Source organism: Enterobacter cloacae (assembly GCF_011078175.1).
In the GTDB taxonomy this organism is placed as follows: Bacteria; Pseudomonadota; Gammaproteobacteria; order Enterobacterales; family Enterobacteriaceae; genus Enterobacter; species Enterobacter cloacae_Q.
In genome coordinates this window covers 1-57671 of record NZ_JAALCJ010000005.1, presented here as the reverse complement: position 1 = coordinate 57671, position 57671 = coordinate 1, and the positions used below count along the sequence as shown (strand labels likewise).

The following is a 57671-nucleotide window of genomic DNA, read 5'->3' as shown; positions in this document are numbered from 1 at the left end:
GCGTACCCTGGGACATTGACGTACGGCTCAGGTACTCAGAGGTTTTACCGCGCAGGTTCAGACGGCTCCAGAAACCGACGTCGGGCGTCGCCTGCCAGTCCAGGGTGGTGTTGAACATGTGTTTCGGCATTTTGTTCAGTGGCTTGCCGGAGAACTGGCCGCTCTTCTGCTCGGACTCTGTATAGGTGTAGTTTGCAGTCCAGTTCACATCACGCGTGATCTTCCACCCGAAGGAGGACTCCACACCGCGCATGTTAGCTTTGTCCACGTTGACGCGATCGCTGACGAAATCATAGCTATGACCGCCAATCGTACAGGCGGGATCGGCGCTGCTGTTACAGCGGCGAACTTCCGTAATTTTGTCCTTGAAGTCGGTATTAAACAGCGTCACACCGGCATTGAGGTTATCGTTGTTATCCCAGAGCAGGGCGAGCTCTTCGCTCAGGCTCTTCTCTGGTTTCAGATCCGGGTTGCCGACGATGATACCGTCAAGACGGCCGCCACCTGTCACCTGGCCCCAGCTGGCAGACGACTGACGCAGATCCGGCGCACGATAGCCAGCAGAAACCCCGCCTTTCAACGTCCACCGATCGGCCAGGTGCCATACGCCGTAACCGCGCGGCGTCCAGTTAGTGCCGTAGTTTTGGTCTTTGTCCATACGCAGGCCGCCGGTGAACGTAAAGCTTTCCGTCATTGCCCATTCATCTTCGGCAAACAGGGCCCAGCTCCAGCGCGTCAGTTTGTTCAGACCGTCAGCAGCTTCCAGCTGATTACCCTTGTCGCGCAGTTTCTCATACCGATACTGCCCGCCGAGGGTCAACGTATGATCGCCGAGGAAAATCTGGTTCTGGTTGTTGAAGGTGGTGTTATAGGAGCGCATTTTGCGACCAGGATTATTGGTCTCTTCCTGCTGGATATAGCTGGTGGTATTGAAGTCTTCGTAATAACCACTGTGGGTTAACGAGTAGGTCGTGTGCTCATAGCGCGAGTCGCTTTTGGTATTTGGCGTACAGGTTGTTCCCCGGCAGGTTTCAGCCGCTTTCGACATCCCCGGGGTGCTGTTTCTGTCCTGAAGCTCGCGAGCAAAATCAAGATCGAAATCGTTCTTCTCGTCCGGCGTGAAGTTCAGCGTAATGCCACCGTTACGCATTTTCTGCTCGTTATAGCCGTTCACGATTTTATCTTCTGCACGCCGTGACAACAGCCCCGTCACTTTTGCGCCCAGCAGTCCGTCAATCAGGGGACCAGAAGCGTAGGCGTTGGTCTGGAAGATATCGCCGGAATCATGGTTTTCCTGGAAGGTTGCATCGCCATGCAACGAACCGGTCCAGGCTTTGGTGTTCGAGACTTTTTTGGTAATGACGTTGATGACGCCACCCATAGCATCGGAGCCGTAAAGCGAGGACATCGGGCCGCGGATGACCTCGATACGCTCAATGGACTCCAGCGGCGGCAGCCAGCCTTGTTCAATTCCCGAGTTGTCGCTGTTGGGGCGGGTGCTTCGCGTACTGACGCGTTTGCCGTTCACCAGGAACAGGGTGTACTGAGAGGCCATGCCGCGAATACTGATGTCACTGCTACTCCCGCCGCCAGTGACGACAACGCCCGGGACGTCTCTCAGGGCATCGGTAACATCACGGTAGGCTTTATCTTCAATCTGCTGTTTGGAAATTACAGAGATGGAGGCGGGGGCATTCTGGATTTTTTGTTCAAAACCCGTCGCAGTGACGACAACGGTGTCCCGATCGTCTGCGTGAACGAAGGGGGAACATGTGGCAGCGCCAATGGCGACGGCCAGGAGCTTAATGCGGGGTATTGTCATTTGTACATTCCGTATAAAAATGAATAAAACTCCATCGGGATAACCCTGAGAACTGTATGTTTTTGTCTTGTAAGAACTCTTTGAGATGGAGAAGAGCCTGGAATTGTACAAAAGAATGTAGAATTGTAAACACAAATGATAATTGAAATCATTTGTGTTTGAGCGAGAAGGCAGAAAACAGGCTGGATTCAAGCGGATAGAAGTATGTAAAGAGGGGAAGGGGAAAGACCCGGCAGACATGAGGCGCTACCGGGCAAAAGGCGGAACTTACCTGAACAGATGCTCCGCATGGAAGCGGAGATGATCCTCAATAAAGGACGCCATGAAGTAATAGCTGTGGTCGTATCCCGGCTGAATGCGCAGCGTTAGCGGCCAGTCCTTCTGGCGCGCGGCTTCCGCCAGCACCGCAGGCTGTAGCTGTCCGGCGAGGAACTGATCCGTATCGCCCTGATCGATAAGCATCGGGATCGCATTCGCCGAATCGCTCGCCAGCATCAGCGCGCAGCTGTCCCATTCCTGCCATTTCTCTGCATCTTCACCCAGATAGTGCGTAAAGGCTTTTTGCCCCCACGGCACCTGCGTTGGGTTCACAATCGGCGCAAATGCGGACACGCTGGTGTATTTCCCCGGATTTTTCAGCGCCATTATCAGCGCGCCGTGGCCGCCCATCGAATGGCCGCTTATCGCGCAGCGCTCGCTGACTGTAAACTGAGATTGCACCAGGGCAGGCAGTTCATCGCGAATGTAGTCATACATGCGGTAATGGCTGGCCCAGGGCTGTTCGGTGGCGTTGAGATAGAATCCGGCACCTTTACCCAAATCGTATCCGGCATCGTCGGCCACGTCCTCGCCACGCGGGCTGGTGTCTGGCATTACCAGCGCTATGCCCAGTTCAGCGGCAATACGCTGGGCGCCCGCTTTGGTGGTGAAGTTTTCGTCGTTGCAGGTCAGGCCTGAAAGCCAGTACAGCACCGGTGGATTATCCGCAGGGGGCAGGAAAATGCTGAACGTCATAGCACATTTCAGCGTGGTGGAGTCGTGCCGCCAGCGCTGCTGTCGACCTTCAAAACAATGATGCTCTTCGAGCAGTTCCATGCAGGGCTCCTTAAAGGTAAGACGATTCATAAAACGCATAATACAGCGTTTTCATTGACCTGTGAGCAACTTTCACTTTCGCAGAACGTCGAGATGTTGCATCATGAATTTACTTTTCTTTAACAATTGGAGCGGTCATGGCGCTGCGTATCGCGCTCAGCGGATTTGTGGTTCTGGTCGTCGCAATGGGGATAGGGCGCTTCGCCTTCACGCCTCAGGTGCCGCTGATGATTGCTGCCGGGCAACTCACGCTTACCAGCGCGGGGCTGGTGGCGGCAATGAACTATCTGGGCTATCTGGTTGGGGCATGGGATGCCATGCGCGCCCATCGCTTCGTTGAAACGCGTCTCTGGCTTGGCATCACCGGTGCGGTGGCGCTGACGCTGCTCTCCGCGGCGGCAGATAATGCCGTCGTTCACGGTCTGCTGCGCTTTGCGATCGGCTGCATGAGCGGCTGGTCGATGGTGCTGATTGCCGCCTGGACCAACGAGCGGCTGGGGCAGCTGGGCAAACCGGGACTCAGTGCAGCCGTCTTTGCCGGACCCGGGGCCGGAATCGCCCTGAGCGGCCTGCTGGCGGTCTATATTCAGGCGAAATCCTTGTCCGCCGGGGCGGCATGGCAAATCTACGGCGTGCTGGCGCTGGTGCTGATTGTGCTGATCGCGCGCTACCTGCCGCGGTCCGGGCAGCTCCATCGGCCCGGTACCGCGCCTGAACCGCTGCTGCTGACCGCAGATCTCAAGCGTCTGGTCTGGAGCTACAGCCTGGCAGGGTTCGGCTATATCCTCCCGGCGACCTTTTTATCGCAAATGGCGGCGGTGCGTTTTCCCGGCAGCCTGTTTGCCCAGTTTGTCTGGCCGATATTTGGCGCCGCCTCGGTGGTGGGGATTGCGCTCAGCATTGCCCTACGGCATACATCAAGCGCTAACCGCAGGCTGGCGATTGTTCTGTGGTTACAGGGGATTGGCGTGCTGGCGGCCTGGCTGCTGCCGGGCATTGGCGGCTTGCTAACGGGCGGATTGCTGGTGGGCGGCGGGTTCCTCTGCGCCGTGCAGCTCTCTCTTCTGTACGGTCGCGAGCTGGCGCCAGACCATACGCGTTATATGGCGGGTCTGCTCACCACCGGGTATGCCATTGGCCAGCTGATTGGTCCGGTTACTTCGGCACTGTCGACCTGGCTCACGCACCGGCTGGAGCCTGCGCTGGGGCTGGCGGGGATCGCGCTGTTCGCTGGCGGGGCGTTAGTCTGGAACCGTCAGGCTGAAAGGCACCAGCAATTGCAATAATTATCGTCGTGAATACTGGATTATGTGCGTCGCCTCACGCACAATGAGCGCACACTTTTGCCACAACGAGGGCAAAAGACGCCACACCTGCAGGAGAAAAGAATGTCATCACTCAGTAAAGAAGCAGCCCTTGTCCATGAAGCGCTGGTTGCGCGCGGTCTTGAAACGCCACTGCGCCCGCCCGTGCAGGAGCTGGACAATGTTACCCGCAAGAGTCTGATCGCCGGCCATATGACGGAGATCATGCAACTGCTGAATCTCGATCTGAGCGACGACAGCCTGATGGAGACGCCGCACCGCATCGCGAAAATGTACGTCGACGAAATTTTCTCCGGCCTGGATTACGCGAACTTCCCGAAAATTACCGTCATTGAAAACAAGATGAAGGTCGATGAGATGGTGACGGTACGCGATATTACGCTGACCAGCACCTGCGAGCATCACTTTGTGACGATCGACGGTAAAGCGACGGTGGCCTATATTCCAAAAGATACGGTCATTGGCCTGTCCAAGATCAACCGCATCGTGCAGTTCTTTGCCCAGCGTCCGCAGGTGCAGGAACGTCTGACGCAGCAGATCCTGACCGCACTGCAAACCCTGTTGGGGACGAACAACGTGGCGGTCTCTATCGACGCGGTGCACTACTGTGTGAAAGCGCGCGGCGTGCGTGATGCAACCAGCGCTACCACCACCACCTCGCTGGGCGGTCTGTTCAAATCGAGCCAGAACACCCGCCAGGAGTTCCTGCGCGCCGTGCGTCACCACAACTAATCAGGCAGGGCAGGGACCATGGAGCGAAACGTCACGCTCGATTTTGTTCGCGGCGTCGCCATTCTCGGTATCCTGCTGCTGAATATCAGCGCCTTCGGTCTGCCGAAGGCCGCCTATCTGAATCCTGCGTGGTATGGCGACATCACGCGCAGTGACGCCTGGACGTGGGCAATTCTCGATCTCTTCGCACAGGTGAAATTCCTCACCCTCTTTGCGCTTCTGTTTGGCGCGGGACTTCAGCTTCTCCTCAAACGCGGTACGCGATGGATACAGTCGCGTTTAACGTTACTGGTTATCCTGGGTTTTATTCACGGGCTGCTTTTCTGGGACGGAGATATTCTGCTCGCGTATGGTCTGGTGGGTCTGATTTGCTGGCGGCTGATCCGCGACGCGCCCGGTGTAAAGAGCCTGTTTAACACCGGCGTGATGCTTTATGTCATGGGACTGTGCGTATTATTGCTGCTCGGCATGATTGCCGATGACGCCACCAGCCGTTCGTGGATCCCGGATGCAGCTAACCTGCAATATGAGCAATTCTGGAAGCTGAAAGGCGGCATAGAAGCGATCGGCAACCGGGCCGATATGCTCGGCGATAACCTGCTGGCGCTGGGCGCGCAATACGGCTGGCAGCTGGCGGGGATGATGCTGATGGGCGCAGCCCTGATGCGCACCGGCTGGCTGAAAGGGGAATTTAGCCTGCGACACTATCGTCGCACGGGAGCAGGGCTGGTGCTGCTCGGCGCGATCGTCAACCTCCCGGCGGTGATGATGCAGTGGCATCTTCAGTGGGATTACCGCTGGTGTGCGTTCCTGTTGCAGGTGCCGCGCGAACTGAGCGCGCCGTTCCAGACTATTGGCTATGCGGCGCTGATCTATGGCTTCTGGCCCCAGCTTTCCCGCCTGTGGATCGTCAGTGCGGTGGCCTGCGTTGGTCGGATGGCGTTAAGCAATTACATCCTGCAAACGCTGATATGCACCACGCTTTTCTACCGATTCGGCCTGTTTATGAAATTCGACCGCCTGACGCTGCTGGCGTTTGTTATTCCGGTCTGGATTGTTAACGTGGTGTTTTCGGTTGTCTGGCTGCGTTTTTTCCGCCAGGGCCCGCTGGAATGGGCATGGCGACAGTTAACCGCTCGTGCTTCGGGTGTGTCATTACGTAATACATCCAGATAACGATCTGGATCACAATCATTAACAAAACGGATGTAAGCGTTTTCATCTGTGTGAGCTTCTTCACGTAGTCTCCTCTCTCTCGCTGCCAGAATAGCCACCTTGCTAAACACAGGGGGTGTCTGTGAGTTGCTGCAATCCTTTAAAGGATGGTGAATATGATCACCATTCGTGACGTCGCCCGCCAGGCGGGGGTTTCTGTTGCTACCGTTTCCCGCGTGCTGAACAACAGCGCGCTGGTCAGCCCTGAAACGCGTGAAACCGTAATGAAAGCCGTGAGCCAGCTGGGGTACCGGCCAAACGCCAATGCCCAGGCGCTGGCGACGCAGGTCAGCGATACCATTGGCGTAGTGGTGATGGACGTGTCGGACGCCTTCTTCGGTGCGCTGGTCAAAGCGGTGGACGTCGTTGCCCAGCAGCACCAGAAATATGTGCTGATTGGCAACAGCTATCACGAGGCTGAAAAAGAGCGTTATGCCATTGAAGTTCTGATCCGCCAGCGCTGTAACGCCCTGATTGTGCACTCTAAAGCCCTGAGCGATGAAGAGCTGGCCGGGTTTATGGAGCAGATCCCCGGCATGGTGCTAATCAACCGTATCGTTCCCGGCTACGCGCACCGCTGCGTCGGTCTGGATAACATCAGCGGCGCGATGATGGCGACGCGGATGCTCATCAGCAACGGTCATCAGCGCATTGGCTATCTGGCCTCAAGCCACGGTATAGAAGACGACATGATGCGCCGCGAGGGCTGGCAAAATGCCCTGAAAGAGCAGGGCATCGCGCCGCTGGAGAGCTGGGTAGGTACCGGTTCGCCGGACATGCAGGGCGGGGAAGCGGCAATGGTTGAACTGCTGGGGCGTAATCTTCAGCTGACGGCCGTGTTTGCCTATAACGACAGCATGGCGGCAGGTGCGCTTACCGCACTGAAAGACAATGGCATTGCGGTACCGCAGCATTTATCGCTGATCGGTTTTGACGATATTCCCATTGCCCGTTACACCGATCCGCAGCTGACAACGGTGCGTTACCCCATTGCGTCGATGGCGAAACTGGCGACAGAGCTGGCGTTACAGGGGGCGGCAGGGCTGTTAGATCCCAACGCAACGCATTGTTTTATGCCGACTTTAGTACGGCGCCATTCGGTCGCTATTCGGCAAACTGTGGCTCCGATCACTAACTGATAACATCACGTGATGTAACCGTTTTCAATCTGTGAGTAAATTCACAGTATCTTAACAAGCCGCTGTCTATGATGTCAGCGTTTTAGGGGCTGAAACACAATGTAACGGTGATTATTCACTTTTACCGTTACCAGAATGCCTCAAACAACGAATAAAACGCATTTCTGGAGCGTTACCGAACACGGAAGCTGGACATTTTATAAGTGAACTTCGGCGGTCAGTAACGATTTATTAACATCTGCCCGCCAGCCGTTTTTCACAAGAACTACCCTGCATAAAAAAAACCGGAGATACCATGAATAAGAAGGTGTTGACTCTGTCTGCCGTCATGGCAAGCATGCTTTTTGGCGCAGCAGCCCACGCTGCGGATACCCGTATTGGCGTGACTATCTATAAATACGACGACAACTTTATGTCTGTTGTGCGTAAAGCAATTGAAAAAGATGCTAAATCAGCGCCAGACGTGCAGCTGCTGATGAATGACTCCCAGAACGACCAGTCCAAACAGAACGATCAGATTGACGTTCTGCTGGCAAAAGGCGTGAAAGCGCTGGCTATTAACCTGGTCGACCCGGCAGCGGCAGGCACGGTTATCGAGAAAGCGCGCGGCCAGAATGTGCCAATCGTCTTCTTCAACAAAGAACCTTCCCGTAAAGCGCTGGATAGCTATGACAAAGCGTATTACGTCGGTACCGACTCCAAAGAGTCCGGTATTATCCAGGGCGATCTGATTGCCAAACACTGGGCCGCGAACCCGAACTGGGACCTGAACAAAGACGGTCAGATCCAGTTCGTTCTGCTGAAGGGCGAACCGGGCCACCCGGATGCTGAAGCACGTACCACCTACGTGATTAAAGAGCTGAACGACAAAGGCCTGAAAACCCAGCAGCTGGCGTTAGACACCGCAATGTGGGATACCGCTCAGGCGAAAGATAAGATGGATGCATGGCTCTCTGGTCCGAACGCCAACAAAATTGAAGTGGTCATCGCCAACAACGATGCAATGGCAATGGGTGCCGTTGAAGCGCTGAAAGCACACAACAAGTCCGCTATTCCTGTATTCGGTGTGGATGCCCTGCCAGAAGCGCTGGCGCTGGTGAAATCTGGTGCAATGGCCGGTACCGTGCTGAACGATGCCAACAACCAGGCGAAAGCCACCTTCGATCTGGCGAAAAACCTGGCCGACGGTAAAGGCGCCGCTGACGGGACTAACTGGAAAATTGACAACAAAATCGTTCGCGTTCCTTACGTGGGCGTTGACCAGTCCAACCTGGCTGAGTTTATCGGTAAATAAGTTATCTGAACTGTCTTCACTGGGCGCAATTCGTTGCGCCCTTTTATAACGCGATATGCGAGGCCAACAAGGTATAATTATGGTCAGCACAACTACTCAGTCGTCCGGTGAATATTTGTTGGAAATGACCGGTGTCAACAAGTCATTCCCCGGTGTTAAGGCGCTCGATAATGTTAATTTAAAAGTTCGTCCACACTCTATTCATGCGTTAATGGGTGAAAACGGTGCGGGTAAATCAACATTATTAAAATGCCTCTTTGGGATCTATCAAAAAGATTCTGGCAGCATTCTTTTTCAGGGAAAAGAGATCGACTTCCATTCAGCGAAAGAAGCGCTGGAGAATGGTATCTCGATGGTACACCAGGAATTAAACCTGGTTCTGCAACGTTCAGTTATGGATAATATGTGGTTGGGTCGTTATCCAACCAAAGGTGTCTTTGTCGATCAGGATAAAATGTATCGCGACACCAAAGCCATTTTTGATGAGCTGGATATCGATATTGACCCGCGCGCACGCGTCGGGACATTATCCGTTTCCCAGATGCAGATGATCGAAATTGCCAAAGCGTTCTCCTATGATGCGAAAATCGTGATCATGGATGAACCGACTTCGTCATTAACGGAAAAAGAGGTTAACCACCTTTTTACCATTATTCGTAAACTGAAAGATCGTGGCTGCGGCATTGTCTACATCTCGCATAAAATGGAAGAGATCTTCCAGCTGTGTGATGAAATCACCATCCTGCGCGACGGGCAGTGGATTGCCACCCAGCCGCTGGAAGGGCTGGACATGGACAAGATCATCGCCATGATGGTTGGTCGCTCCCTGAACCAGCGGTTCCCGGATAAAGAAAACAAGCCAGGCGAAGTGATTCTGGAGGTACGTAACCTGACCTCGCTGCGTCAGCCGTCTATTCGCGATGTCTCCTTCGATCTGCACAAGGGCGAGATCCTTGGCATCGCAGGGCTGGTGGGCGCTAAGCGCACCGATATCGTAGAAACCCTGTTTGGTATTCGTGAGAAAGCCGAAGGGACCATTACGCTGCACGGTAAGAAAATCAACAACCACAACGCCAACGAAGCCATTAATAATGGCTTTGCGCTGGTGACGGAAGAGCGTCGTTCCACCGGTATTTACGCTTATCTGGATATTAACTTTAACTCGTTAATTTCTAATATTCGCAATTACAAAAACAAAGTCGGACTGCTGGATAACTCACGCATGAAGAGCGATACCCAGTGGGTGATTGACTCCATGCGCGTGAAAACGCCGGGCCACCGCACGCAAATTGGCTCACTCTCGGGAGGGAACCAGCAGAAAGTCATTATTGGTCGCTGGCTATTAACCCAGCCTGAAATTCTGATGCTGGATGAACCTACGCGCGGAATCGACGTGGGTGCAAAATTTGAGATTTACCAGCTGATCGCCGAGTTGGCGAAAAAAGATAAAGGGATCATTATTATTTCTTCCGAAATGCCGGAATTGTTAGGGATCACAGACCGTATTCTGGTTATGAGCAATGGTCTCGTTGCCGGTATTGTTGAAACCAAAACGACAACGCAAAACGAAATTTTGCGTCTTGCGTCTTTGCACCTTTAAGATCAGGGGCTCCTCATGAGTGCGTTAAATAAAAAAAGTTTTCTCACTTATCTGAAAGAAGGCGGTATTTACGTTGTTCTTTTAGTCTTGCTGGCGATTATTATTTTCCAGGACCCTACGTTCTTAAGTCTGCTGAACTTGAGTAACATTCTGACCCAGTCTTCCGTACGTATTATTATCGCGCTTGGCGTGGCGGGGCTTATCGTCACCCAGGGGACTGACCTTTCGGCAGGGCGCCAGGTGGGTCTGGCGGCGGTCATTGCGGCGACCCTGTTACAGTCGATGGAAAACGCCAACAAGGTGTTCCCGGAGATGGCGACCATGCCGATTTTCGTGGTGATCCTGATCGTGTGCGCCATCGGCGCGGTAATTGGCCTGATTAACGGCATCATCATTGCTTACCTGAACGTGACGCCATTCATCACTACGCTTGGCACGATGATCATCGTTTATGGTATTAACTCCCTGTACTACGATTTCGTCGGCGCGTCTCCAATCTCTGGCTTCGACAGCGGCTTCTCGACCTTCACGCAGGGGTTTGTTGCGCTGGGCAGTTTCCGTCTCTCCTATATCACTTTCTATGCGTTGATTGCGGTGGCGTTCGTCTGGATCCTGTGGAACAAAACCCGCTTCGGTAAAAACATCTTCGCCATCGGCGGTAACCCGGAAGCGGCGAAAGTCTCCGGCGTCAACGTGGCCCTGAACCTGCTGATGATTTATGCCCTGTCCGGCGTGTTCTACGCCTTCGGCGGGATGCTGGAAGCGGGCCGTATCGGCTCTGCGACCAACAACCTCGGCTTTATGTACGAACTGGATGCGATTGCGGCCTGCGTGGTCGGCGGCGTCTCCTTCAGCGGCGGCGTGGGTACCGTGCTGGGCGTGGTGACCGGTGTGATTATCTTCACCGTAATCAACTACGGTCTGACCTACATCGGCGTGAACCCGTACTGGCAGTACATCATCAAGGGTGCCATCATCATCTTCGCAGTTGCCCTGGATTCACTGAAGTACGCGCGTAAGAAGTAAGATCTTCAGAATGAAAAGGCCCGCTCACGTAGCGGGCCTTTTTTTGCCCGGTGGCGCAACGCTTACCAGGCCTGCAACATCGCGAACGTAGGTCGGGTAAGGCGAAGCCGCCACCCGACAAAATTTATTACTTCTTCTGCATTTCCAGCAGCTGCTCCGGCGTTACCGCCGGATAACCCTGTGCATCTTCCGGCACTTCATGCATCGTTGGGATCGGCACCAGCGGGCCTAAAAAGCGCGGTTCACGTTTGAACAAGTACAGGTCAGCCAGCGCGCCAAAACGGGCGCCGAATTCGCGTACGCGCACGCTCAGCATATCTTTTGGCGACGGCACCGCATAACACTGCGCCTGAATGCCCATATGCAGGGCGATAAACAGCGCCCGCTCGCAGTGGAAACGCTGGGTAATGATGATGAAATCATTGGTGTCGAATACCTTGCGGGTACGCACGATGGAATCAAGCGTGCGGAATCCGGCGTAGTCGAGCACGATATCGGCCGGGTCGACGCCTGCGGCAATCAGATCTTTACGCATCGTCACCGGCTCGTTATAGCTTTGCAGCGCGTTATCGCCGCTCAGGAGCAGATAGTTCACCTTGCCGCTGTTATAGGCGTTCAGCGCGCCCTGAATACGATACCGGTAATACTGATTTATGACGCCGGTGCGGTAATACTTGGCGGTGCCAAGCACTACGCCAACCTGACGGTAGGGGAGGTCCTGGAGGTCATCAAAAATGTAGGGGGCTGTTTTCCAGCTCATCCAGCGGTCGAGACCCAGCACGATCAACAGCAGTATGCCGATCAGGACAGACAGGCTGTAAAACACGCGCTTTAACATGCAGATGGCTCGTACCGATGATGAAATTTCCCTCAGGCTACTGTACCCGCCTGGTTAGCGCAAGAAACAGCGATTCAACTGAGGGGTTTTTCGTCAGACTGGCGGGCATTTATGCCCGCCGGGACGATCAGGCAAGCAGCACGCGGTCGATGGTTGAACAGCCCAGCGCTTTCAGCGTGGCTGCGGTCGCGTCCCACTGGATCAGCGGCGCATCGGCAATTTCAGCCAGGATCGCGCGCTGAATATCCGGATAGTCATACCCGTTCAGGCTAAGCAGGTTCAGGGCACCCTGGAGCGGAGGCAGCGTCGGGTTGAACGCGGCGTTCTCAGCATAGCTCCCGGTGAAGATGCGGCCGTCACGGCACTCAAGGGCGACGCCGCTTGGGGATTTACTGTACGGCGTGTGGCTTTTGTTGGCGGCGGCAATCGCCGCTTCGCTGAGCGCATCCCCAGAGAGCGCATAACCGTGATCCTGCTCGTCCATCAGCAGGGTTTTGATCTCCAGATCTTTCGGGCCGAAAGCATCTGGCAGGTAATCACCCAGCGTATGCGGCGCGCGGCCAGGCAGATTGATACGCAGTTCAAGCCCGCTGTTCAGCTCATTCATAAACTGGCGGCAGTGGCCGCAAGGGGTGTAGTTAACGGTGATGGCGCGCAGGGCTTTTTCACCGCGCAGCCAGGCGTGACTGATTGCGCTCTGCTCCGCGTGAACGGTTTGCTGCATGGTCGCACCGAGAAACTCCATATTTCCGCCGAAGTACCAGGTCCCACTCACGCCGCGCGCAATCGCGCCTACGTTAAAATGGGAAAGGTCAGCGCGTGCGCAGGCAGCCGCCAGTGGCAGCAGGGCGAAAGCCAGCGCGTCTTCGTCCAGCCCCGTCGCCTGCTTAAGCGTCGTGACCTGATCTGGCGTCAGCAGGGCGGGGAAATGCACATCCGCCAGAACCGGAGCCAGGGCTGATTGCAAATTCTCTGCAAGCTGCGGGAAAGCAGCTTGAAAACGTGGATGCATGACGTTGCCTCATTAAGGTTAATGGATCGGTAGTGTACGGAGCCGTACGGCCTTAATATGTGATCCAAATCTCATTATGTGTGCAACTTATGAAATGAAAATGAAATTTGCGCGACGCATCGCAAATTTTAACCCATGACTGCCAGAATAATCGGGAAGATAAACGGCGCGAGCAGGGAGGTTATAATCCCGCAGATCACCAGCGCCAGCGAGCTGAATGCCCCTTCCTGATAATCCAGTTCCGCACAGCGTGCGGTGCCCAGCGCGTGCGAGGCAGTACCCATCGCCAGGCCGCGCGCCGCTTTGGTCCGAATTTTCATGATATTCAGTAGGGTATGACCAAACACTGCGCCGAGGATACCGACAAAGATCACGCACACGGCGCTGATGGCCGGAATGCCCCCGATGCTGCCGCCCACGGCCATGGCAATCGGGGTGGTGACGGATTTCGGCAGGATAGAGGCGGCGATCTGCGGCGACGCGCCCATCAATAAGGCCACCGAGGTACCGGTGATCATCGCAACAAGGCTACCCACAAAGCAGATGGTAATGATGGATTTCCAGCGCGCGCGGATCTGATGCAGTTGCTCATATAAAGGAAACGCCAGCGCCACCACGGCAGGCTGCAACAAATCGTTAAGGATCTTGCTCCCGGCGAAGTAACGCTCATAAGGAATGCCGGTGAGCAGCAGAAAAGGAATAATCACCACCATGGCGACCAGCAGCGGGTTGAGCAACGGCATTTTGAAACGCACCGCAAGCTTACGCGCAGCAAAGAACACCACCAGGGTTAACGGCAGGGACCACCAGATATTCGCCATCATTTTTTTGTTTTCTCCCCAACGACCTTACGTTCGCCATGCACAATGTGTGAACTCCAGCTGACCACCAGGAAAACCACCAGCGTACTGATGGCGCAGGAGACCACTATCGGGCCGAACTGCGCTTTAAGCACGTCGTAATACTGCATAACCCCAACGCCGATAGGCACAAAAAGCAGGGCCATATAGCGAATGAGAACGAAGCACCCCGGGTTGACCCATTTCGCGGGCAGCACCTGTAATGCCAGCAGCACAAACAGGATTAGCATGCCGATTATGCTGCCGGGTATCGTTATAGGCAGCAGCGAAGCGATAAAAATGCCGGCGTACAGGCAGGCATAAATCAGGACGAAGGCGCGAAGGTATTGCCAGATAGTATTCAAAGATTTGCTCATGGTGAAAGTCCTTGCTGAGACGTATTCATCATACAATTAAACCTGAAAATGTGCCACGGATCACATCATGAATTTTGGGCATACCAGCCATTCCAGAATGGAACGCCGGGCTTTCAACATCCATAGAGAGCAGCTACTATAGCGCGTCTTTTTTCACAGGTACTCAGAATGCGTGTTTTACTGGCCCCGATGGAAGGCGTGCTCGACTCTCTCGTGCGCGAGCTGCTAACCGAGGTGAACGATTACGATCTCTGCGTGACGGAATTCCTGCGCGTAGTCGATATGTTGCTGCCAGAAAAATCATTTTATCGTCTTTGTCCGGAACTGCATCGTCAGAGCCGCACCCCGTCCGGTACGCTGGTGCGCGTCCAGCTGCTCGGCCAGTATCCTGAGTGGCTGGCTGAAAACGCCGCCCGCGCGGTCGCGCTTGGCTCGTACGGGGTTGACCTTAACTGCGGTTGTCCGTCAAAGCTGGTGAACGGCAGCGGCGGCGGGGCGACGTTACTTAAAGATCCGGAGCTGATTTATCGCGGCGCAAAAGCCATGCGTGAGGCGGTGCCATCGCATCTGCCGGTGACGGTCAAAGTCCGTCTGGGATGGGACAGCGACGATATGCAGTTTGAAATTGCTGACGCGGTGCAGCAGGCGGGCGCCACCGAGCTGGTGGTGCACGGGCGAACCAAAGAGGATGGTTATAAAGCCGAGCGCATTAACTGGCAGGCGATTGGCGAGATCCGCAAACGGCTTTCTATTCCGGTGATTGCCAACGGCGAAATCTGGGATTATGAGAGCGCGCAGGCCTGCCTCAAAGAGACCGGCTGTAATGCGGTGATGATTGGCCGCGGTGCGCTGAACGTGCCGAACCTCAGCCGGGTGGTGAAATATAATGAGCCGCGGATGCCGTGGGCGGATGTGGTGAAGCTCCTGCAAAAATACACGCGGCTGGAAAAGCAGGGCGATACCGGCTTGTATCACGTCGCGCGCATTAAGCAGTGGCTGAGTTATTTGCGTAAAGAGTACGACGACGCGCTGGGATTATTTCAGGAGATCCGGACGCTACAAACGTCTGCGGATATTGCCCGGGTGATCCAGTCAAAACCCTGAGCGAAGTGTGAAGAGTTTGCCCGGCGCGGAGCCGGGCAAGAGAATCAGAAAATCATCTTGAATACGCCGGTTACCACCAGCAGCCCTATCAGAAATATAATCAAAATAACCCACAATAATATTTTCATTCGCCTCTCCTGCGTATGTCTGTCGGAATAAGTGTAGCAGTCAATTCATAATTAGTGCGAATACATGAAATTAAATCATTGTCTTGGGGAATAAATTTCCAGATATGAGAATGTATAACAATATGCAGATTGCCACGCGTTACTAAAAAACGTAACGTCAGTAAGCGTAAGTTGCGCCTTTATTTTTTGAGTTCATGGCGTAATGAAACGTTCTCTTACTTTATCTCTGAGTGCTTCTCTTGTTTTTATGCTGGCCGCCTGCGCGCCGGAACATGCCACGGTGTCTCCAGTGAAAACGCAAGCCGCTGCCGCCGCTGTAAATACCCAACTGCGTCACGCCGACTGGCCAAAAAGCGCATGGTGGAAAGACTTTAACGACCCCCAGCTCAACGCGCTGATCGACAAAGCGCTGGCGGATGCGCCGGATATGCAAATTGTCCGTCAGCGTATCACCCTGGCGGAAGCACAGGCGAAAGCCGCTGTCGCTGCTGAAGGTCCACAGCTGAATTTTTCCGCAGATGTTGAACGGCAAAAAATGTCGGCAGAGGGGCTGATGGGGCCATTTGCGCTGACCGACCCGGCGGCGGGGACAACCGGCCCCTGGTACACCAACGGCACCTTTGGTCTGACGGCGGGCTGGGATCTGGATTTATGGGGTAAAAACCGCGCCGGAATTGAGGCCCGCATCGGTAAGGTGAATGCGCAAAAAGCGGAGCTGGAGCAGACCCGCCAGCTGCTCGCCAGCAGCGTCGCGCGGCTGTACTGGGACTGGCAGACCGAGGCCGCAGTGGGTGACGTGCTCGCGCAAATCAAACGTGAGCAGGAAAATATCATCGGTGCCGATCGTGAGCTTTATCAGCACGGCATTACCTCCTCGGTGGAAGGCGTTGAAACGGATATCAATGCCAGCAAAACCGATGAACAGCTCGCTGACGTGCACGGCAAAATGAAGGCTATTGAGGCGCGTCTGAATGCGTTGACCCATACCCCTTCAGTCACGCTCGCCCGGCATGCCTTACCTGATGCAGAGGCATCGCTGCCGTCAACGCTCGGTTATGAACTGCTGGCTCGTCGCCCTGATTTGCAGGAGGCGCACTGGTATATCGAAGCATCCATGAGCGAGGTGGATGCAGCCAGAGCCGCGTTCTACCCTGACATCAATTTGATGGCGTTCTTGCAGCAGGATGCATTGCACCTGAGCGACCTGTTCCGCTCATCTGCGCAGCAAATGGGCGTAACCGCGGGGATGACGCTGCCAATTTTTGACAGCGGTCGGTTGAATGCGAACCTGGATATCGCCCAGGCGCAAAACAACCTCTCCGTGGCGAACTACAACAAGGCCGTGGTGGATGCCGTGAACCAGGTCGCCCGGACGGCCAGCGAAGTAGAAACGCTGACCGCCAAAAATCAGCACCAGCAGCAGATCGAAAAAGACGCGGCGCGCGTCGTTGCGCTGGCGCAGGCGCGCTTCAGCGCGGGGATCATTGCCGGCTCGCGGGTGAGTGAAGCAAAAATTCCGGCGCTCAAAGAGCGTATTGCCGGGTTGAGGCTAAAAGGTCAGTACGTGGACGCCACGCTTCAGCTCACCTCTGCGCTGGGTGGCGGATATCATCACGGCTAAAATCGTACATTATCTATACTTACCTCTTTGCAGATTTTCAGGAGGTGAGTATGACGCGTGTCGCAATTGTTACCGCATCGGATTCCGGAATTGGCAAAACGACGGCTCTGATGCTGGCTGAACGTGGGTTTGATATCGGGGTGACCTGGCATTCAGATGAGAAAGGAGCGCTGGCGACCTGCCGCGAAATTGAAGCACGCGGGCAGCGTGCCGAAGCCATTCATCTCGACTTAAGCAATTTACCGGAAGGCGCAAAGGCCATTGAAAACCTGATTACGCGTTTCGGGCGGCTGGATGTGCTGGTTAACAACGCCGGGGCGATGAACAAAGCGCCATTTCTTGATCTGTCGTTTGACGACTGGCGGCACATATTCACCGTTGACGTGGACGGCGCGTTTCTCTGCTCGCAAATAGCGGCGCGTCAGATGGTGAAGCAGGGGGAAGGGGGGCGGATCGTGAACATCACCTCGGTGCATGAACACACGCCATTGCCGGACGCCAGTGCCTATACGGCGGCTAAACATGCGCTGGGCGGGTTAACAAAGTCGATGGCGCTGGAGCTGGTTAAGCATAAGATTCTGGTGAACGCCGTTGCGCCCGGTGCGATCGCCACGCCGATGAATGATATGGACGACAGCGAAGTGAAAGAAGGCTCAATGCCGGAAATCCCGCTGGCACGGCCAGGGCATACCAAAGAAATTGCCAGCCTGGTGGCATGGCTGTGTGACAGCGACGCCAGCTACACCACCGGGCAGTCATTTATCGTCGACGGCGGTTTTATGCTGGCGAATCCGCAGTTTAAGCCGGAAGGGTAGATACCCTTCTCCCTCTCCCACTGGGAAAGGGGCGGGGTGAGGGGCAGCAGGCCGCACTCACTCTTCATCCCGCCGTTTTTCACGATGCTTGAGCCACAGCCGTACCCCAATCACCACCGCAACAACCAGGATCAACCAGGCCCAGTGTTTAAGATGCCGATCGAGATTATGCAGCCACGGGCCAATCACCTCGCCACCCACGTAGCCAAGCGTGGTGAAAATCAGCGCCCAGGCAATCGCCCCGAGAATGTTCAGCGGCAGGAAGATTTTTGGCGGCAAGCGGCTCGCGCCAATCAGTATTGGCCCAATGATGCGAAAACCGTACATAAAGCGGGTGCCAATCACAAACAGCCAGGGACGTCGCTGGATAAGCCGCTGAGCACGGCGAATTTTCTTTTGATGCTTAGCAAAACGTTGTAAAAGCGTCGGGCCGAAGCGCAGCCCCAGAAAGTAGAGCAGCTGATCGCCAATCATACCGCCCAACGCGACGGCGGCGACTACCAGCGAGAATTTCAGCAATCCCTGATGTGCGGCCACCCCGCCCAGCAGCGTGATGGTTTCGCCTTCCGCCACGCTGCCGATCACCAGCGCGGCGTATCCATATTGTTCAATAAGACCGTTGATATCCATTACGTAAACGTCATCTCCCTTACTGTGCCTGCGTTAATCATATACCCCATCCATCAACCGCGCGGCAAACAACGGAAATTTCCCACTGTACATAAAATAATCTAAAGCCTGCATTATACTTAAGCTATCGCTGACGGGCCGACAACAAGGGGGCGTTATGAACCATGTCTGGGGACTTTTCTCCCATCCCGATCGTGAAATGCAGGTGATCCGTAACGAGAACGAAACGGTCGCGCATCACTACACCCACCATGTCCTGCTGATGGCTGCGGTGCCGGTGGTCTGCGCGTTTATAGGGACTACGCAAATCGGCTGGAACTTTGGTGACGGCACCGTGGTTCAGCTTTCCTGGTTTACCGGACTGTACCTGGCCATTCTGTTTTATGGCCTGATGCTGGCCGGGGTGGCGGTGATGGGGCGGGTCATCCACTGGATGGCGCGCAACTATCCGCAGCGCCCGTCGCTGGCACACTGTATGGTCTTCGCCGGATACGTCGCGACACCGCTGTTTTTAAGCGGTATTGTCGCGCTCTATCCACTGGTCTGGCTGTGCGCGCTGATCGGTACGGTTGCCCTCTTTTATACCGGTTATCTGCTGTATGTAGGGGTGCCAACCTTCCTCAATATCAATAAAGAAGAGGGCCTGAGCTTCTCCAGCTCGACGCTTGCCATCGGCGTGCTGGTTCTTGAGGCGCTACTGGCTCTGACGGTTATTCTTTGGGGTTATGGATACCGTCTCTTTTAAGTTCCCTGCATTGCTGGCGCAAATGCCAGCAATGCAGCATCTGGTTATGATTCTCCGCTGGCGACAATGCACGGTGACCGCTATGATGCCGAAGCCAGCCTGTGTTTACCGATGACACAGGCGGTGTACGTCATAACGTGCGTGAATCATTATCAGAAGTCTCATCATGCTGAAATTTCGAGTGTCACTCCTTAGTCTTGCGCTGCTGTTGGGCGTGTCCGCTACCGCACCAGCCATCGCCAAAACGCCCGCAGTCGCCACCGCTGCTGCGCAACCCCAGATTGCGTCCGGCAGCGCGATGATCGTGGACCTGAATACCAACAAAGCGATCTACGCCAGTCATCCGGATCTGGTGCGCCCTATCGCCTCCATAACCAAAGTCATGACCGCGATGGTGGTGCTTGATGCACGACTGCCGCTGGACGAAAAGCTGAAGGTGGATATCAGCCACACGCCAGAGATGAAAGGGATCTACTCTCGCGTGCGTCTGAACAGTGAAATCAGCCGTAAAAATATGCTGCTGCTGGCGCTGATGTCTTCAGAGAACCGCGCGGCGGCAAGCCTCGCCCACCATTATCCTGGCGGTTATGACGCGTTTATCCGCGCGATGAACGCCAAAGCCAAAGCGCTGGGGATGAAGAATACCCATTTCGTGGAGCCAACCGGTCTGTCGATCCATAACGTCTCGACGGCGCGTGATTTAACAAAGCTGCTGATCGCCAGCAAGCAATACCCGCTGATTGGTCAGCTCAGCACCACGCGTGAGGAGATGGCGACATTCTCGAACCCGGCCTATACGCTGCCGTTCCGCAACACTAACCATCTGGTGTATCGCGATAACTGGAATATTCAGTTAACCAAGACCGGATTCACCAATGCGGCAGGGCACTGTCTGGTGATGCGCACCGTGTTTAACGGTAAGCCAGTGGCGCTGGTGGTGATGGATGCCTTCGGCAAATATACCCACTTTGCGGATGCCAGCCGCCTGCGCACCTGGATTGAAACCGGGAAAGTGCAGCCGGTGCCGGCTTCAGCGCTGGCGTATAAAAAGCAGAAAGCGGAACAGATGGCGACGGCGCAGAACGATTAGGAAAAAGCAAAACGGTAACGCATGTTACCGTTTTTTATGTTTTCTCCCTCTCCCTGTGGGAGAAGGCCGGGGTGAGGGCACCAGACCGCACTGCGTTTATTCCGGCAGCGTCCAGTCCCCGTCGTTGAGCGGGCGCTGCATAATTACCGTGTCCCGCCAGTCGCCTTTCTTATATCCCACGCTCCTGAGCTGACCCACCATCTCGAAACCGTGCTTTTTATGCAGGCGTAACGACCCGGGATTATTTTGCCCGTCGCCGACCACGGCAATCATTTGCCGCCACGGTCCTAGTTCACAACGGGCAATCAGTGCCTGGAGCAGGGCTGAGCCAAATCCACGACCGGTGGTGCTGGCATCCACATAGATGGATTCTTCAAGGGTGTACCGGTAGGCCTGGCGTGGACGATAAAACGTGGCGTAGCAGTAGCCGACGACAATGCCGCGATACAGCGCAACCAGCCACGGTAAACCGCTGTCGGTTACACTCTTCATCCGCTGACGCATTTCATCGACGGGTGGGGGGGCTTCCTCGAAGGACGCACGGCCATGAAGCACATGCCAGGCGTATATCGCCGAGATGGCATGCGCATCGTCAGGAAGGGCGTCGCGCACCTCGATTTCAGTTTCGGGGAAAATCTCTATAGCCGACATGTTCTGCCCGCTCCTTGTTTGGTAAGCCAGAGAAACGTTTCTCTGGCAACAGGCAGATACTCTATTACGTTTGAGAAGAGCTTAACAATCTCTTAAATTTGGCTATATGAGTTCATCAGAGGCTTGCGTATTGTGCTCCTCTGTTTCAGCACCCTCTTTCCAGTATTTCTGCCGCGTTGTCTTGCCAATGCCGGGGTTCATACTGTTTGTAGGGTCATTTTTACGATAAAACTGTTTAAGCGTCTCCGGCGCTTTATACAGGTGTCCCACGTTGTGCTCCGCAGGATATTGCGCGCCACGCTCGTGCAGCAGCGTCAGCATCTGTTCTTTCAGCGCATGCGCGTCAACCCCTTTTTTGACGATGTAATCCTGATGGAAGACATAGCACATAAAGTGGCCGTAATAGAGCTTATGCACCAGCTTACTGTCGATTTCCGGCGGCAGGTGTTCAAACCACTCGGTATCGTTGCGACGCAGGGCGATATCCAGCGCCAGAATATCCTCCACCTCTTCGGAATGCACCGCCTGATAACGGATAGCGGCACCCGCCGCGGCGAAGCGGTGCAGGAAGGCTTTGCTGCCTTCTTCCGGCGTACAGGCAAAGAAATCCCCGTCGGCCGTTTTGAAGAATTCGGTGAGCCAGCTCTGCGCTTCGGCAATGCCGTCCCCGGCCATTTTCAGCAGCAGATGGTGCTCATACTTGTCGCGCCAGGTCTTCATCCGCTCCGGTAAATGCGCCGGGAAGACGTTACCCAGCTTCTGCATAAAGCGGTCGGTGAAGTGCGGTTTGAACAGCGATACTTTCTCCAGCATCGCGTCGGTGCGGCCCTTCATGGTGAAGAAGAACGGCATTTTGTCGGTGCCGAGCTTGTCGATCATCAGGAAGGTATCTTTGCCGTAGCGCTCGGCGATGTCGTAAATGTCCCGGTGCATATACTCGCCCGCCACCGGCAGGTGAGTGAACTCGGCCAGAATATGACGACGGATCTCCGTCAGCACCTCCGGCTGATTGGTGCCGATGTAAAACACCTGCTGCTTTTTCTCTGCCGGGAAGGTATCGAGGCGCACCGCAAAAACGGCCAGCTTGCCCGCGCAGCCGGAGGATTCAAACAGGCGATCCGGATCGGCGTTATAGCGCGCCGGCGTATCGGCATTGATATCGCGCACGCGGGTGATGTAGTCGTGGTCATGCGCGTGACGGCCATCGTGCTGAACGTCTTCGTCCTTCACGCGGTCATCGTCAAGTTTGCTGAGGATCTGCTCTGGCGTTACGCCCAGATCGATCCCCAGATGGTTAACCAGCGTCAGCTTGCCGTTTTCATCGATACGGGCGAACAGCGACATTTCCGTGTAAGCCGGGCCGCGCTGCACCAGCGAGCCGCCGGAGTTATTGCAGATCCCGCCGATCACCGAGGCGCCAATGCACGATGAGCCGATCACCGAGTGTGGCTCGCGTCCCAGCGGCTTAAGCGCTTTTTCCAGCGAGTAGAGCGTGGTGCCGGGGAAGGCGAGCACCTGTTCGCCCTTGTCCAGCAGGTGCAGTTTGTCGAGGCGCAGGGTGCTGACGATCACGATGTCACGATCGTAATCGTTGCCGTTCGGCGTGGAGCCTTCGGTCAGACCAGTATTCGCAGCCTGCATTAAAATAATCTTGTCTGCCGCAACGCAGGCGCTGAGGACGCGCCACAGTTCGAGCAACGTACCGGGGAAGACCACCGCCAGCGCGTCGCCCTGGCCGGAGCGAAAGCCCTTACGGTAGCGGGCGGTTTTGGCCGGGTCGGTAAGCAGGTGAGAGTGACCAACCAGGCGCGACAGTTCGTTAATAAAAGTTGTGTTATCGTCAGTTCGAACAGAAGACATTTTCCACTCCTTGTGGTGGGGCAAATTTCTCGCTGTAAAGCATAGCGCGATTAGCCGTTCAGCGGTCAGGTATTCATGAGAAAAATCAGAGAATAACCCTGCAAGGTTTTCAGGCTTTGTGGCACACTGCGCTTTTCGCACGGTCTGGCCCGGTGCTTCCCGCGGTTATTGATGAGAGAGAATAACAACATGAAATGGCTATGTTCTGTAGGTGTCGCCGTCAGCCTGGCGCTGCAACCTGCGCTGGCAGAGGATTTGTTTGGTAATCACCCGCTCACGCCTGAAGCCCGCGACGCCTTTGTCACGGATTTACTCAAAAAGATGACGGTCGATGAGAAAATCGGCCAGCTGCGCCTGATAAGCGTCGGCCCGGATAACCCGAAAGAAGCCATTCGCGAGATGATCAAAGACGGGCAGGTTGGGGCCATCTTTAACACCGTTACCCGCCAGGATATCCGCAAGATGCAGGATCAGGTGATGGAGCTGAGTCGCCTCAAAATCCCGCTGTTCTTCGCTTATGACGTGGTGCACGGTCAGCGTACCGTCTTCCCGATTAGCCTCGGCTTAGCCTCCTCCTTCAACCTTGAGGCGGTGAAAACCGTCGGGCGCGTTTCGGCCTATGAAGCGGCAGACGACGGGCTGAACATGACCTGGGCGCCAATGGTGGACGTCTCCCGCGATCCGCGCTGGGGCCGTGCATCGGAAGGCTTTGGGGAAGATACGTATTTAACGGCCACGATGGGAAAAACCATGGTGGAAGCGATGCAGGGGAAAAGCCCGGCGGATCGCTACTCGGTGATGACCAGCGTGAAGCACTTCGCTGCCTATGGCGCGGTGGAGGGGGGGAAAGAGTACAACACCGTGGACATGAGCCCGCAGCGCCTGTTTAACGACTATATGCCGCCGTACAAGGCAGGGCTGGACGCGGGCAGCGGGGCGGTGATGGTAGCGCTGAACTCTCTCAACGGCACGCCAGCCACCTCCGATTCGTGGCTGCTGAAAGACGTGCTGCGCGACCAGTGGGGTTTCAAGGGCATTACCGTTTCGGATCACGGCGCGATTAAAGAGCTGATCAAACACGGTACGGCGTCTGACCCGGAAGATGCGGTACGCGTGGCGCTCAAGTCCGGCATCAACATGAGCATGAGCGACGAGTATTACAGCAAATACCTGCCGGGGCTGGTGAAGAGCGGCAAGGTGACGATGGCAGAGCTGGACGACGCCGCTCGCCACGTGCTGAACGTGAAATATGACATGGGGCTGTTTAACGATCCGTACAGCCATCTGGGGCCGAAGGATTCCGACCCGGCGGACACCAACGCCGAAAGCCGTCTGCACCGTAAAGAAGCCCGCGAAGTGGCGCGCGAAAGCCTGGTGCTGCTGAAAAATCGTCTCAACACGCTGCCGCTGAAAAAATCCGGCACCATTGCCGTGGTCGGCCCGCTGGCCGACAGCAAGCGCGACGTCATGGGCAGTTGGTCCGCGGCGGGCGTGGCGGATCAGTCCGTTACCGTGCTGACCGGCATTAAGAGCGCCGTGGGTGATAACGCAAAAGTGGTTTACGCCAAAGGTGCGAACGTCACCAACGATAAAGACATCGTGACCTTCCTCAACCAGTACGAGGAAGCGGTGAAGGTGGATCCGCGCACGCCGAAAGAGATGATCGACGAAGCGGTTAACGCCGCGAAGCAGTCCGACGTGGTGGTCGCGGTGGTGGGTGAAGCGCAGGGGATGGCGCACGAAGCCTCCAGCCGTACCGACATCACCATCCCGCAAAGCCAGCGCGATCTGATCGCGGCCCTGAAAGCCACCGGCAAGCCGCTGGTGCTGGTGCTGATGAACGGGCGTCCGCTGGCGCTGGTGAAAGAAGATCAGCAGGCTGACGCCATTCTGGAAACCTGGTTCGCCGGTACCGAAGGCGGCAACGCCATTGCCGACGTGCTGTTTGGCGATTACAACCCGTCCGGCAAGCTGCCGATGTCCTTCCCGCGCTCCGTCGGGCAGATCCCGGTTTACTACAGCCACCTGAACACCGGTCGTCCGTATAACGCCGACAAGCCGAACAAGTACACCTCTCGTTATTTCGATGAGGCGAACGGCCCGCTGTATCCGTTTGGCTATGGCCTGAGCTACACCACCTTCAAGGTGTCTGACGTGAAAATGTCGGCGCCGACCCTGAAGCATGACGGCAAAGTGACCGCCAGCGTGGAGGTGACTAACAGCGGCAAGCGCGAAGGCGCGACGGTGATCCAGATGTACGTGCAGGACGTCACGGCCTCCATGAGCCGTCCGGTGAAACAGCTGCGCGGCTTCGAGAAGGTCAACCTGAAACCGGGCGAAACCAGAACGGTCAGCTTCCCGATTGACGTGAATGCGCTGAAGTTCTGGAATCAGCAGATGAAATACGATGCCGAGCCAGGCAAATTCAACGTCTTCATCGGCGTGGATTCCGCCCGTGTGAACAAAGCTGAATTCGAACTGCAATAACCTTTCCAGCCTTACTATCCCCCGCGCTGCGGGGGATGTCTCTCCTCAAAGACTAAAAACGGTTAAATGCGCTGTTTTAAGCTACGCTTTTCTCTCAAGCCTATGAAAAAGGCCACAAAATAATGAGGAAAACAGCATGACGATGATTAAGGGGATCACTGGTTCGGCGGTGCTACTGGCGGCGCTGAGCCTGCCGCTACAGGCCGCAGAGCCGGTTAAGGTGGGTTCCAAAATAGATACTGAGGGCGCGCTGCTCGGCAATATCATTTTGCAGGTGCTCGAAAGCCACGGCGTGAAAACGGTCAATAAAGTTCAGCTTGGCACCACGCCAGTCGTCCGCGGGGCCATCACGTCCGGTGAGCTGGATATCTACCCGGAATATACCGGTAATGGGGCATTCTTCTTCAAGGATGAAAACGATCCGGCCTGGAAAAATGCCAAAGCCGGGTACGAAAAAGTCAAAAAGCTGGACGCGGAAAAAAATAAGCTGGTCTGGCTCACGCCTGCACCGGCCAACAACACCTGGACCATCGCGGTGCGCAAAGATATCGCCGAGAAAGGCAAGCTGACCTCGCTTGACGATCTCAGCCGCTACCTGAAAGAGAAGGGCGAGTTTAAGCTCGCGGCCTCGGCAGAATTTATCGAGCGCGCTGATGCGCTGCCTGCGTTTGAAAAAGCCTATGATTTCAAGCTCGATCAGGCACAACTGCTCTCTCTGGCGGGGGGCGACACGGCGGTGACCATCAAGGCGGCGGCGCAGCAAACCTCTGGCGTCAACGCGGCGATGGCCTACGGCACCGACGGCCCGGTCGCGGCGCTTGGTCTGCAAACCCTGACCGACCCGAAAGGCGTTCAGCCGATTTATGCCCCAACTCCGGTGGTGCGCGAGGCGGTTCTGCAAGCTTATCCGGATCTGGACGAATGGCTTAAACCGGTGTTTGAGAAACTGGATGAGAAAACGCTGCAACAGCTGAACGCCAGCATTGCCGTTGAGGGGCTGGATGCCAAAAAAGTGGCTGCCGACTTCCTGAAACAACAAGGGCTTGTGAAGTAACGGGATAAGGCTGTGCCAATAAAATGTCATAACCGCGTCCTGCTGCTGTTGGCCTGTGTGGCCATCGTGGCGGTCGCGTTACCTTTTGTGAATGTCGCGCCAAACCGTCTGGTGTCGGGCGAACCGCGCGCGCTCTGGCAGATCTGGGCATTTACGCCGCTGTTGCTGGGCGCGGCGCTGGCGAGCGCCGTTGTTCTGGCATTCTGGCCGGGGCGTGCCGCGCAGTGGCTGACGCTTCTGCTCAGCGAAGTGCTGTTTATTGTGCTGTTCTGGAGCGCAGGGCAGGCGGCAGCGCAGATGTCCTCGGTTGAAAGCCCGCTTGCGCGCACGTCAATTGGCAGCGGCCTGTGGCTGTGGCTGGCACTCTGCCTGCTGGTCTGTAGCGATGCCATTCGTCGTCTGACGCCGATGCCCGTCTGGCGCTGGCTGCTGAACGCGCAATTCTGGGTTATCCCTCTGCTGATCCTCTTCAGCGGCGATCTGAATCAGCTCTCGCTGTTAAAAGAGTACGTCAACCGCCAGGAGGTGTTTGACAACGCGCTGGCGCAACATCTGACGATCCTGTTCGGGACGCTGATCCCGGCGCTGCTGCTGGGCGTGCCGCTGGGCATGTGGTGCTACCGACATCCCAGCCGCCAGGGCGCCGTCTTTACCGTGCTCAACGTTATTCAGACCATCCCCTCCGTCGCCCTGTTTGGCCTGCTGATTGCCCCCCTCGCCGGTCTGGTGAAATCCTTCCCCGCGTTGGCTGCGGCAGGGATTGCCGGAACCGGGCTGACGCCGGCACTGATCGCCCTTGTGCTGTATGCGCTGCTGCCGCTGGTGCGCGGCGTGGTGGCAGGGTTAAGCCAGGTTGCGCCTGACGTGCTGGAAAGCGCCCATGCGATGGGGATGAGCGCGCGCCAGTGTTTCTGGAAAATACAGCTGCCGCTTGCGCTGCCGCTGCTGGTTCGCAGCCTGCGGGTGGTGACGGTGCAAACCGTGGGGATGGCGGTGATTGCCGCGCTGATCGGTGCGGGCGGCTTTGGGGCACTGGTGTTCCAGGGCCTGCTCAGCAGCGCGCTGGATCTGGTGTTGCTGGGCGTCGTGCCCACGATTGCGCTGGCGGTCGTACTGGATGCCCTGTTTGCCCTGTGGCTCGCGCTGCTCGGGAGAAGAGCCAATGATTGAATTTCATGATGTGAGTAAAACCTTTGCGGGCCGTCCTGCGGCAAGCCACCTCAATCTGCATTTTGCCGAGGGGGCGTTCTCGGTACTGATCGGGACGTCGGGGTCAGGAAAATCCACGACGCTGAAGATGATCAACCGGCTGGTGGAACACGACAGCGGGACGATTCGCTTTGCCGGAGAGGAGATCCGCAGCCTGCCGGTGCTGGAGCTGCGGCGACGTATGGGCTACGCCATTCAGTCCATCGGCCTGTTTCCCCACTGGACGGTGGCGCAGAACATTGCCACCGTGCTACAGCTGGAAAAATGGTCCTGGGCGAAGATCAACGAGCGTGTCGACGAGCTGATGGCGCTGCTGGGGCTGGACGCCTCGCTTCGCGACCGCTATCCACACCAGCTTTCCGGCGGGCAGCAGCAGCGGGTCGGAGTGGCGCGCGCGCTGGCCGCCAACCCACAGGTGCTGCTGATGGATGAGCCCTTCGGCGCGCTGGATCCGGTCACCCGTGGCGCACTTCAGGCGGAGATGAGCCGCATCCACCGCATTCTTGGGCGCACCATCGTGCTGGTGACGCATGATATCGACGAGGCGCTACGGCTGGCCGATCGACTGGTGCTGATGGATCACGGCGAAGTCGTCCAGCAGGGTACGCCGCTTGAACTGTTAACGTCGCCGGCAAACGATTTTGTACGTGAATTTTTTGGCCGCAGCGAGCTGGGCGTCAGGCTTCTCTCACTGCGCACCGTCAGAGACTATATGCGTCCACAGGAGGTGCAAATCTGTGGTGAACCGCTGCACGATGGGATGAGCCTGCGCGATGCCCTGTCGGCGTTTGTCGCCCGACAGTGCGAAGTATTACCCGTTACGAACGGGCAGGGAACGCCATGCGGAACGATCCATTTTCGCGATCTGCTGGCGGGGGAGGTGACGCGTGAAGTGGGTACGTGATCCGTTACTCTGGCTGACAGGGCTGTTTATCGCTTTACTCTACCTGATGCCGCACAGCGCGGCGCTGTTTAATGCGCTCATTCCCGGACTACCGCGCCCGGTGTACCAGCAGGAGAGCTTTGTTAATCTCACCCTGGCGCACTTCTGGCTGGTGGCGGTATCAAGCGTGATAGCCATCGTGTTGGGCGTTGGCGCCGGTATTGCGGTGACGCGACCTGCGGGCAGGGAGTTTCGCCCGCTGGTGGAGACCATCGCCGCAACGGGGCAGACTTTCCCGCCGGTAGCCGTGCTGGCGATTGCCGTGCCGGCGATCGGTTTTGGGCAGGAACCTGCCATCATTGCGCTGATTTTGTACGGCGTGTTGCCCATTTTGCAGGGGACGCTGGCGGGGATTGCAGCGGTGCCAGCATCGGTGCTGAGCGTAGCGGAAGGGATGGGGATGAGCGCCTGGCAGCGGCTGGTGAAGGTCGAACTGCCGCTGGCCGCACCGGTGATTATCGCTGGCGTGCGAACGTCCGTGATAATCAACATTGGTACGGCAACCATCGCCTCGACGGTCGGAGCCAATACGCTGGGAACGCCGATCATTATCGGGTTAAGCGGGTTTAATACGGCTTACATTATTCAGGGGGCGGTTCTGGTTGCGCTGGCGGCGATTGTGGTGGATCGCCTGTTTGAACGCCTGGCCGGATACCTCAGCCAACACCGCCGCGAACAATAAATGAATAACCTGCAAGCATAACGCCACCGATACCGCTGACGGCCATCAATGCAAAAAGGGTAATTACGGCCAGTTTCGTTGCCTTCATCATGTGCTCCTGTTGTTAACGGAACAATTATACGGTGAAGCGCAGCTGTTAATGAACCATTAAATGCCGTTACGACGCATTTGGCCCCAGCGAGTAAACGGGATAACCATGTTCGCGCCATTCCGTCAGGAGCTGCTGCTGGGAAGCGGAGGGGACTTCACCGCACCAGACCAGCAGCGTCTGTCCCTCAAACAGTTCCGGCCTGAGCTGGGCCAGGGAGTGGGCAAGCACGTCAACGCGCCAGCCCTGCTGGGTGGCAATCCAGGCTTCAAGCCACAGCCGGGTGGTATCGTGTACGTTCCAGCCGATCACCAGGGCATCTTTGCTGTTTTTATTTCTCGCCGAGGCAAGACAGACGGAAATATAGTTAATCAGCACGCCGTCAAGCATGCTGAGCAGCGCCTGTAGGGTGGTTTGCTGACACTGAAGCCGACGCCGTAAGGGAATAAAAAGATGGGTGATAAGGGTTTGCGCGGGGTAGTCGCGACCCTGTTCTTTGATCCAGCCGCGCAGACGCTGCAAATTACCACTCTGCAACAGCTTCAGCAGCATTTCCTGCTGCTCGCGCCAGAGATGCTGCGTATCAGGATCGTCCTGGCTCAGAAGCGATTTTACCTTGCCGACCTGTACGCCGTTGTCGATCCAGCTTTTGATCTCGCGGATCCGGTCAATATCCGCATCGTTAAACAGGCGGTGCCCGCCGTCCGTTCTTTGCGGCTTAAGTAATCCATACCGTCGCTGCCACGCCCGTAGCGTAACGGGATTGATATCACACAGGAGTGCCACTTCACCTATTGTGTAAAGCGCCATTTTCGCCCCCAGGCTTGCGCGTCCCCAGCTTAACTGTAGACCCACTTTGCGGAACCAGGAAGATTTGATTCTTTTTTGCTCAAATCATACGAAAGATGAGTTATCTCCGGTAAAAGGTGTGATGGCGGACACGATTTATCGCTTTTTTGGCACGTTTCAAAGAAAGTTAACCGCCATCAGTGTATGTTACGCGTTTTTAGAATGTGCGGTTTATGAGTATGTACGAGTTTAATCTGGTGCTGCTGTTGCTTCAGCAGATGTGCGTGTTCCTTGTCATCGCATGGCTGATGAGCAAAACGCGCCTGTTCATTCCGCTGATGCAGGTCACCGTCCGTCTGCCGCACAAATTCCTCTGCTACGTCGTATTTTCCATATTCTGCATTATGGGGACCTGGTTTGGTCTCCATATCGAAGATTCCATCGCCAATACGCGCGCCATCGGCGCGGTAATGGGCGGGCTGCTCGGAGGCCCGGTCGTGGGCGGCCTGGTGGGGTTAACCGGCGGCCTGCACCGCTATTCGATGGGCGGTATGACGGCGCTGAGCTGCATGATCTCCACCATCGTCGAAGGACTGCTCGGTGGTCTCGTCCACAGCTATATGATTAAACGCGGTCGCCCGGATAAAGTGTTCAGTCCCCTTACCGCCGGAGCGATCACCTTCGTGGCGGAAATGGCGCAGATGGCGATTATCCTGCTGATTGCGCGCCCGTTTGACGATGCGTTTCACTTGGTCAGCAGCATTGCGGCTCCGATGATGGTCACCAATACCGTAGGCGCGGCGCTGTTTATGCGCATTCTGCTCGACAAACGCGCCATGTTCGAAAAATACACCTCTGCATTTTCTGCCACCGCCTTAAAAGTTGCGGCGTCGACGGAAGGGATCCTGCGTCAGGGATTCAACGAAGAGAACAGTATGAAGGTGGCGCAGGTACTTTATAAAGAGCTGGATATCGGGGCCGTGGCGATTACCGATCGTGAAAAGCTGCTGGCGTTTACCGGTACCGGGGACGACCACCATCTGCCGGGAAAACCGATCTCTTCAGCCTACACCCTGCGCGCCATTGAAACGGGTGAAGTGGTGTATGCCGACGGAAATGAAGTGCCGTACCGCTGTTCTCTGCATCCACAGTGCAAACTCGGTTCGACGCTGGTCATTCCTCTGCGGGGCGAAAACCAGCGCGTCATGGGCACTATTAAGCTTTACGAAGCCAAAAATCGCCTGTTCAGCTCCATCAACCGCACGCTGGGGGAGGGGATCGCCCAGCTGCTTTCGGCGCAAATCCTTGCAGGGCAGTATGAGCGGCAAAAAGCGCTGTTGACGCAGTCAGAAATTAAGCTCCTGCACGCTCAGGTGAATCCGCATTTCCTGTTTAACGCGCTCAACACGCTGAAGGCGGTGATTCGCCGCGACAGCGATCAGGCCGCGCAGCTGGTGCAATTTCTGTCGACATTTTTCCGCAAAAATCTGAAGCGGCCGTCGGAAATCGTCACCCTCGCGGATGAGGTTGAACATGTAAACGCCTATCTGCAAATTGAAAAAGCGCGCTTCCAGTCACGTTTACAGGTGTCGTTATCCGTCCCGGACGAGCTGGCGTATCAGCATCTTCCGGCCTTTACACTGCAACCCATTGTGGAGAACGCCATTAAGCATGGGACGTCGCAGCTGCTGGGCACGGGGGAGATTATGATTTCCGCTTCCCGTTTTAATCACCATCTGGTGCTGGATATTGAAGATAACGCGGGGCTGTATGAAGCTTCCGCGTCAGGCGGTCTGGGCATGAGCCTGGTGGATAAACGCCTGCGTGCGCATTTTGGCGACGACTGCGGCATCACCGTCTCCTGTGAGCCAGACCGCTATACCCGAATTACTTTACGATTGCCGCTGGAGGAGAACGCATGTTAAGAGTGCTGATTGTTGATGATGAGCCGTTAGCACGGGAAAACCTGCGTGTCCTGTTGCAGGAGCAGAGTGATATCGAGGTCGTGGGAGAATGCGCCAATGCGATTGAAGGCATTGGTGCGGTGCATAAACTGCGCCCGGACGTGCTGTTCCTCGATATCCAGATGCCGCGCATCAGCGGGCTGGAAATGGTCGGCATGCTTGACCCGGAGCACCGTCCCTATATCGTCTTTCTGACGGCCTTTGATGAATACGCGGTAAAGGCGTTTGAAGAGCACGCGTTTGATTATCTGCTGAAGCCGATTGAAGAGAAGCGGCTTGAAAAGACCCTGACCCGTCTGCGCCAGGAACGTACCGCGCAGGATGTGTCCCTCCTGCCGGAGCATCAGCAGCCGCTGAAATTTATCCCGTGTACCGGCCACAGCCGGATATATCTCCTGCAAATGGACGACGTTGCCTTTGTCAGCAGCCGACTGAGCGGGGTGTATGTCACCAGCGCTGAAGGCAACGAAGGCTTTACAGAGCTGACCCTGCGCACGCTGGAGAGCCGCACGCCGCTGATCCGCTGCCATCGTCAGTATCTGGTGAACATGGCGCACCTGAAGGAGATCCGCCTGGAAGATAATGGCCAGGCCGAGCTGGTGTTACGTGCCGGGCAGACCGTGCCCGTCAGTCGTCGCTACCTGAAAAGTTTGAAAGAGGCGATTGGGCTGTAAAACTGGTACACTGCGCGCCATTGCATCATCGACATTCGAAGGCTCTATGCTTAGTAACGATATTCTTCGTAGCCTGCGCTACACCCTGAAAGCGAACAATAATGACATGGTGCGCATTCTTGCGCTCTCCGACATGGAATCCACGTCCGCCGGGTTCGACACCTGGATGACTAAAGAAGATGAAGAGGGTTTTGTTCGCTGCCCGGACATTATTCTGTCGGGCTTTCTGAATGGCCTGATCTACGACAAGCGCGGCAAAGATGAATCTGCGCCTGAGCTGGCGCTGGAGCGTCGGGTGAATAACAACACGGTGCTGAAAAAGCTGCGTATCGCGTTCTCCCTGAAAACTGATGACATTCTGGCGATCGTGACCGAGCAGAAATTTCGCGTGTCGATGCCGGAAATCACCGCCATGATGCGCGCGCCGGATCATAAAAATTACCGCGAGTGTGGGGATCAATTTCTGCGTTATTTCCTGCGTGGGTTGACGCAGCGGGTGCATAACTCGAAAGCGTAAAGACGGCATTGGTGCGGCCTGATGCCCGCACCCCGCCTCTCTCCCACAGGGAGAGAAAACAAAAAGCCGGAGATAAACTCCGGCTTTTTTATTATTTCACCTGCTGACCTGGCTTCGCGCCTTCGTCAGGGCTTAACAGGAAGATATCCTTCCCGCCAGGGCCTGCGGCCATCACCATCCCTTCGGAGATGCCGAAGCGCATTTTGCGCGGCGCCAGGTTTGCCACCATCACGGTCTGACGGCCAATCAGCACCTGCGGATCAGGATAGGCGGAACGAATGCCGGAGAAGACGTTACGCTTCTCGCCGCCGAGATCCAGGGTCAGGCGCAGCAGTTTGTCAGAGCCATCCACGAACTCTGCGTTCTCGATCAGCGCCACGCGCAGGTCGACTTTAGCGAAATCATCAAAGGTGATGGTCTCCTGAATCGGATCGTCCGCCAGCGGGCCGGTCACCGGTGCGGCAGCTGCCTTCACTTCTTCTTTAGAGGCTTCGACCAGCGCGTCAACCTGCTTCATCTCGATGCGGTTATACAGCGCTTTGAAGGTGTTCACCTTGTGGCCGAGCAGCGGCTGATGGATCGCGTCCCAGGTCAGTTCGGTGTTCAGGAAGGCTTCCGCGCGGGCTGACAGCTGCGGCAGAACCGGCTTCAGCCAGGTCATCAGAACGCGGAACATATTCAGACCCATGGTGCAGATCGCCTGTAGGTCGGCGTCGCGGCCTTCCTGTTTCGCTACCACCCACGGTGCCTGCTCGTCTACATAGCGGTTAGCCACGTCTGCTAGCGCCATGATTTCGCGAATGGCTTTACCAAATTCACGGCTTTCCCATGCTTCGCCAACCGCAGCGGCGGCATCGGTGAAGGTTTTGTACAGCTCAGGATCGGCCAGTTCGGCAGAGAGCATGCCGTCAAACCGTTTGGCGATAAAACCTGCGTTACGGGACGCCAGATTTACCACTTTGTTGACGATATCGGCATTCACGCGCTGCACGAAATCTTCCAGGTTCAGATCGATATCGTCGATGCGGGAAGAGAGCTTCGCGGTGTAGTAGTAGCGCAGGCTGTCCGCGTCAAAGTGGTTCAGCCAGGTGCTGGCCTTAATAAACGTCCCGCGAGATTTAGACATCTTGGCACCGTTTACCGTTACGTAGCCATGTACGAACAGGTTGGTCGGCTTGCGGAAGTTGCTGCCTTCCAGCATTGCTGGCCAGAACAGGCTATGGAAGTAAACGATGTCTTTACCGATGAAGTGATACAGCTCGGCATCGGAATCCTTCTTCCAGTATTCGTCGAAGCTTACGGTGTCGCCGCGCTTGTCACACAGGTTTTTGAACGAACCCATGTAGCCAATCGGCGCATCCAGCCAGACGTAAAAATATTTGCCCGGCGCGTTCGGGATTTCGAAGCCAAAGTATGGCGCATCGCGGGAGATATCCCACTGTTGCAGCCCGGATTCGAACCACTCCTGCATTTTGTTCGCCACCTGCTCCTGCAACGCACCGCTGCGGGTCCACGCCTTCAGCATTTCGCTGAAGGACGGCAGGTCGAAGAAGAAGTGCTCGGAGTCACGCATCACCGGCGTCGCGCCGGAAACCACGGATTTCGGTTCGATAAGCTCGGTCGGGCTGTAGGTCGCGCCGCAGACTTCGCAGTTATCGCCGTACTGGTCCGGGGATTTGCATTTCGGACAGGTGCCTTTAACGAAACGGTCCGGCAGGAACATGCCTTTCTCCGGATCGTACAGCTGAGAGATGGTGCGGTTTTTAATGAAACCGTTCTCTTTCAGACGGGTGTAGATCAGCTCTGACAGCTCGCGGTTTTCGTCGCTGTGCGTTGAGTGATAATTGTCATAACTGATGTCAAAGCCAGCAAAATCGGTCTGATGCTCCTGACTCATTTCGGCGATCATCTGTTCCGGGGAAATTCCCAGCTGCTGCGCTTTCAGCATGATCGGCGTGCCGTGGGCATCGTCCGCACAGATGAAGTTCACCTCGTGGCCGCGCATTCGCTGGTAACGGACCCAGACATCAGCCTGGATATGCTCCAGCATGTGGCCGAGGTGGATTGAGCCGTTGGCGTACGGCAGGGCGCACGTTACCAGAATTTTTTTCGCGACTTGAGTCATAGTAGGCATTACTTCTTTTAACTGTGAAAAGGGTTTTCGATATTACCAAAAGGGGCATTATTAAGTAAGCACAAACCGCGGCCTTTCAGGTAAACTTGTTTGTCTAAGGTCTTATTCACAAGAACAAAGGAGTCGGGATGAGTTCTCAATCCCAGGCCAAATCACCGGAAGCCTTACGAGCAATGGTCGCCGGGACGCTGGCTAATTTTCAGCATCCAACCCTGAAGCACAATCTCACGACGCTGAAAGCGCTTCATCACGTCGCATGGCTGGACGATACGCTGCACATCGAGCTACAGATGCCGTTCGTCTGGACCAGCGCCTTTGATGCCCTGAAAGAGCAAACCAGCTCTGAGCTGCTGCGCATTACCGGCGCAAAAGCAATTGACTGGAAGCTAAGCCACAGCATCGCCACGCTCAAGCGCGTGAAAAATCAGCCGGGCGTTAACGGCGTGAAAAACATCATCGCCGTCAGCTCTGGCAAGGGCGGAGTGGGTAAATCGTCTACCGCCGTTAACCTGGCGCTTGCGCTGGCGGCAGAAGGGGCGAAAGTTGGCATTCTGGATGCGGATATCTACGGCCCGTCCATTCCAAACATGCTGGGGGCGGAAAACCAGCGTCCAACTTCGCCGGACGGCACCCACATGGCGCCAATCGTGGCGCACGGTCTGGCGACCAACTCCATTGGTTACCTGGTCACGGACGATAACGCAATGGTCTGGCGTGGCCCGATGGCCAGCAAAGCACTTCTGCAAATGTTGCAGGAGACAATGTGGCCTGACCTCGATTATCTGGTACTGGACATGCCGCCGGGTACCGGTGATATCCAGCTGACGCTGGCGCAGAACATTCCGGTTACCGGCGCCGTCGTGGTCACCACGCCGCAGGATATCGCGCTGATCGACGCCAAAAAAGGCATCGTCATGTTCGAGAAGGTGGAGGTGCCGGTATTGGGTATCGTCGAGAACATGAGCATGCATATTTGCAGCAACTGCGGCCATCACGAGCCCATCTTCGGTACCGGCGGTGCGGAGAAGCTGGCTGCGCAATACCACACGCAACTGCTGGGGCAACTGCCGCTGCATATCACTCTGCGTGAAGATCTGGATAGCGGTAAACCGACGGTGGTCAGCCGTCCGGATAGCGAATTTACGGAAATCTATCGTCAGCTGGCGGGGCGCGTTGCGGCGCAGCTTTACTGGCAGGGCGAAGTGATCCCGGGTGAAATCGCCTTCCGCGCGATGTAAAGACTTAGCGTCGAATTGCCGGGTAGCGGCTTCGCCTTACCCGGCCAACGAATGGCACCATCACGTAGGTCGGGTAAGGCAAAGCCGCTTCCCGACTTTAACGCAATCGGTAATGCATCAGATAGTACTCTCCCTCAGGAGAATCTCCCGTCGCTTCAATCTGCCAGCCGTGCCGCTGGTAAAACGCAATAGCCCGTTCATTCTTCACCAGACACTTCAGCGCGCCTGTACTGGTAAACGTCTTCTGTACCTGTTGCAGTAACAAACGACCCACCCCCAGACGCTGATACCGCGGGTCGACAAACAGGTTGTGCAGAAAGTTATCGTTGTCCTGTACGGAGGCAAACCCTACACGGTGACCGTTGTGAATCGCAACCCAGACCTGCTCGTCACGCGTTGCGGCGTCAAAATCCTCAAGCTGCCACTCAGAACTGTCCAGCCATGGCCAGGCCGCGCGTCGTGCATGCAGGTACAGCGTCCGCAGGAACGGCCGATCGTCTTCCTGCCAGGCCCGGATCACCATATCAGCGGTGATAGAAAATATCGCCGTTATAGGCTTTGTAGATTTTGCCATCGGCATCGCCAATCAGAACATAATTTTCACCCATGTAGGTCCAGTGTGTGCCGGCATCGGGCGCTGGAAGGTTACGCAACTGGTACTGTTTGATGGTGTACTCAGGCGTCTGATATTGCGCGGGTGCGGTGTCGCCAATCCTGAATTTCGTAAAATCGGCGATGAACTCTTGTTCTTCATAGGCTTTGATACCAGAAGGCGCTGTCGATACTTGCGGTGCAGCGTGTGCGGCCCCCGCCAGTGACAGTATTACACCCAGAAGCAACAATTTACGCTTAGCCATTTTTTCTCCAGTCATATCGTTACTGATACTTTTTGTGCGCCGATCCGCAAAAGGATGGCAGGCAGTTCATTTTAAGTATCTAAACAAGGTGAGTTTGAAAAAAAATGTAACAAAAGTGAACCGATTTGTGTAGTCAACGTGATGATTAAATATTGGGGTAATGAATAGACTTGGGCTTATATAGAATGAAAATTTATCGGTTTATTAATTAATTCTGAAAAGACATTTTCAGCGCAAATTTACAAAGATCAACGCATGCATTCGATAAATGAAACATTTAAGATTGCACTAAACTAAGCTTCCCCATTCCAGAAAAATAATGTCGATGAGCCCTCATCGCGGATGATGGCGTGGCGGGCAGTTTGATATGTTTTCTTTTCCTGGTTCGTTAAGTTATGGAATAACAGGTTATTGTTCTTAAAGAGAATTAATTTTTTATCGTACTTATGATAACCACTACTATAAAAGATATTTGTAATAAATGAAAAACACAACAGCATTCTCGTTATTATTATTAAGTATTATCCCGTTATCCGGCTGCGTCTTTAGCCCCGGGCAGAACCTGAATGTAGAGGGAAAACAGGTTATCACCGCAGAAGATGCAAATGACGATTTTGAGAAACGTGTAGAGGTTTATCCTCTGACCCCCGCGTTAATTGAAAAATTGCGGCCTCAGGTCTTAAATTCTCAGGCAAATCCTAATCTGGATGAGCAGGTTAAAAACTGGGAATACCGTATCGGCACGGGTGACATTTTAACCGTTACTGTCTGGGATCACCCTGAGCTGACAACCCCGGCGGGGCAATATCGTAGCGCAAGTGATACCGGTAACTGGGTGAATGCCGATGGTACGCTTTTCTATCCGTACGTCGGAAAACTGCATGTGGCAGGTAAAACGGTCTCACAGGTGCGCGAGGAGATCACAGCCCCGGTTGAACAATGTCATTGAAAGCCCTCAGGTGGACGTTAGCGTTGCCGCTTTCCGCTCGCAAAAAGCCTATATCACTGGCGAGGTAGCCAAATCGGGGCAGCAGGCTATTACCAATATTCCATTAACGGTTATGGATGCCGTGAACGCTGCGGGAGGCCTCTCCGCTGACGCGGACTGGCGTAACGTTGTGCTGACGCATAACGGCAAAGACTCACGCCTTTCTCTGTATGCGCTGATGCAGCATGGCGATCTCACCCAAAACAAGTTGCTTCAACCCGGCGATATTCTTTTTGTACCACGTAACGATGCGCTGAAGGTCTTCGTCATGGGCGAGGTCGTTAAGCAGAGTACGTTGAAAATGGATCGCAGTGGCATGACTCTCGCCGAAGCGTTGGGTAATGCTGGCGGGCTGAACCAGAATATGGCGGATGCCACGGGTATTTTTGTCATTCGTTCGGTAGCGAAGAAAGATCGGGCGGGCAAAATCGCCAACATCTATCAGCTCAATGCCAAAGATGCATCCGCAATGGTGTTAGGCACTGAGTTTCAGCTTGAGCCTTATGACATTGTTTATGTCACGACTGCGCCATTGTCCCGCTGGAATCGTGTGATCACGCAACTTGTCCCTACGATAACCGGTGTGCATGACATCACCGAAACGGTTCGTTACATCAGATCGTGGCCGCAATAATGTTCAGTACCATTTTGGTGGTTTGCACCGGAAACGTCTGCCGTTCTCCAATTGGAGAGCGGCTTTTACGCCAGTACTTACCCGACAGACGTATCACTTCGGCAGGGATATTTGGTCTTGAGGGACGGCCAGCGGATGACTATGCCCAGGAAGTGGCCAGGCGGCATGGGATCTCCCTTGACGGTCATGTGGCGCGTAAGTTGACGCGGGGACTGATGCAGGAATCCGATCTTATTTTGGTGATGGAGCCGGAGCATCTTCGCTTTATTTCCGCCATGGCACCGGAGATCAGAGGGAAATCGCTGCTGTTCGGGCAGTGGCTGGAGCCGCAGGATATCCCCGATCCTTACCGTAAAAGTCGGGAAGCGTTTGAATATGTGTTCGGGCTATTGGGTAAAGCCAGCCAGGAGTGGGCACGTCGTTTGGGTCAGAAAGGAATGAAGCATTAATGTCGTCTTACACTACAGACAGTAATGGTGCAGCGGCACCCCAGCAAAGTGAAATCGATCTTGCTCGTTTGCTCGGTGAAATAATCGACCATCGCACGGTAATTTTGTGCGTGACGTTCCTTTTCACCCTGTGTGCAGGCATGTATGCGTGGGTTACGCCCCCTGTTTACCAGGCGGATGCGATGGTGCAAATCGAGAATAAACAGGATAACAGCCTGCTAAAAGGCCTGTCCCAGTTGAGCTCTGACGTTTCGCCAGATGTTGCCCCTGAATTATTGCTGCTCAAATCACGCATGATACTCGGCGAAACCGTCGATAAATTAAATCTGGAATATCAGGCAACGCCGCGCGTGCTCCCTGTGGTTGGACGTTTATGGCAACGTTTGCAGGGGCGTGGGTTGGGTAAAATAACGTTAGGTGAACTTCAGATCCCACTGCTGGAGGGCAAACCGCAAGAACTTACGCTGACCGTTAAGGAAGAGGGCAAGTTCCATCTGTCGGGCGAAAACTTCGAGGCGGAGGGCGCGGTCGGGAAGCGGCTGGTTAAGCAAGGCGTCTCTCTGCTGGTGGGTTCGATTGTGGCGGAGCCTGGCACGCAGTTCTCCCTCAGGACGCTGACGCGTCTGGATACGATCAATGTGCTGAAGAAAAATCTTACGGTTGCGGAGTCGGCGAAGCAGAGCGGCATCGTGGCGCTGACCCTGACAGGCGAAGATCCCGATAAAATCGCCCGCGTGTTGAATGCGATTGCTGACAGTTTCCTTGAACAAAATATTGCACGTCAGGAGGCGCAGGATTCCCGTAGCCTGGCGTTTTTACAGGAGCAGTTGCCGAAAATCAGAAATGAACTCGATCGAGCTGAAGCGCGGCTCAATGCCTACCGGGCACAGCGCGACTCCGTCGATTTGTCGCTGGAGGCGAAGTCCGTGCTCGACCAGGTGGTTAACGTTGAGAATCAGCTCAACGAGCTGACGTTCCGTGAGGCGGAGATTTCCCAGCTGTTTAAAAAGAATCACCCGACCTATCGTGCTTTAGCTGAAAAAAGACAAACGCTTGAGCGGGAACGCGATCGTCTGAATAACCGTGTGTCAGCCATGCCCTCCACGCAGCAGGAGATTTTACGCCTGAGCCGCGATGTTGAATCGGGCCGCACGATATACCTACAGTTGTTGACGCGTCAGCAGGAACTGAATATTTCCCGCTCCAGCGCCATCGGAAATGTACGGATCATTGATACGGCCGTAACGCATCCGGAGCCGATAAAGCCGCGAAAAGCGTTACTGATTATTCTTGGCACGCTGTTCGGGCTGGTGGTTTCTGTAGGCGGTGTGCTGGTACGTCAGGCATTTAAACGTGGGATCACCCTTTCCGAACAGCTGGAAATGCCGGGAACGCCGGTCCTGGCGACGCTGCCGCGTTCACAGTGGTTGTGGAAGAAAACGCATCTGCACAGAAAATTACCGTTTTCTCGTCAGTGGAAACACAAAACCACGGATGTGCCTTTCCTGCCTGTCGATCGGCCCGCGGATATGTTTGTTGAAGCGGTGCGCGGGCTGAGAACCAGCCTGCATTTCACCATGATGGAAGCTGAGAATCGTATTGTCATGATTTCTGGCCCGACGCAGGACTGCGGGAAAACCCTGGTAGGGACGAACCTGGCGGCAATAGCCGGACAGAGTGGTCAGCGGGTGCTGTTTATTGATGCCGATATGCGGCAGGGCTATGTTCACAACATTTTTGGCCTGGATAATCGCTATGGACTGTCCAGCGTGCTCGAAGGACAACGCGACTGTTCGGAGGTGATCCAGCATTCTGAAAAAGGTGGCATCGACGTCATTACCTGCGGTCCGACGCCGCTGCGTCCGTTGGAATTGCTGTTAAACGAACGATTTCTTTCCACCATGACATGGGTAAACGAACAGTACGACATCGTCATTATCGATACCCCGCCTGTACTGGCCGTCACTGATGCGGCACTGGTTGCCAGGATAGCCGGGACAACGCTAATGGTTGCCCGTTTCGACAAAACCAGCGTGAAAGAGATGGAGAATACCTTTAAACGTCTACAGCACGTTGGCGTGAAGGTTAGCGGTACAATTCTGAATGATATTGTTAAGTCCGCAGCGCTCTTTTACAGCTCGGGGTATAGTCAGTATGAATACGATTATGCTTCGAAGAATCAGAGAGAAGGGCGTTAAACAGGGAAAAAACCCTCTCCCGGGCGGGAGAGGGGAAAACGTTACTTCGCCATCACTTCCTGCGCGGTACGCTCAACCAGAGACAGAAGAACTTTAACATCCTTGAGCGTCACGGTTGGGTTCAGCAGGGTGAGCTTCAGGCAGGTGACACCGTTATGCTCGGTTACACCCACGTTTGCACGGCCAGACTCCAGCAGTGCGTCACCAATTTTCTGGTTCAGCAGGGCGATACCGGCGTCATCCATCTGCGCCTGCGGGCGGAAGCGGAACAGCACGCTTGCCAGCTGAGGCTGCATCACCAGCTCCAGAGCAGACTGCTCTTTCACGTAAGCCGCAACCCGCTGCGCCAGCGTAACGCCGTGATCGATGATCGCCGCGTATTGCTCCTGACCCAGCGCTTCCAGGCTCATCCACAGTTTCAGCGCGTCGAAACGGCGAGTGGTTTGCAGAGATTTGGAGACCAGGTTAGGCACACCCGCTTCTTCATCGAACTCAGAGTTCAGATAAGCCGCCTGATAGCGCATCAGCTCATAATGACGCGCTTCTTTCAGCAGGAACGCACCGCAGCTGATGGTCTGGAAGAACTGTTTATGGAAGTCCAGGGTGACGGAATCCACCAGCTCAATGCCGTCCAGATAGTGACGATACTGCTCAGACATCAGCAGCGCGCCGCCCCAGGCTGCATCAACGTGCACCCAGATGTTCTGCTTCGCTGCCAGTTCAGCAATCGCGCGCAGCGGATCGATAGCGCCCGCGTCAGTCGTGCCGGCCGTGGCCACAATCGCCAGGATCTGCTCGCCGTTCGCGTTGCACTGTTCGATTTTTGCCGCCAGATCGGTGAGATCCATACGAGAGAATTCGTCCGTTTTCACCTGCACCACGGACTGGTAGCCCAGACCCATCAGCGCCATGTTTTTCTGTACGGAGAAGTGCGCGTTTTCGGAGCACAGTACGCGGATCTTACGCAGATCGCCCGTCAGACCATCCTGCTGGACAGAGTGGCCCTGACGTGCGAAGAACGCATCACGTGCCAGCATCAGACCCATCAGGTTGCTCTGGGTGCCGCCGCTGGTGAAGACACCTGCGTCGCCAGCCTGATAACCCACGCGGGTACGCAGCCATTCGATCAGCTTGATCTCAATAATGGTTGCGGACGGGCTTTGATCCCAGGAGTCCATGCTCTGATTGGTGGCGTTAATCAGCACTTCCGCCGCCTGGCTAACGACCAGGCTTGGGCAGTGCAGGTGCGCCACGCACTGCGGGTGATGAACGGACAAACTGTCTTTCAGGAAGAACTCCACGGCGCGTTCAATCGCCGCTTCGTTGCCCAGCCCTTTCGGGTTGAAATCCAGCTTAATACGGTCGCGCAGTTCCGCGACCGTTTTGCCCTGGTACATCTCAGGCTGTTTCAGCCACTGCATCACAGCCTGAGTGCTTTGTTCAATCGCCTGCTGATAAGCTTCAATGCTCTGCGCAGAGGAGAACAAAATTGGGTTTGAATCAGACATCGTAATCAACAACTCCGGTTACGCCGGGCGAACGCCCGCAGCAAGCAGTGCCTGCTCGAATTTATCCAGGAAGACTTTCAGCTCGTCATCGCTGATCAGCAGAGAAGGCAGCAGACGCAGAACGATACCGTTACGGCCACCGCGCTCCAGAATCAGGCCGGCTTCGAAGCACTTCTTCTGAATCATTGCAGACAGCTCGCCATCACCCGGGAAGCAACCCATGTGGTCAGCGGCTTCGTGCGGCTTAACGATCTCAATACCGATCATCATACCCAGACCGCGCACGTGGCCGATCACCGGATAGCGTTTCGCCATCTCTTTCAGCTGGCCTTTCAGCCATTCACCCTGCGCAGCCACTTTGCCTGCAATATTCTGGTCTTTGAGGATTTTCAGCGTCGTCAGACCGGTTGCCATCGCGAGCTGGTTGCCGCGGAAGGTGCCGGTGTGGTGACCAGGTGCCCATGCGTCAAACTGCTTTTTGATACCGAGCACAGCCAGTGGCAGACCGCCGCCTACGGCTTTAGACATCACGATGATGTCTGGCTCGATGCCCGCGTGTTCGAAGGCGAAGAATTTACCGGTACGGGCAAAGCCCGCCTGGACTTCGTCAAGGATCAGCAGGATACCGTGTTCCTGAGTGACTTTACGGATGCGCTGCAACCACTCGGCCGGAGCCGGGTTCACGCCGCCTTCACCCTGAACGGCTTCGAGGATCACCGCGGCAGGTTTACGTACGCCGCTTTCAACGTCGTTAATCAGATTTTCGAAGTAGTAGGTCAGTGCTTTCACGCCCGCTTCACCACCGATACCCAGCGGGCAGCGGTACTCGTGTGGATAAGGCATGAACTGGACTTCTGGCATCATACCGTCAACCGCTTCTTTCGGAGACAGGTTACCGGTGACAGACAGCGCGCCGTGGGTCATACCGTGGTAGCCGCCAGAGAAACTGATGATACCGCTACGACCGGTCACTTTTTTCGCCAGCTTCAGAGCCGCTTCAACGGCGTCAGCCCCGGACGGGCCAGTGAATTGCAGGCAGTACTCTTTGCCCTGACCAGGCAACAGAGAGAGGAGGTATTCTGAAAACGCGTCTTTCAAAGGCGTGGTCAGATCCAGGGTATGTAACGGCAAGCCGCTGGTAATGACATTTTGGATGCTTTTCAGCACATCAGGATGATTGTGACCAAGCGCGAGTGTGCCTGCGCCTGCTAAACAGTCAAGGTATTCTTTATTATCTGCATCGGTGATCCACACGCCTTCTGCTTTCGTGATTGCTAAAGGCAGTTTGCGCGGATAACTCCTGACGTTAGATTCAAACTCGGCCTGACGGGCCAGATAGGTTTCGTTGCTTTTGTGGGCATCTACGGTGTCAATACGGACTTTATCCGTCATCATATCACTCCTACAACCGCCGCTTCGTTATGAGCAACGATTGAATAAAAAGTTAAAAAACAGATGGGGCCTGAAAAAAACGCCGCCAATATAGAGCCTTTTGTCACCGGGCTCAATGGTTAATTTGTTTACTGTTTTGTGACACAGGGCACAGGGGAGGGGAGAACCTGGTTTTCAGGCAGAGAGTTGCAATTTATGCCATATAAAAACAGTAGCTTACGTGTAATTTGTCAGCATTGTAAAATCAGATGAAAGTGTGTGACAAATCGTGCGATTGGCAAGAGAAAAGGAGGCGGAGAGCCTCCTTACGCTGGTTATTTCTGGGTAACCTGTAAAACGCCGTGTTCGCGTCCCTTCGTTTTATTCCACGATGCGTCCGTAATACCGTTTTCATCAAGGCTTAGCGATATCACAAAACCGTTACCATGAATCTCATAGAAATTCGCGTTCAGACGTTTAACGCTGGCTTTTTTGCCGTTAACCGTGGCGTTAAAAAAGCCGTTTGAAAGGGTGGCGTTAACCGTCTCCGATGAGAATGAGGCTTCTCGCAGGGGATCGTGAACGGATGTTGCCGGTTCATGTTGCGCCGCGTTCTCCGCTTTGGTTTTGCTGATATCGCAAGAGCCATCGCCAGCGCTAATTTGCGTACATCCTGAACGCTCTAGCTGAGCACGGTAGTGTGCGTTAATGGCGTGCACAGGCGTTACCACCATAGAAAAAAGTAACGCCATCAGTGTTAATCGAGTTTTCATAACTTCCCTTAATTGTGGTGGTAATATTTTTGGTTTGCGTCTGCCGCACGCGCTGCGTTTGCATATGCGGCGGAGAGTGACGCATTGTTGATGCCTTGTTGCCTTTGTTATTCAGAAAGATAGCAGTTAGCGTAACTGACCCCTTTTTCGGTGCAATTTGCGATGCGTTGCTCAGGCGAGACACAACCTGTAAGCGAGGCAGCGCCTGTGACTACTATCATTAACTTTTTCATTTTATTGCCTTAAAAACGACACAAATACCAGGAGACGTACATCACGCCGATCCAGATCCCGACCGAAATCAGCATCAGATACAGGGCCGCTGAAATAAGAATATATTTTGACATTTATTTGTTCCAATGAAATCCTTATCAGGAAAAGGAGATTTTATAATTGGCCTGATAATTATTTTGACTATTTAAATACCCCTTCAAGTCCCAACCGAAGCGCCCATATAATTCACGGTATCGTCTGAGAAGCTTCCTTTCGCGATGACATGAGGATTAAGTTAATGCCGATCGTCCCAAACCGTATTCGCGGCTTCAACTGGGGACGTTGCATCCGCTAAGACAACATCCATGAAAAATTTTGCAATAAAGGTTTTTATTCATAAATTTCACATGAAAAGATTACATCATTTACCGTCGAGAAATAGTGAAGCGGAATAGCTATATTTCTGGATTTTAAAACCGCTGAGCGTAAATTAAATCTTACTGAGTAACACCAGTAAACTATCAATTAAACGCAAACCCATGATGTTGATCTAAATCATAAATATTAAGAATAATTTTGGCGGCATAAAGGAGGTTCTGACTTGTTATTAATGTAAACATTAAAAATGGAAACGGAGTAGTGAATGACATAGCGAAATTAAGTGCCTGACAGAATTAAAATTCTCAAAAATAAATGTTTACATTGGCGGTGGAGGTTATTTCATACGAAAGAGAAAAAACCATCTTATAAAAGCAGTAATCGTGCGTCATTTAGGATCAAAATAAATGCTGCCAACACAGGAAGTAAATAATATTTCTCATGAGTTTTTAACAAGTATGGTGCAGTAATTAACTGAACGGTAATGTATACAGAGTGAGCGCAGATAATATCCTGCAATTTATTGGTCACAACAGGTGGTTAACAGACAGCCCAAAACTCCTTGCACCCGGGTTACCCCCCGGTTACACTACATGACTACGAATTGTCATTTCGTAAGTAACTGTTTTATTAGTAATTTGACTCGGGGTGCCCTTCTTTGTGAAGGCTGAGAAATACCCGTATTACCTGATCTGGATAATGCCAGCGTAGTCCTGGCGATTATCCTCATATAAATCAAAAGATTATTGCTCCTTTTCGTCCCGTATTGTTCAGCCGTAACACATTGAGGCTCTCCAAATGGGACACAAAACCATACGCCACACCATTAAACGTAACGGAGTCTATTACGTTCGTTTTCGCCTGCCTGATAATAAGTTTTTCCGTAAGTCGTTAGAGACTGACAGCCACACCCAGGCGCAGTTGCTCATGTCTTTTGCTTCTCCTGTAATTCCTCTGGTTCAACGTGGAGCCATCCAACCGGATCACTTCTGTAAGCGTCTTTCTGAGTATGGCAATAGTCTTAAGCAGCAGAATGAACAATGGCTGGCGCACCAATTTCTGAATGATGCGCGGCGCAATATTCAGCCGATAGTTGTTCATGAAGACCGCGAGGTTGTCTCTCCTTCGGTAGATGAGGAAGAACAAACTGAAGCACAACCAGAACACGTGTTAACACTGGCTGGCGCGTGGAATATGTATAAAGAGGAGAAAGCCCAAAACTGGACGAAGGCTATCTCTCAAGCCAATGAGCGCTTTATGGAGGTGATGTTGATTGTCTTGGGTTCATCAACTGATGTAACCACGATTACCAAGCAAGACATTAAACAGGTAATGGAGGTTGTAGAAAACTTGCCTAAGCGTGTTGTGCAGCCTTATCGATCAATGACGGTTTAGCAACTGATCGAGTGTGATGATGTTCCGCCAGAAGATTTGGTTGGCGCTGAGTCTATCCACAAGCATTTGAAGATTTACAAATCGCTGTTTAAAACCTTCCTGACAGACAATAAAGATATTCTGGAGAAGTCTCCGACTGATGGGATCGTCGCCGCACCGTCGAAAATGAGATTTGGAGCATACAGTGCAGCAGAAATGAGAAAGTTTGTGGGGTGGGCGCTCAGGCAGCCTGACGGTTGGCAGAAGTGGATCACTCTTTTGTTGGCGTACACGGGAGCCAGAAGAGGCGAGATCGCCAAGCTGGAGAAATCACAGATCAAATTTGATGAAGATAGCCAGCGGCACTATCTCCTGATCGCTGAAGGAGGACAGGGTAAAACCGAAAACGCTACAAGGCAGGTGGCGATCCATCCCAAACTAATCGAGTGGGGTTTCCTCGATTTCGTTAATCGTCAGTGGAAAGATAAAATCTTCTCGCCAGTGTCGGGTAAAAACATGCCGAAAATCGGCAAGGTCTTGGCTGATGTCCGTGATCAGCTTGGTATTCCGTACCTTGATGATTATGGGCAGCGGCGTCTAGTTCACAGTTTCCGGCATACCATGATTTCAACCTGTTTAGCTGGCTGGGTTGGTAACTTAGCGCATTTGCAGCAGGTTGTAGGGCATGAGAAAAGCGGGTCGGGGATCATTAGAAGATACTTACATACCTTCCCTCTGAAAACTGTGTGCTACGTCATTGATGGGTTGTGTTGGAATAGCTAATTATTTGGCTAATGTCATAGTTTTACTGAATTTTCAGTGATATAAGTTATGTAAAAATAAGGTGTTCTATGTAAGGTATATTTTTCTATACACAGCCAGCATAAAGGATTAATAATGTTTATTAAAAAACTGAAGATAGAAAATTTTAAAGGGTATCATGGGGAAGATAATGAGTTGGAATTCAATATCCCTGATGGAGAAACGGAAGGTAGTGGGCTTAATATCTTTGTGGGTGAAAACAACGCCGGAAAATCTACTGTATTTGAAATTATAGATTTTATAAAGGATGGAACCAAAAAGAATATTGAGGATCTTATATGTAAATCAGTCCCGGATAACATAGCTGAGAAGCTTTCAGCCGAGTTAACCTTTACTGGGAATTTATCAGAAGTAATTGCCGCTCACGTACAAGCTAATAAAGTGGCTGCATTCACCTCGCATGTTTTTGAGGATGAGGGAGTTAATTTTTTTAGAGTGAAGAGGTGCAGCGAGGCTGGGGAGAAAAAGATATTATTTTGGAACGGAAATGAATTTGTTAACCCAAGTGGTATAGATGCTCCATTCAAGAAATTTTATGACAATAATTTCATTTGGGCTGATACAAATCCAAGTAATGAAGCAAAGTTTGGCTCTACAACTATATGTGGTTCGCTTCTAAAAGAAATAGCTTTAGGCCATATAGCAACGGATGAGTATAGAGCGTTTTCTGAGCAATACCATCGCGTATTCAATCACCCTGAATCAGAGTTGAGACAGAAAATATCATTAGTCGAAAATCAAGTTAGAGAAGTTTTCTCATCTCAATTTGGTATGGCAGATATTTCTTTCATATTTGAAGAGTTGCAGGTAGAGAATTTCTTCAAAACTATTTCCATCATGATTGATGATGGGGTGAATGTCCCAATGGGAGAAAAGGGGCATGGTATGCAAAGGGCACTAGCCCTATCATTACTTCAGGTGTACGCTGAGATAACGTGTAATGCGCATGGTGCGGGGATTAGTAAACCATTTTATCTTTTCATTGACGAACCTGAAATATGTCTTCATCCCTCAGGGCAGCAAAAGCTTTTAGAAGCTTTAATGATTATCTCCAAAAGTAGACAAGTTTTTGTTACAACGCACTCTCCTTTCCTTTTGTCCTCCCCTTACCTTAAAAATATCGGTCTGTTTGTTTTCAAAAAAGAGAATAATAAAAATGTTGTGGAAAGGGCTGATACTTCTCCATGGTTCCCTTGGTCTCCATCGTGGGGCGAGATTAATTTCAAAGCATACAATTTAGCAACCGTTGAATTGCATAATGAATTATATGGTTATTTGCAGGAGAAAAACTCCTGTCCAAGCGAAAAAACAATGGAGCAATGGCTAAATTCAAAGGGAATTGCGTTTGATAAAGTATGGGTTAAAGAATTTAAAGGTGCGGCACAACCGCCAGCGGATACTACATTACAAACATTCATCCGTAATCATATACACCACCCAGAGAATGTTACAATGCAATCTCATCGCTATACACAACAAGAATTACTAACTTCAATCCAACAAATGGTTGGGCTTCTATAAAGAAAAAGGCGAGCCGTTTGGCTCGCCTTTTAATATTAATTTAATAACTTTCGCTTTTTAGATAATAGCACGCTTAAAGCATATTCAAACCCGTTTTGCGCCTCTAGACGGCATAGGGTGATATTACAGATCCCCAACTCCTTACACAGCGCCTTTCGATTAATTACTTCCGCCGCGCCTGATACATAGACTTGACCAGCGCCGGGGATATTGATTGAAACTTTCATGTGTTACCTCAGTGTAAAAGTAAAAATGAATATAACCGGAAGGGATAACCCCCAGCGGGAGCCGGGGGCATTCTGCATTGCATTCCAATTGGAATTGGCAAAAGCACTTCGACTGGATGAAGAAAGCGTATGCAGAAAATAGATTTCATTTAAATCTTCACGACTGAATAATTTACTTAAGCCGCCTTATGGGCGGTTTTTTTGTGCCTGCCATTTATCTGTGGGTCACAACGTGAGACACAAACTGGGACACAGAGGATTTTTTAGGGTTGAGTCTTTGGCTTCCCGCTGGCATGATCCAGAACAGGGATTAACGGGACGTTAATCGCAAGCTTTTGATTTTGTTTTATTTGACTCGGGGTGCCCTTCTTTGTGAAGGCTGAGAAATACCCGTATTACCTGATCTGGATAATGCCAGCGTAGGGAAGTCAGATGCCTACCCGGTCATCGCTTCTTCACGCACGGCAGGAGCGAAACCATGCAGCCTGACCTGCTCGACTCACATGTTTTACATCAATTCCGAACCCGTTCCCCGCTCACGCACTGTATGACCAACGATGTCGTGCAGACCTTCACCGCCAACGTTCTGCTCGCGCTCGGTGCTTCCCCGGCAATGGTGATCGAAGCCGAGGAAGCGGAAGAGTTTGCCGCGCTTGCCGATGCCCTGCTCATCAACGTTGGTACGCTCACCGCGCCGCGCGCCCAGTCGATGCGTCGGGCTATTGAGAGCGCGTCAGACGCGGGCACACCCTGGGTTCTGGATCCGGTTGCGGTTGGCGCGCTGGCGTTCCGCACCCGTTTTTGCCAGCAAATATTATCCCTTAAACCTGCGGCCATTCGTGGAAACGCCTCCGAAATCCTCGCCCTTGCCGGAATGCGTGCGGGCGGGCGCGGGGTAGATTCCACCGATACGGCAGCGAGCGCGTTGACCGCTGCGCAGGCGCTTGCCCGCCAGACCCACGCCGTTGTCGTTGTCACAGGAGAAGTGGATCACATTACCGACGGCCAGCGAACCCGTACGGTCGCGGGTGGCGATCCGCTGATGACCCGCGTGGTAGGGACAGGCTGTGCGCTCTCGGCGGTCGTCGCCGCCTGCTGCTCGCTGCCTGGCGACACGCTTGATAACGCGACGGCCGCCTGTGGCTTTATGAAGCACGCAGGGGCTGCTGCTCTGTCCCATAGTCGGGGCCCCGGTAGCTTTGTCCCGGCGTTTCTGGACGCGCTTTACGCGCTGGAGGAGAGGGTATGACACGCATTAATGCCCTGACTATTGCGGGGACCGACCCCAGCGGCGGCGCGGGGATCCAGGCAGACCTGAAAACCTTCTCTGCGCTCGGCGCTTACGGATGCTCGGTTATCACCGCGCTGGTGGCGCAAAACACGCGCGGCGTACAGTCGGTGTATCGCATTGGCCCGGATTTTGTCGCCGCGCAGCTGGATTCCGTATTCAGCGATGTTCGTATCGACACCACTAAAATCGGCATGCTCGCCGAGGCGGACATTGTTGAAGCGGTCGCTGAACGTCTCAAACATTACCGGATAAAAAACGTGGTGCTCGATACCGTAATGCTGGCCAAAAGCGGCGATCCGCTGCTCTCCGCCTCTGCCGTCGACACGCTGCGTAAAAAGCTGCTGCCGCAGGTGGCACTGATCACGCCAAACCTCCCTGAAGCCGCCGCGCTGCTGAATGCGCCACACGCGCAAAACGAACGTGAGATGAAAGAGCAGGGCAATGCGCTGCTGGCAATGGGATGCAGCGCGGTGCTGATGAAAGGCGGTCATCTTGATGATGCAGAAAGCCCGGACTGGCTCTTCACCCGCGAAGGTGCACGACGTTTCACCGCCCCGCGCGTACAGACCAAAAATACCCACGGCACGGGCTGTACGCTTTCGGCGGCGCTGGCGGCGCTGCGTCCCCGCCACGCTAGCTGGGAGGAGACGGTGCAGGAGGCGAAGATTTGGCTCTCAGGCGCGCTGGCAAAAGCCGATTCTCTGGAAGTGGGTCACGGTATTGGACCGGTTCACCATTTTCATGCATGGTGGTAAGCCGTATACTGGCATAAAACCTTATGCCAGAGAAAAACAGAGATGGAACAAGCGCATACCCGGTTAATTGCTCAACTCAAGGAACGAATTGCCGCACCGGACAACACGCCGTTGTACCTGAAATTTGCCGAAACGGTTAAAAATGCGGTACGCAGCGGCGTGCTCGCACACGGTAATATTCTTCCCGGCGAGCGCGATCTGAGCCAGCTGGCCGGTGTGTCACGCATTACGGTGCGTAAAGCGATGCAGGCGCTGGAAGAGGCCGGCGTCGTCACCCGCGCGCGTGGATACGGTACGCAAATCAACAATATCTTTGAATATTCGCTCAAAGAGGCGCGCGGGTTTTCTCAGCAGGTGGTGCTGCGCGGCAAAACGCCCAACACGCTGTGGGTTAACAAACGCGTCGTGAAGTGCCCGGAAGAGATCGCCCGCCACCTTTCCCTTGCGCCGGATAGCGATGTATTTCTGCTTAAGCGCATCCGCTACGTGGATGACGATGCGGTATCAATAGAGGAGTCCTGGGTACCGGTAGGGTTAATCCCCAACCCGGACGACATCGGCGTCTCGCTTTATGATTACTTCCGTAGCCAGAATATCTTTCCGCAGCGCACCCGTTCTCGGGTTAGCGCCCGTATGCCGGACAGCGAGTTTCAGACGCATATCAAGATGGACGATAAGATACCGGTGCTGGTGATCAAGCAAGTCGCGCTCGATCAACAGCAACGGCCAATTGAGTACAGCATAAGCTACTGCCGCAGCGACCTATACGTCTTTGTGTGCGAGGAGTAGGGCCTCGCGCGTGGGCGCGCAGTCGCCACCGCGATGGCTGACTACCCAGGCAGCTACGGCATTGCCAAGCTGCACCGCCTCTGGCAGTGACCATCCCGCGGCCAGCCCGGCAAGGGTACCTCCCGCATGGCTGTCACCCGCGCCGATGGTATCGACCACGGTAGCAGGAAACGCCGGAACGTGTCCGGAAGCGTCACCGTCATACCAGACCGCCCCGTCTTTATCATGGCGTACGATCAGCGCAGCGCCAAACCTCTGCTGCCACCGTGTGCCGAGCTCTTCCACATTCACGCCAAGCCATTCGGCGGCAAGTTCCGCCTCCTGACGATTGAGCGAGACGATCGGTTTACGGGCCATGATCCGCGCCATCAGCGGGTCGGGAATATCCGCGATGCGCGGACCGAAATCGATAAAGAGCGTCGCATCCTGAAGACTTTCCAGCCAGGCCGTCAGCAGCTCACCGCTGGGGGACGCCAGCTGGTAGCCGGACAAAGAGACCAGGCTCCCTGCCGGCACGCTTAACCCGTCCAGCCAGCGCTGCTGCCACTGATTCTCCACGCCGCTAAACGACATAAAGGTCCGTTCACCGTCAGGCTCCACCAGCGCCAGACACCAGCCGTTATCGCCCGTTTCCGCTTCTACGGCGCTGTGCAGATCCTGCTTCGCCATGGCGTTACGGATAATATCGGCCCACACGCCGTGGCCGACGGGAAGCGCGTTTTGCGCAGCAATGCCGAGCCGCTTCAGGGCGATGGCGATATTCAGCGCGCAGCCGCCAATATTCACTCCCTGTTGCTTCAGCTCGATATCACACCCGCGCCAGGGCAGGGCGTAGGCGTCGGCAATCACGTCGATGACCGCCGCGCCGAGTACCGTTACGGGGCGCGTAGCGTGAAGGGTTTCGAGACGGCGGGCAAAAGCACTCATACCCCCTCCCTTTGCTCCCGGAAGTGCAGCAGTTTTTGGCAGTAGTGGCCGAAATCGAGCCGGTTTACGGCATCAAGTTCGTTTTTGAGCGCCGGATCGATGGCCTGTACACCGTGCAGCGCGCCGCAGATGGCCGTTGCCATCGCGCCGATAGTGTCAGTATCACCGCCCAGGTTGGCGCATAACACCGCGCAGCGGTTTGGATCGGTGCCCGCGAGTTCGACCATCGCAATCGCCGCCGGAACGGACTCAAGGGTGCTCGTGCCCGCGCCAATAAGCTGATAGATCTGCTCGCTGGCGGATTCCGTACCGTTGGCTTCGCGCACGGTTTTCAGAGCCAGCTCAATCCGAGCGGAAAGCGATGCGCTGAAGGTGGTCGTGTTCGCCTCCTGCGCCGCACGGGCAATACCCGGCAGGGCATCGGCGATGTGATGCCAGCGCTCGCCGTCGATGGCGCGTGAAACCGCCCACGCGATTGCCACCGCACCGGCGATGGCGAGATCCGATTTATGGGTCGGGCTGGAGGCTAACGCAACCTGTTCCACAAAGTGTGCCAGACGCGTGGCCGGCAGCAGGCATCCCAGCGGGGAGGCGCGCATCGCCGCCCCGTTGGTAACGCCGTTGTTTTCCAGCTGGCTCACCGGCTTGCCGTCACGGATGGCGTTCAGGGCAATTTTGGACGTCGGGCCAAGCACATTCTTATTGAACGCGTCGAAATCCAGCGCCCAGTCCAGAATATGCTTACCGATAACGTCAGGGTTAATTTCCCCGTCGCATTCGATAATCGCGTCGGCCAGGCACAGCGCCATCGACGTATCATCCGTAAATTCGGCCTGCTTAAAGTAACAGGCAGCATTATTCTCAGCCGGGCCGGGTAAGAAACGGTCGATCCAGCCGAAGTGCGCTTTCACCCGCTTGCGCGGCCACAGCTCCGACGGCATCCCCATTGCATCCCCTAACGCCTGCCCGTAAAGAGCACCGAGAATACGGTCTTGTTTCATTTAACTTCCCCTCGTGTCAGCGCGGTATCGCCATCAACCACCTCAATTGCGGTGATCTCTTTATCCGATTCGCGGAAAAACAGCATAAACAGCACGGCAATCACCACGATCATGATTGCACCAAACGTCCACATTCCGGCCCAGTTGAAGGTCAGCCCATTCACCGGCTCTTTATATGCGAACATTTTTTCCATCATCACGCCGCCGAGACGGTAGCCCAGCAGGCTACCAAAGCCCTGACAGCACAGCGTGATCAAGCCCTGCGCCGCGTTGCGCATATGCACGGGCGCTTTTTTATCCACGTAGATGTACGCGGTGACGTAATAGAAGTCATAGCTTACGCCGTGCAGCAGAATGCCGAGGAACAGCAGGGCGTAGGTGAAGTATTGCTCGGCGCCGCCGTAAACAAAGAAACCGTAGCGAATGGCGGCGGTGATCAGGCCCAGCAGCAAGACCTTCTTAATACCAAAGCGTTTGGTAAAGAATGGCAGAGCGAGCATGAAAAAGATTTCAGAGAACTGGCCGAGGGTCATCCAGCCGGTGGCGTTTTTCATCCCCACTTCGGTGAGATAGCCGTTGGCAAAGATATAGTAGAAGGCCAGCGGCATGGCGAACAGGAACGAGCAGAAGAAGAACACCAGGAAGTTTTTATCGCGCAGCAGGATCAGCGCATCCAGCCCCAGCATCACTTTGAAATCGAGCTTGCCGGTACTCTTTGGTGGCGTGTTCGGCAGGAACAACGCGAAGACGCCAAGGAGAAGGGAACTGGCAGCGGTCATCAGCAGCGGGATATTGGTGTCAGAGATGTCGCTATAGCCCATCATCTGCGGCAGGAAGCCGCACGCCAGGCCGGAGGCAATCCAGCCGATGGTGCCCATCACGCGGATGCGGGGGAAATCAGCCTCCACGTCATCGACGTTCGCGAAGGCGATGCTGTTGGTCAGCGCGATGGTCGGCATATAGGTCAGGGAGTAGGCGAGCAGCAGCGGGAAGAAGGTGCTGAACTGGGTTTGCTGTGCTGCGAAATACATCAGAATCGCGCCAGCGAACATCAGCACGGCCAGCACCTTCTGGGCGGCGAAGAAACGGTCCGTCAGCGAGCCGACCAGGATGGGAGAGAGGATCGCGGCAATCGCGGTACAGGCATACGACCAGCCAATTTCCCCGGCGGTAAACCCGCTCTTACTCAGCCACAGCCACAGCGGCACAAACCACGCGCCCCAGATAAACCATTCAACAAACATCATGAATGACAGTTGGACTTTCGTTTTCATTTTTTAATCCTGCATGTCAGAGGTACGCTTGTAACATACCATGCGATAATACCTTTCAAATACCTTTAAGGCGATTGTTTGATCAGTGTAACAAAAATGTTGTACACGAAACGAGCCAGCAGATTGTGCTTAAAAAAGTTGCAAATGGTGGAAAATAGGTTAAGTCGGTACCAGGCTTAGTCTGCCTGCAAAAACGCGGGCTTGGATCACACGCTCCGACATCATGTCGGACTTACGGGAGCATCACTATGACTGATATTGCGCAGCTGCTTGGCAAAGACGCCGACAGCCTTTTACAGCATCGTTGTATGACCATTCCAGCCGATCAGCTTTATCTGCCTGGCCATGATTACGTAGACCGCGTCATGGTCGACAACAACCGTCCGCCCGCCGTACTGCGAAACATGCAGACGCTTTACAATACCGGTCGTCTGGGCGGGACCGGGTATCTCTCCATTCTGCCCGTTGACCAGGGCGTGGAGCACTCGGCGGGCGCGTCGTTTGCGGCTAACCCGCTCTACTTTGACCCAAAAAACATTGTCGAGCTGGCGATTGAAGCGGGCTGTAACTGCGTGGCATCGACGTACGGCGTGCTGGCCTCGGTTTCCCGCCGCTATGCTCACCGCATTCCGTTCCTGGTCAAGCTGAATCACAACGAAACCCTGAGCTACCCAACCGAATACGACCAGACACTGTACGCCAGCGTCGAACAGGCGTTCAACATGGGTGCGGTAGCGGTCGGGGCGACCATCTATTTCGGCTCTGAGCAATCGCGTCGCCAGATAGAAGAGATCTCTGCCGCGTTTGAGCGCGCGCACGAGCTGGGCATGGTGACCGTGCTGTGGGCCTATCTGCGCAACGCGTCGTTCAAGAAAGATGGCGTAGATTACCACGTATCAGCGGATCTGACCGGTCAGGCAAATCACCTGGCGGCGACCATCGGCGCGGACATCGTGAAGCAGAAAATGGCCGAGAATAACGGCGGCTATAAAGCGGTGAACTTCGGTTATACCGACGACCGCGTCTACAGCAAGCTGACCAGCGACAACCCGATCGATCTGGTGCGCTACCAGCTGGCGAACTGCTACATGGGTCGCGCCGGGCTGATTAACTCCGGCGGTGCGGCAGGCGGCGAAACCGACCTGACCGACGCGGTGCGCACGGCGGTCATTAACAAACGCGCCGGCGGTATGGGGCTAATCCTTGGCCGTAAGGCGTTCAAAAAATCTATGGCCGACGGCGTGAAGCTCATTAATGCGGTTCAGGATGTCTATCTGGACAGTAAAGTGACGATTGCCTAATCGCACGCATCTTCCTGCCGGGATAAGCGTGCCCCGGCAGGTAAGTTCCCTCACTTACTCCTTCAGCGTTTCTGAATGCGGAGTATTCAGCAGACCCGCCGTCACTCTCTTGCCGCAACATGCTTTTTCCAGGCCCGGCTGCGTGACGCGGATAAAGGCACACAGAACAAATGCCAGCAGATAAAGCACCGTATAGGCGATGACCACGCCGAGCGTGCTGAACCAGGGCAGCAGCACCACGGCAATCGCCGGCGCAAGGAAGTTAGACAGACCGGCTGACAGG

49 protein-coding genes, 3 pseudogenes and 1 riboswitch (1 of these 53 running past the window's edge) are annotated in these 57671 nt (G+C 54.5%); of the genes and pseudogenes, 30 read left to right on the top strand and 22 right to left on the bottom strand.

Annotation, left to right across the window (positions count from 1 at the left end; genetic code table 11):
• Together G6Q29_RS12260 and fghA are read right to left on the bottom strand one after the other, a co-directional pair.
• A protein-coding gene (locus G6Q29_RS12260) for a ligand-gated channel protein (protein WP_165465810.1) crosses the window boundary here: on the bottom strand, window positions 1-1822 show its 5' portion. 164 nt of this gene lie to the left of the window's left edge; the window shows 1822 of its 1986 coding nt (coding positions 1-1822); the start codon lies at window positions 1820-1822; its stop codon lies beyond the left edge, outside the window.
• A gap of 267 nt (window positions 1823-2089) precedes the next feature.
• Window positions 2090-2917: an S-formylglutathione hydrolase gene (gene fghA, locus G6Q29_RS12255; RefSeq protein ID WP_165465809.1), complete on the bottom strand. Its 828-nt coding sequence runs from the start codon at window positions 2915-2917 to the stop codon at window positions 2090-2092.
• Between the two features lie 137 nt (window positions 2918-3054).
• On the opposite strand from fghA, the gene G6Q29_RS12250 reads away from it, so the two are divergent.
• The 7 genes from G6Q29_RS12250 to mglC all read left to right on the top strand — a co-directional run bounded on the left by G6Q29_RS12250 (window position 3055) and on the right by mglC (window position 11248).
• Complete coding sequence (locus G6Q29_RS12250; RefSeq protein ID WP_165465808.1) at window positions 3055-4203, top strand: YbfB/YjiJ family MFS transporter; 1149 nt, start codon at window positions 3055-3057, stop codon at window positions 4201-4203.
• Between the two features lie 102 nt (window positions 4204-4305).
• Window positions 4306-4974, top strand: a complete 669-nt coding sequence (folE, locus tag G6Q29_RS12245) for a GTP cyclohydrolase I FolE (protein ID WP_017383384.1) — start codon at window positions 4306-4308, stop codon at window positions 4972-4974.
• Between the two features lie 18 nt (window positions 4975-4992).
• Window positions 4993-6150, top strand: coding sequence for a DUF418 domain-containing protein YeiB (yeiB, locus tag G6Q29_RS12240; protein WP_165465807.1), 1158 nt, complete (start codon window positions 4993-4995; stop codon window positions 6148-6150).
• A gap of 155 nt (window positions 6151-6305) precedes the next feature.
• Window positions 6306-7328 carry an HTH-type transcriptional regulator GalS gene (galS, locus tag G6Q29_RS12235; RefSeq protein ID WP_165465806.1) on the top strand — a complete coding sequence of 341 codons (1023 nt, stop codon included), beginning with the start codon at window positions 6306-6308 and terminating at the stop codon, window positions 7326-7328.
• A gap of 295 nt (window positions 7329-7623) precedes the next feature.
• Window positions 7624-8622, top strand: coding sequence for a galactose/glucose ABC transporter substrate-binding protein MglB (gene mglB, locus G6Q29_RS12230; RefSeq protein WP_017383382.1), 999 nt, complete (start codon window positions 7624-7626; stop codon window positions 8620-8622).
• A gap of 79 nt (window positions 8623-8701) precedes the next feature.
• Window positions 8702-10222: a galactose/methyl galactoside ABC transporter ATP-binding protein MglA gene (mglA, locus tag G6Q29_RS12225; protein ID WP_003859320.1), complete on the top strand. Its 1521-nt coding sequence runs from the start codon at window positions 8702-8704 to the stop codon at window positions 10220-10222.
• Between the two features lie 15 nt (window positions 10223-10237).
• Window positions 10238-11248: a galactose/methyl galactoside ABC transporter permease MglC gene (gene mglC / locus G6Q29_RS12220; RefSeq protein WP_003859318.1), complete on the top strand. Its 1011-nt coding sequence runs from the start codon at window positions 10238-10240 to the stop codon at window positions 11246-11248.
• A gap of 127 nt (window positions 11249-11375) precedes the next feature.
• Here mglC and sanA read toward each other — a convergent pair whose 3' ends face one another.
• From sanA to G6Q29_RS12200, 4 genes are all read right to left on the bottom strand, one after another.
• The gene (sanA, locus tag G6Q29_RS12215; protein ID WP_165465805.1) at window positions 11376-12086 is read right to left on the bottom strand and encodes an outer membrane permeability protein SanA; all 711 of its coding nucleotides are present in this window, start codon (window positions 12084-12086) and stop codon (window positions 11376-11378) included.
• Between the two features lie 127 nt (window positions 12087-12213).
• The gene (gene cdd, locus G6Q29_RS12210; RefSeq protein WP_165465804.1) at window positions 12214-13098 is read right to left on the bottom strand and encodes a cytidine deaminase; all 885 of its coding nucleotides are present in this window, start codon (window positions 13096-13098) and stop codon (window positions 12214-12216) included.
• Window positions 13099-13226: 128 nt separating this feature from the next.
• Complete coding sequence (locus G6Q29_RS12205; RefSeq protein WP_163347153.1) at window positions 13227-13922, bottom strand: CidB/LrgB family autolysis modulator; 696 nt, start codon at window positions 13920-13922, stop codon at window positions 13227-13229.
• On the bottom strand, window positions 13919-14314 hold the full coding sequence (locus G6Q29_RS12200) for a CidA/LrgA family protein (RefSeq protein WP_003859308.1): 396 nt from the start codon (window positions 14312-14314) through the stop codon (window positions 13919-13921). The genes G6Q29_RS12205 and G6Q29_RS12200 overlap by 4 nt, the downstream gene beginning before the upstream one ends.
• A gap of 168 nt (window positions 14315-14482) precedes the next feature.
• Here G6Q29_RS12200 and dusC point away from each other — a divergent pair, with 168 nt between their 5' ends.
• The 3 genes from dusC (at window position 14483) to G6Q29_RS12185 (ending at window position 17982) form a co-directional block, all read left to right on the top strand.
• A complete protein-coding gene (gene dusC, locus G6Q29_RS12195) occupies window positions 14483-15418 on the top strand; it encodes a tRNA dihydrouridine(16) synthase DusC (protein ID WP_165465803.1) in 936 nt (311 codons plus the stop codon).
• Between the two features lie 330 nt (window positions 15419-15748).
• Window positions 15749-17167, top strand: a complete 1419-nt coding sequence (gene mdtQ / locus G6Q29_RS12190) for a multidrug resistance outer membrane protein MdtQ (RefSeq protein WP_165465802.1) — start codon at window positions 15749-15751, stop codon at window positions 17165-17167.
• 50 nt (window positions 17168-17217) lie between these two features.
• Window positions 17218-17982, top strand: a complete 765-nt coding sequence (locus G6Q29_RS12185) for an SDR family oxidoreductase (RefSeq protein ID WP_165465801.1) — start codon at window positions 17218-17220, stop codon at window positions 17980-17982.
• 57 nt (window positions 17983-18039) lie between these two features.
• Here the strand turns inward: G6Q29_RS12185 and G6Q29_RS12180 are convergent, their stop codons facing one another.
• Window positions 18040-18612 (bottom strand): DedA family protein, encoded by a 573-nt coding sequence (locus G6Q29_RS12180; protein WP_165465800.1) that lies wholly within the window; start codon window positions 18610-18612, stop codon window positions 18040-18042.
• A gap of 157 nt (window positions 18613-18769) precedes the next feature.
• On the opposite strand from G6Q29_RS12180, the gene G6Q29_RS12175 reads away from it, so the two are divergent.
• On the top strand, window positions 18770-19357 hold the full coding sequence (locus tag G6Q29_RS12175) for a Yip1 family protein (protein ID WP_003859296.1): 588 nt from the start codon (window positions 18770-18772) through the stop codon (window positions 19355-19357).
• A gap of 166 nt (window positions 19358-19523) precedes the next feature.
• Entirely contained in the window at window positions 19524-20447 is a 924-nt protein-coding gene (gene pbpG / locus G6Q29_RS12170) for a D-alanyl-D-alanine endopeptidase (protein WP_165465799.1), read from the top strand.
• Window positions 20448-20543: 96 nt separating this feature from the next.
• Here the strand turns inward: pbpG and G6Q29_RS12165 are convergent, their stop codons facing one another.
• Window positions 20544-21098, bottom strand: a complete 555-nt coding sequence (locus G6Q29_RS12165) for a GNAT family N-acetyltransferase (RefSeq protein ID WP_165465798.1) — start codon at window positions 21096-21098, stop codon at window positions 20544-20546.
• Window positions 21099-21200: 102 nt separating this feature from the next.
• A complete protein-coding gene (gene dld / locus G6Q29_RS12160) occupies window positions 21201-22958 on the bottom strand; it encodes a D-lactate dehydrogenase (protein ID WP_165465797.1) in 1758 nt (585 codons plus the stop codon).
• Window positions 22959-23147: 189 nt separating this feature from the next.
• Here dld and bglX point away from each other — a divergent pair, with 189 nt between their 5' ends.
• The 5 genes from bglX to G6Q29_RS12135 all read left to right on the top strand — a co-directional run bounded on the left by bglX (window position 23148) and on the right by G6Q29_RS12135 (window position 29333).
• Window positions 23148-25445: a beta-glucosidase BglX gene (bglX, locus tag G6Q29_RS12155; protein ID WP_165465796.1), complete on the top strand. Its 2298-nt coding sequence runs from the start codon at window positions 23148-23150 to the stop codon at window positions 25443-25445.
• 136 nt (window positions 25446-25581) lie between these two features.
• Window positions 25582-26499 carry a glycine betaine ABC transporter substrate-binding protein OsmF gene (gene osmF / locus G6Q29_RS12150; protein WP_165465795.1) on the top strand — a complete coding sequence of 306 codons (918 nt, stop codon included), beginning with the start codon at window positions 25582-25584 and terminating at the stop codon, window positions 26497-26499.
• Window positions 26500-26511: 12 nt separating this feature from the next.
• A complete protein-coding gene (locus G6Q29_RS12145) occupies window positions 26512-27669 on the top strand; it encodes an ABC transporter permease (RefSeq protein ID WP_165465794.1) in 1158 nt (385 codons plus the stop codon).
• Entirely contained in the window at window positions 27662-28612 is a 951-nt protein-coding gene (locus G6Q29_RS12140) for an ABC transporter ATP-binding protein (RefSeq protein ID WP_165465793.1), read from the top strand. Before G6Q29_RS12145 ends, G6Q29_RS12140 begins: the two co-directional genes overlap by 8 nt.
• Window positions 28596-29333 (top strand): ABC transporter permease, encoded by a 738-nt coding sequence (locus G6Q29_RS12135; RefSeq protein WP_006811282.1) that lies wholly within the window; start codon window positions 28596-28598, stop codon window positions 29331-29333. Before G6Q29_RS12140 ends, G6Q29_RS12135 begins: the two co-directional genes overlap by 17 nt.
• Here G6Q29_RS12135 and G6Q29_RS12130 read toward each other — a convergent pair.
• Both G6Q29_RS12130 and mlrA read right to left on the bottom strand, forming a co-directional pair.
• On the bottom strand, window positions 29308-29421 hold the full coding sequence (locus G6Q29_RS12130; protein ID WP_022648678.1) for a protein YohO: 114 nt from the start codon (window positions 29419-29421) through the stop codon (window positions 29308-29310). The two genes, G6Q29_RS12135 and G6Q29_RS12130, sit on opposite strands and share 26 nt — an antisense overlap.
• Window positions 29422-29490: 69 nt before the next feature.
• Entirely contained in the window at window positions 29491-30231 is a 741-nt protein-coding gene (mlrA, locus tag G6Q29_RS12125; protein ID WP_165465792.1) for an HTH-type transcriptional regulator MlrA, read from the bottom strand.
• 218 nt (window positions 30232-30449) lie between these two features.
• Here mlrA and G6Q29_RS12120 point away from each other — a divergent pair, with 218 nt between their 5' ends.
• The 3 genes from G6Q29_RS12120 to G6Q29_RS12110 are packed head-to-tail and all read left to right on the top strand — an operon-like array spanning window position 30450 to window position 33365.
• The gene (locus tag G6Q29_RS12120) at window positions 30450-32135 is read left to right on the top strand and encodes a LytS/YhcK type 5TM receptor domain-containing protein (protein WP_165465791.1); all 1686 of its coding nucleotides are present in this window, start codon (window positions 30450-30452) and stop codon (window positions 32133-32135) included.
• Window positions 32129-32848, top strand: a complete 720-nt coding sequence (btsR, locus tag G6Q29_RS12115) for a two-component system response regulator BtsR (RefSeq protein WP_165465790.1) — start codon at window positions 32129-32131, stop codon at window positions 32846-32848. Before G6Q29_RS12120 ends, btsR begins: the two co-directional genes overlap by 7 nt.
• A 46-nt stretch (window positions 32849-32894) precedes the next feature.
• The gene (locus G6Q29_RS12110) at window positions 32895-33365 is read left to right on the top strand and encodes a DUF1456 family protein (RefSeq protein WP_165465789.1); all 471 of its coding nucleotides are present in this window, start codon (window positions 32895-32897) and stop codon (window positions 33363-33365) included.
• 91 nt (window positions 33366-33456) lie between these two features.
• Here the strand turns inward: G6Q29_RS12110 and metG are convergent, their stop codons facing one another.
• Window positions 33457-35490 carry a methionine--tRNA ligase gene (metG, locus tag G6Q29_RS12105; protein ID WP_165465788.1) on the bottom strand — a complete coding sequence of 678 codons (2034 nt, stop codon included), beginning with the start codon at window positions 35488-35490 and terminating at the stop codon, window positions 33457-33459.
• 137 nt (window positions 35491-35627) lie between these two features.
• On the opposite strand from metG, the gene apbC reads away from it, so the two are divergent.
• The gene (apbC, locus tag G6Q29_RS12100) at window positions 35628-36737 is read left to right on the top strand and encodes an iron-sulfur cluster carrier protein ApbC (protein ID WP_165465787.1); all 1110 of its coding nucleotides are present in this window, start codon (window positions 35628-35630) and stop codon (window positions 36735-36737) included.
• A gap of 97 nt (window positions 36738-36834) precedes the next feature.
• On the opposite strand, the gene G6Q29_RS12095 is transcribed toward apbC, so the two are convergent.
• Both G6Q29_RS12095 and G6Q29_RS12090 read right to left on the bottom strand, forming a co-directional pair.
• Window positions 36835-37311, bottom strand: coding sequence for a GNAT family N-acetyltransferase (locus tag G6Q29_RS12095; protein ID WP_165465786.1), 477 nt, complete (start codon window positions 37309-37311; stop codon window positions 36835-36837).
• Window positions 37262-37594: an RcnB family protein gene (locus G6Q29_RS12090; protein WP_165465785.1), complete on the bottom strand. Its 333-nt coding sequence runs from the start codon at window positions 37592-37594 to the stop codon at window positions 37262-37264. The genes G6Q29_RS12095 and G6Q29_RS12090 overlap by 50 nt, the downstream gene beginning before the upstream one ends.
• Window positions 37595-38075: 481 nt before the next feature.
• Between G6Q29_RS12090 and G6Q29_RS12085 the strand changes: the two are divergent.
• The 3 genes and pseudogenes from G6Q29_RS12085 (at window position 38076) to G6Q29_RS12075 (ending at window position 41863) form a co-directional block, all read left to right on the top strand.
• A pseudogene (locus G6Q29_RS12085) lies at window positions 38076-39216 on the top strand (polysaccharide export protein).
• The gene (locus tag G6Q29_RS12080) at window positions 39216-39665 is read left to right on the top strand and encodes a protein tyrosine phosphatase (RefSeq protein WP_278186981.1); all 450 of its coding nucleotides are present in this window, start codon (window positions 39216-39218) and stop codon (window positions 39663-39665) included. The pseudogene G6Q29_RS12085 and the gene G6Q29_RS12080 overlap by 1 nt, the downstream one beginning before the upstream one ends.
• Window positions 39665-41863, top strand: a complete 2199-nt coding sequence (locus G6Q29_RS12075; RefSeq protein ID WP_165465783.1) for a polysaccharide biosynthesis tyrosine autokinase — start codon at window positions 39665-39667, stop codon at window positions 41861-41863. Before G6Q29_RS12080 ends, G6Q29_RS12075 begins: the two co-directional genes overlap by 1 nt.
• A 41-nt stretch (window positions 41864-41904) precedes the next feature.
• Here the strand turns inward: G6Q29_RS12075 and G6Q29_RS12070 are convergent, their stop codons facing one another.
• From G6Q29_RS12070 to G6Q29_RS12060, 3 genes are all read right to left on the bottom strand, one after another.
• Window positions 41905-43371, bottom strand: a complete 1467-nt coding sequence (locus G6Q29_RS12070; RefSeq protein ID WP_165465782.1) for a pyridoxal phosphate-dependent decarboxylase family protein — start codon at window positions 43369-43371, stop codon at window positions 41905-41907.
• A gap of 18 nt (window positions 43372-43389) precedes the next feature.
• Complete coding sequence (locus tag G6Q29_RS12065) at window positions 43390-44766, bottom strand: diaminobutyrate--2-oxoglutarate transaminase (RefSeq protein ID WP_165465781.1); 1377 nt, start codon at window positions 44764-44766, stop codon at window positions 43390-43392.
• Window positions 44767-45077: 311 nt separating this feature from the next.
• A complete protein-coding gene (locus tag G6Q29_RS12060; RefSeq protein ID WP_165465780.1) occupies window positions 45078-45515 on the bottom strand; it encodes a hypothetical protein in 438 nt (145 codons plus the stop codon).
• 1389 nt (window positions 45516-46904) lie between these two features.
• On the opposite strand from G6Q29_RS12060, the pseudogene G6Q29_RS12055 reads away from it, so the two are divergent.
• Together G6Q29_RS12055 and G6Q29_RS12050 are read left to right on the top strand one after the other, a co-directional pair.
• A pseudogene (locus tag G6Q29_RS12055) lies at window positions 46905-48263 on the top strand (integrase).
• A gap of 114 nt (window positions 48264-48377) precedes the next feature.
• Window positions 48378-49823 (top strand): ATP-dependent nuclease, encoded by a 1446-nt coding sequence (locus G6Q29_RS12050; RefSeq protein WP_076737839.1) that lies wholly within the window; start codon window positions 48378-48380, stop codon window positions 49821-49823.
• A gap of 35 nt (window positions 49824-49858) precedes the next feature.
• Here the strand turns inward: G6Q29_RS12050 and G6Q29_RS12045 are convergent, their stop codons facing one another.
• On the bottom strand, window positions 49859-50050 hold the full coding sequence (locus tag G6Q29_RS12045) for a hypothetical protein (protein WP_165465779.1): 192 nt from the start codon (window positions 50048-50050) through the stop codon (window positions 49859-49861).
• Between the two features lie 346 nt (window positions 50051-50396).
• Window positions 50397-50493: riboswitch (TPP riboswitch) on the top strand.
• 35 nt (window positions 50494-50528) lie between these two features.
• Here G6Q29_RS12045 and thiM point away from each other — a divergent pair.
• From thiM to G6Q29_RS12030, 3 genes are read left to right on the top strand one after another with little or no spacing between them, the layout of a single operon-like run.
• Window positions 50529-51299 carry a hydroxyethylthiazole kinase gene (gene thiM / locus G6Q29_RS12040; protein WP_165465778.1) on the top strand — a complete coding sequence of 257 codons (771 nt, stop codon included), beginning with the start codon at window positions 50529-50531 and terminating at the stop codon, window positions 51297-51299.
• Window positions 51296-52096 carry a bifunctional hydroxymethylpyrimidine kinase/phosphomethylpyrimidine kinase gene (gene thiD, locus G6Q29_RS12035; protein WP_165465777.1) on the top strand — a complete coding sequence of 267 codons (801 nt, stop codon included), beginning with the start codon at window positions 51296-51298 and terminating at the stop codon, window positions 52094-52096. The genes thiM and thiD overlap by 4 nt, the downstream gene beginning before the upstream one ends.
• 42 nt (window positions 52097-52138) lie before the next feature.
• Window positions 52139-52885, top strand: a complete 747-nt coding sequence (locus tag G6Q29_RS12030; RefSeq protein ID WP_165465776.1) for a GntR family transcriptional regulator — start codon at window positions 52139-52141, stop codon at window positions 52883-52885.
• Here the strand turns inward: G6Q29_RS12030 and G6Q29_RS12025 are convergent.
• The 3 genes from G6Q29_RS12025 to G6Q29_RS12015 are packed head-to-tail and all read right to left on the bottom strand — an operon-like array spanning window position 52859 to window position 56087.
• Complete coding sequence (locus G6Q29_RS12025; protein WP_165465775.1) at window positions 52859-53812, bottom strand: PfkB family carbohydrate kinase; 954 nt, start codon at window positions 53810-53812, stop codon at window positions 52859-52861. The two genes, G6Q29_RS12030 and G6Q29_RS12025, sit on opposite strands and share 27 nt — an antisense overlap.
• Window positions 53809-54813 (bottom strand): ADP-ribosylglycohydrolase family protein, encoded by a 1005-nt coding sequence (locus G6Q29_RS12020; RefSeq protein ID WP_165465774.1) that lies wholly within the window; start codon window positions 54811-54813, stop codon window positions 53809-53811. The genes G6Q29_RS12025 and G6Q29_RS12020 overlap by 4 nt, the downstream gene beginning before the upstream one ends.
• A complete protein-coding gene (locus G6Q29_RS12015) occupies window positions 54810-56087 on the bottom strand; it encodes a nucleoside permease (protein ID WP_003859236.1) in 1278 nt (425 codons plus the stop codon). The genes G6Q29_RS12020 and G6Q29_RS12015 overlap by 4 nt, the downstream gene beginning before the upstream one ends.
• Before the next feature lie 248 nt (window positions 56088-56335).
• Between G6Q29_RS12015 and fbaB the strand changes: the two genes are divergently transcribed.
• Window positions 56336-57388, top strand: coding sequence for a class I fructose-bisphosphate aldolase (gene fbaB, locus G6Q29_RS12010; protein ID WP_000129585.1), 1053 nt, complete (start codon window positions 56336-56338; stop codon window positions 57386-57388).
• A 54-nt stretch (window positions 57389-57442) separates the two neighbouring features.
• Here the strand turns inward: fbaB and G6Q29_RS12005 are convergent.
• Window positions 57443-57671 (bottom strand): annotated as a pseudogene (locus G6Q29_RS12005) (cytochrome C biogenesis protein CcdA); the annotation flags it as partial.

Coding starts and splice junctions, on each gene's coding strand:
- fghA (WP_165465809.1), bottom strand. CDS start 2,917: ATGGAACTGCTCGAAGAGCATCATTGTTTTGAAGGTCGACAGCAGCGC.
- G6Q29_RS12250 (WP_165465808.1), top strand. CDS start 3,055: ATGGCGCTGCGTATCGCGCTCAGCGGATTTGTGGTTCTGGTCGTCGCA.
- folE (WP_017383384.1), top strand. CDS start 4,306: ATGTCATCACTCAGTAAAGAAGCAGCCCTTGTCCATGAAGCGCTGGTT.
- yeiB (WP_165465807.1), top strand. CDS start 4,993: ATGGAGCGAAACGTCACGCTCGATTTTGTTCGCGGCGTCGCCATTCTC.
- galS (WP_165465806.1), top strand. CDS start 6,306: ATGATCACCATTCGTGACGTCGCCCGCCAGGCGGGGGTTTCTGTTGCT.
- mglB (WP_017383382.1), top strand. CDS start 7,624: ATGAATAAGAAGGTGTTGACTCTGTCTGCCGTCATGGCAAGCATGCTT.
- mglA (WP_003859320.1), top strand. CDS start 8,702: ATGGTCAGCACAACTACTCAGTCGTCCGGTGAATATTTGTTGGAAATG.
- mglC (WP_003859318.1), top strand. CDS start 10,238: ATGAGTGCGTTAAATAAAAAAAGTTTTCTCACTTATCTGAAAGAAGGC.
- sanA (WP_165465805.1), bottom strand. CDS start 12,086: ATGTTAAAGCGCGTGTTTTACAGCCTGTCTGTCCTGATCGGCATACTG.
- cdd (WP_165465804.1), bottom strand. CDS start 13,098: ATGCATCCACGTTTTCAAGCTGCTTTCCCGCAGCTTGCAGAGAATTTG.
- G6Q29_RS12205 (WP_163347153.1), bottom strand. CDS start 13,922: ATGATGGCGAATATCTGGTGGTCCCTGCCGTTAACCCTGGTGGTGTTC.
- G6Q29_RS12200 (WP_003859308.1), bottom strand. CDS start 14,314: ATGAGCAAATCTTTGAATACTATCTGGCAATACCTTCGCGCCTTCGTC.
- dusC (WP_165465803.1), top strand. CDS start 14,483: ATGCGTGTTTTACTGGCCCCGATGGAAGGCGTGCTCGACTCTCTCGTG.
- mdtQ (WP_165465802.1), top strand. CDS start 15,749: ATGAAACGTTCTCTTACTTTATCTCTGAGTGCTTCTCTTGTTTTTATG.
- G6Q29_RS12185 (WP_165465801.1), top strand. CDS start 17,218: ATGACGCGTGTCGCAATTGTTACCGCATCGGATTCCGGAATTGGCAAA.
- G6Q29_RS12180 (WP_165465800.1), bottom strand. CDS start 18,612: ATGGATATCAACGGTCTTATTGAACAATATGGATACGCCGCGCTGGTG.
- G6Q29_RS12175 (WP_003859296.1), top strand. CDS start 18,770: ATGAACCATGTCTGGGGACTTTTCTCCCATCCCGATCGTGAAATGCAG.
- pbpG (WP_165465799.1), top strand. CDS start 19,524: ATGCTGAAATTTCGAGTGTCACTCCTTAGTCTTGCGCTGCTGTTGGGC.
- G6Q29_RS12165 (WP_165465798.1), bottom strand. CDS start 21,098: ATGTCGGCTATAGAGATTTTCCCCGAAACTGAAATCGAGGTGCGCGAC.
- dld (WP_165465797.1), bottom strand. CDS start 22,958: ATGTCTTCTGTTCGAACTGACGATAACACAACTTTTATTAACGAACTG.
- bglX (WP_165465796.1), top strand. CDS start 23,148: ATGAAATGGCTATGTTCTGTAGGTGTCGCCGTCAGCCTGGCGCTGCAA.
- osmF (WP_165465795.1), top strand. CDS start 25,582: ATGACGATGATTAAGGGGATCACTGGTTCGGCGGTGCTACTGGCGGCG.
- G6Q29_RS12140 (WP_165465793.1), top strand. CDS start 27,662: ATGATTGAATTTCATGATGTGAGTAAAACCTTTGCGGGCCGTCCTGCG.
- G6Q29_RS12130 (WP_022648678.1), bottom strand. CDS start 29,421: ATGAAGGCAACGAAACTGGCCGTAATTACCCTTTTTGCATTGATGGCC.
- mlrA (WP_165465792.1), bottom strand. CDS start 30,231: ATGGCGCTTTACACAATAGGTGAAGTGGCACTCCTGTGTGATATCAAT.
- G6Q29_RS12120 (WP_165465791.1), top strand. CDS start 30,450: ATGTACGAGTTTAATCTGGTGCTGCTGTTGCTTCAGCAGATGTGCGTG.
- btsR (WP_165465790.1), top strand. CDS start 32,129: ATGTTAAGAGTGCTGATTGTTGATGATGAGCCGTTAGCACGGGAAAAC.
- G6Q29_RS12110 (WP_165465789.1), top strand. CDS start 32,895: ATGCTTAGTAACGATATTCTTCGTAGCCTGCGCTACACCCTGAAAGCG.
- metG (WP_165465788.1), bottom strand. CDS start 35,490: ATGACTCAAGTCGCGAAAAAAATTCTGGTAACGTGCGCCCTGCCGTAC.
- apbC (WP_165465787.1), top strand. CDS start 35,628: ATGAGTTCTCAATCCCAGGCCAAATCACCGGAAGCCTTACGAGCAATG.
- G6Q29_RS12095 (WP_165465786.1), bottom strand. CDS start 37,311: ATGGCAAAATCTACAAAGCCTATAACGGCGATATTTTCTATCACCGCT.
- G6Q29_RS12090 (WP_165465785.1), bottom strand. CDS start 37,594: ATGGCTAAGCGTAAATTGTTGCTTCTGGGTGTAATACTGTCACTGGCG.
- G6Q29_RS12080 (WP_278186981.1), top strand. CDS start 39,216: ATGTTCAGTACCATTTTGGTGGTTTGCACCGGAAACGTCTGCCGTTCT.
- G6Q29_RS12075 (WP_165465783.1), top strand. CDS start 39,665: ATGTCGTCTTACACTACAGACAGTAATGGTGCAGCGGCACCCCAGCAA.
- G6Q29_RS12070 (WP_165465782.1), bottom strand. CDS start 43,371: ATGTCTGATTCAAACCCAATTTTGTTCTCCTCTGCGCAGAGCATTGAA.
- G6Q29_RS12065 (WP_165465781.1), bottom strand. CDS start 44,766: ATGATGACGGATAAAGTCCGTATTGACACCGTAGATGCCCACAAAAGC.
- G6Q29_RS12060 (WP_165465780.1), bottom strand. CDS start 45,515: ATGAAAACTCGATTAACACTGATGGCGTTACTTTTTTCTATGGTGGTA.
- G6Q29_RS12050 (WP_076737839.1), top strand. CDS start 48,378: ATGTTTATTAAAAAACTGAAGATAGAAAATTTTAAAGGGTATCATGGG.
- G6Q29_RS12045 (WP_165465779.1), bottom strand. CDS start 50,050: ATGAAAGTTTCAATCAATATCCCCGGCGCTGGTCAAGTCTATGTATCA.
- thiM (WP_165465778.1), top strand. CDS start 50,529: ATGCAGCCTGACCTGCTCGACTCACATGTTTTACATCAATTCCGAACC.
- thiD (WP_165465777.1), top strand. CDS start 51,296: ATGACACGCATTAATGCCCTGACTATTGCGGGGACCGACCCCAGCGGC.
- G6Q29_RS12030 (WP_165465776.1), top strand. CDS start 52,139: ATGGAACAAGCGCATACCCGGTTAATTGCTCAACTCAAGGAACGAATT.
- G6Q29_RS12025 (WP_165465775.1), bottom strand. CDS start 53,812: ATGAGTGCTTTTGCCCGCCGTCTCGAAACCCTTCACGCTACGCGCCCC.
- G6Q29_RS12020 (WP_165465774.1), bottom strand. CDS start 54,813: ATGAAACAAGACCGTATTCTCGGTGCTCTTTACGGGCAGGCGTTAGGG.
- G6Q29_RS12015 (WP_003859236.1), bottom strand. CDS start 56,087: ATGAAAACGAAAGTCCAACTGTCATTCATGATGTTTGTTGAATGGTTT.
- fbaB (WP_000129585.1), top strand. CDS start 56,336: ATGACTGATATTGCGCAGCTGCTTGGCAAAGACGCCGACAGCCTTTTA.